A 57,671-nucleotide genomic window follows, 5' to 3' on the forward strand; every position below is an offset into this window, starting at 1 on the left:
GGCCCGCGCCTCGCCGAGGTCGCGCGAGGCGTCCACGGCCGAGGCCGGCTTGACCGCGTCGATCAGGGCTTCGGTCACGGTCAGGCGCTCGCCCCGCGCGGGGGCGGTGGCTACGACCTCGGGCTCCGGGCCGCAGGCCGACAGGCCGCCGGCCAGAAGGGCGGTCGCGGCGAGGGCGGCGAACAGGGCCGTCGGCTTCGTCATCGGAGAATGGTCCTTATGTAAGCTTGTGCTAATATTAGATGGTACTAATATGATTGCAAGCCTGAGGACTGTTCTCCCGGAGCCGATCGCGAACCTTGATACGGATCAAGGCGCGGCGAACCGGGCGGCGCAGGATCGGGCATCGCAGCTCGTCCCGGGAAGGAGCCCGCCTATGAACCGGCCCACCATCGTCATCCTCGGCGCAGGCCTCGGCGGCGCCATCGCCGCCTATGACCTGCGCCACGTCCTGGGCGAACGCGCGCGGATCGTCATGGTGTCGAAGGGCGACACCTTCCATTTCACCCCGTCCAACCCCTGGGTGGCGGTGAACTGGCGCAAGCGCGAAGCCATTGAGGTCAGCCTGCCGGAGGTGATGAAACGCAAGGGCGTTGAGTTCATCAACGTCGGCGCCAGCCGTATCCGGCCCGCCGAGAAGGGCATCGACCTGGCTGATGGCCGTTCCCTGCACTATGACTATCTGGTCATCGCGACGGGCCCCGATCTGGCCTTCGACGAGATTCCGGGCCTTGGCCCCGACGGGAACACGGTCTCGATCTGCCATGTCGATCACGCCGTGCGTGCGGCCGTGGCCTTCGACGCGTTCGTGAAGAACCCGGGTCCGATCGTCGTCGGCGCCGTTCAGGGCGCATCATGCTTCGGGCCGGCCTATGAGTTCGCCATGATCCTCGACACCGAGCTGCGCCGCCGCAAGTTGCGCGACAAGGTGCCGATGACCTTCGTCACCTCTGAACCCTATATCGGCCACCTGGGGCTCGACGGGGTCGGCGACACCAAGGGGCTGCTGGAAAGCGAGATGCGCCAGCGGCACATCAAATGGATCACCAATGCGAAGGTGAAGAGCGTCGACGCCGGAATGATGCACGTCGAGGAGGTCGGCGAGGACGGAGCCGTAAGGGCGAACCACGACCTGCCGTTCGCCTACTCCATGATGCTGCCGGCCTTCCGCGGGGTCGAGGCGGTGCGCGGGGTCGAGGGGCTGACCAACCCGCGGGGCTTCATCCTCGTCGACAAACACCAGCGCAATCCGACCTGGCCTGACATCTTCGCCCTTGGAGTCTGCATCGCCATTCCGCCGACGGGGCCGACGCCGGTGCCGGTCGGCGTGCCCAAGACCGGTTTCATGATCGAGAGCATGGTCTCGGCCATCTCGGCCAATCTCAAACAGATCCTCGACGGCGAGGCGCCGAGCTTCGAGGCCAGCTGGAACGCCATCTGCCTGGCCGATTTCGGCGACGGCGGCGTGGCGTTCATGGCCCAGCCGCAGATCCCGCCACGCAATATAAACTGGTCCGCCAGCGGCGGCTGGGTGCACACGGCCAAGGTCGCCTTCGAGGGCTACTTCCTCCACAAGGTGCGCAAGGGTCAGGCTGAGCCGCTCTACGAGAAGCTGGCTCTCGACCTGATCGGCGCCCACAAGCTGCGCCGCACCATCCAATCCACCCCCGCACAGGAACCGAAGGCATGAGCCTCGACCGCGCCGTCACGTTGTTCGCCGGGTTCATGGTCCTGCTCAGCCTGGCCCTGACCCATTGGGTCCACCCGGCCTGGGTCTGGCTGACCGTGTTCGTCGGCTTCAACCTGATGCAGTCCTCGATCACCGGCTTCTGCCCGGCGGCCATACTGTTCCGGCGCCTCGGCGTGAAACCGGGCGCCGCGTTCCGATAGACAGGGGCAGGCCAGGGGCGCCCGGCCGGTGGATGGCCATGACGACCAGCCTGGCCGGGCCAGGTTATCAAGGATGCCCGTCCGGACTGACAGAACCCAAACCGGGGCCGGCGACCTCCCTCCGGCCAAGGCGGTCGACCACCTTGAATGCCGCTGAAGCAGGCAAAGTGGCTGGACGCCGTTTCAGCCTCAGCCGTCTGCGCGGCCGATCCGACCCAGCAGCAAATCGTATCGTATGCTCCCCGGATCACCGGGCGGCGGCGGGGGAGCCGGATTCTGGAGCGCGCCCGGCCGGTGGCCGAACTGGGCCTGGAACGACCGGCTGAAATGGGACTCGCTGACAAAGCCGTGTGCGCGCGCGATCTCGGCGACGCTGGGGTAGCGGCCCTGACGCGCGCGCAAAGCCTCGCGCGCACGGTCGAGACGCCTCTGCCGGATGTAGAGGTTGATGCCTCCCGACGAGGCGAACGCGCGGAACAGGGTGGCCCGTGATGCGCCCAGGACGCTGGTCAGCTGGTCAATTTTCAGGTCCGGCTGGTGAAGCCTCTGGTCAATCAGGCTGACAGCCGATGCGCGCAGTCGTTGGTAGACAGCCTCGCTCTGGGTCGCGTTCAGATTCCCGGTGCCCCTGAAGGCGCGTTCGACCATGACGAGGGCCGCCTCGATGGAGGCAAGGCCTTCCTCCACCGACAGGCCGGGGGCCGCTTCGAGGAGAGACATCAAATGCCCCGTCAGCAGCCGGCTGACCTGTGGGGTCCCGTCTATGCTCAGGCCATGGATATTCCGCTCGACCAGCCACGCCGGCGCCCGGTCGCGAGGCATGGCCAGCACAATGGCGTCGACCGCGTCGACCCTGAACGCCGATGGGCGGGCGAGATCGCGAAGATGAAAGGAGCCGGGCGCGGCGTTGACGTCACGACCATCCACATCGCCCTTCATGCCGGCGAGATCCAGCATGACCGCTACACTGTCCAGACCGGAGCGCCGTATTTCCTCCGGCCCGCGCACCAGCATCTGGCCCACAGAACGCCCCCGTCCGATCACATAGCAGCCGAACTGGTAGATCCGGTTGTCCGTGAAGAAGGGCTTGTGCGGATCGACGTGCGAAACGCCGTACCAATCGCGGATCGCGCTCCGGTAGAACTCTTCCGCCAGCGGATTGTCGTCGGAGGTAACCTTCCAGGCCGCGACTCCCGGGCGGGCAGCGCCCCGATCACTGGTCGACATCAAACGCTACTCGCCCACACTTCTCTCACCTGTATCGACTGCCGGAGGTAAATCAACGCGAATCCGTCCGCTGTTATGCGACGGACTTTCGTAAACCAAGTTCTTCTCCAACCACGAGAAAAATATGAGAATTTGCAATGGTGAAGCTTAGAATTTGAGACGCTGGGGCATATCGGGTCCCTAATGAATCCTTACTTTCCCGTCGCCGGTCGAGAGTTCGCTGAACGCGGGTCTTGAGCGGTGCGTGAGCCCGCGGGAGTCGGGACGCGCAAGTCGGGGTGGTGGAACAACATCGGGTGCAGGGGACAAATTCGCCGGGCATGGCGAGACGATCCCTGTCGGCCGCCGGTTCGTTCTTCGCTCCAGGTGTATCAATCTAGGGGCGAACCATGTCGAACTCGGGCTCAAAGACCACCATTGGCACCTCGCGCAACGACCAGCTGAGGGGCGGGTCGGGCGCAGACATCATCAACGGCATGGGCGGCGACGACCGTATCGACGCCGGTTCTGGCAATGACGTCCTCGACGGCGGCGCCGGCAATGACCGGGTCAATGGCGACGCGGGCGACGACACTGTCCTCGGCGGCGCCGGCAACGACGAACTCAATGGCGGCACTGGCGCAGACTTCGTGGACGGCGGCACGGGCGACGATGAGGTTGATGGCGGATCGGGCAACGACACGGTTCTCGGCGGCGACGGTAATGACGAAGTCGATGGCGGGGAGGGTGACGACGTCGTGGACGGCGGCGCCGGGAACGACGAGGTCGACGGCGGCGAAGGTCATGACACCGTTGATGGCGGCGCCGGGAACGATGAGGTCGATGGCGGCTCCGGAAACGACCGGGTCACAGGCGGCGCGGGCCATGACCAGGTCGACGGCGGATCGGGCAACGATGTCGTCAATGGCGGCTCCGGCAACGACAGGGTCGATGCCGGTTCGGGCAACGACACCGCCGTCTATGTGATGGGCGAGAATGTCGGCGCGCGAGACATCTATGACGGAGGATCGGGCACCGACACGCTGCAACTGGTGCTGACGCGCGCCGAGTGGATGAATCCGACCGTCCAGGCCGAGATCGCGCGCTACCTGGCCTTCCTGGCTCGCTTCTCGGGCCGCGATGACGATGACGACGACCGCAATGACCGCGACCATCACAACGACCGCGACGATCGCAATGGTCGTGATGACGACAACGGTCGCGGTTGCGACGACGATGACGACGACCATGACAATGGCAACGGCCACAACGGCTCCTTCACCTTCTCCTTCGGCCTCACGGTTTCGGACTTCGAGAACCTGAGCGTCATCGTGGACGGCGTAGTCCTCGACCCCCGGGACAACGCGGTCACGCTCGTCAACGACGTGATGTCCGCCGGCGAGGAAACCGCCAGCGTCGCCGTCAATGTGCTGGCGAACGACAGCGTTCCGGACCTGATCGCCAGCCTCACGAACACCCAGCCGGCGCACGGCTCGGTCACCCTGACCCGCACCAGCGGCGCGCCCGCCGGCGCGGACACGGCCAGCTTCATCTATACGCCCAGCGCCACCTACTGGCAGTATCTGGCCGCGGGTGAAGCGGCGACGGACACCTTCACCTACACCGTCACGGATTCGGACGGAGACACCCGCACCGCCACGGTCACCGTGACCATCACGGGCACGAACGACGCGCCGACCATCACTTCGGCGGTGTCGAGCGGCGCGGTGGTGGAAAACGGCGCTGTCGTCGCTTCCGGCGCGATCGGCTTCGCCGACGTCGACGTGCGTGACGCCCACACCGCAACCAGCACAGCTGCGGCGACCGGCTATCTGGGAACCTTCACCACGACGGTGACCGACAATGGAGCCGGCGACGGCGCGGGATCGGTGACCTGGACCTTCTCGGTCGATGACGCGGCGATCCAGTATCTGGCCGCGGGCGAAACGGTCACCCAGAGCTACACTGTCACCGTCGATGACGGGCAGGGCGGCACAGTCAGCCAGCCGGTCACCGTGACCATCACCGGCACGAATGACGTTCCGACCATCACGGCCGCAACCGCCTCGGGCGCCGTGTTCGAGGACGGCGTGGTCGCCGCCTCAGGCCAGATAGCCTTCGCGGACGCTGATCTGCGCGACGGGCACACCGTCTCCAGCACCGCAGACGGTCCCGGCTATCTCGGGACCTTCACCGCCGGGATGACCGACGACGGCGCCGGCGACGGCGCAGGTTCGGTGGTCTGGAACTTCTCGGTCGACAACGCCGCGACCCAGTATCTCGCCGCAGGCGAAACGGTCACTCAAAACTACACCGTCAGCGTCGCCGACGGCCAGGGCGGGACGGTGAGTCAGACCGTCACGGTGACCATCACCGGCGCCAACGACGCCCCGGTGATCACGACAGCCGACACCCAGGGCGGCGTGAGCGAAGCCGAGCCCGTCACCGGCGTTCAGTCCGCGACGACGCCTGTCATCTCCGACATCGAGACAAACGACGCCTTCGCCACGGCCCAGGTGATCAACCGCGCCGACCTGCGTATCGCGCCCAACACCAATCTCGCCGACCCGACGGATCCGTCTGTCCGGATCGAGGGCGCCATCTCGACCAGCGCCGATCAGGACGTATTCCGGATCGATCTGCAGCCGGGCGAGACCTTGACGCTCGACATCGACTTCGCGGGCATCATCCCCGGCGTCGGCGGTCTGGACAGCTTTGTGTTCCTGTATGACGCCTCGGGCAACCGGGTGAACTTCAACGACGACTCATCGACCTCCCTCGGCGGTGGCGGTTCGACCAGCACCATGGATTCGTTCCTCCAGTTCGTCGCCACCCTGGGCGGGACCTACTACATCGTCGTCAAGGACTTCGATCTGCAGGGCCAGTCCTCGGCGGGCGCCTATGCGCTGAACGTCAGCGTCGACAGCCAGAACCTGCAACTGACCGACACCGGCGCAATGACCTTCGCCGACGTCGATCTCCGCGACGGCCATACGGTCAGCGTCGCCGCGCAGGGCTCGGACTACCTCGGCGGCCTGACAGCCGTCGTGTCGGACGCCAGCACCAATGACGGCGCGGGCGCGGTGCAGTGGACCTTCTCGGTCGCCAACGCCGCCGTCCAGTTCCTGGCCGCGGGCGAGACCCGGACCCAGTCCTATGTCGTGACCGTCAACGACGGCCAGGGCGGCACGGCCAGCGAGACGGTGACGGTGACCATCACCGGTGAAAACGACCGTCCGACCATCTCCACGGCCTTCTCTTCGGGCCAGGTCGTCGAGAACGCGACCCTGGCGGCCTCGGGCGTCATCGCCTTTGACGATGTCGACCTGATCGACGCCCACAGCGTCAGCAGCGTCGCCGACGGCGCGGGCTACGTGGGGTCCTTCAGCGCCTCGATCAGCGACCCGGCGACGGGCGCCGGCGCGGGCGAAGTGACCTGGACCTTCAACGCCAGCGACGCCGAGCTGCAGTACCTGGCCGCCGGCCAGTCGCTGCTTCAGCGCTACATCGTGACCGTCGACGACGGGAACGGCGGCACGACGCAGCAGCTGGTGAACATCACCGTCGTGGGTACGAACGACGCCCCGACAATCACTTCGGCCGTTTCGACGGGCGCGGTGACCGAGGACGGCCTCACATCCGCCGGAGGCGTCATCGCCTTCGCCGACGTCGATCTGCGGGACGGACATGCCGTCGCCGCGACCGCCGACAATACCGGCTATCTCGGAACCTTCACCGCCAACGTCACCGATGACGGCGCGGGAGACGGTGCGGGCTCGGTGAGCTGGAACTTCGATGTCGACAACTCGGCCATCCAGTACCTGTCCGCCGGCCAGACGCTGACCCAGACCTATACCGTCACGGTCTCGGACGGCCAGGGCGGCTCGGTCAGCCAGCCTGTCACCATCACCATCACCGGGACGAACGATGCGCCCGTGGTCCAGAACGTCGCGGCCGCCGCGACCGAGGACGGCGCGCCCGTGACGGCGGCCTTCTCGGCGGACGATGTGGACGGCGACGACGACGCCGGCAGCCTGACCTATGTGGTCACCTCGACGCCGTCGGAGGGCAGTGTCGTCAACAATGGCGACGGCACCTTCTCGTTCAACCCGGGCGACGATTTCCAGAACCTGGCGGCCGGCGAAACCCGGGACATCACCTTCGGGTATGAGGCGATCGACTCCCACGGAGCGGCTACGCCGGGCTCGGTGACGATCACGATCACGGGTGTCAACGACGCGCCTGTGACAAACGACGTGTCGATCGGCGGCAGCGCGGTCGGGGCGGGCTTCCCGCTCGTCTTCGGCGGCTACTACAATTATTATTATTACTCCGACGAGAATAACGGGCAGGTCATCTTCTCGCTCGTTGACACCAATAACGACGGGATTCCCGACGCGCCGGGATCGAGCGCCGAGCTGCCGCATGGGTCGCAGAGCTACTACTCCGATGTGAACTACGGTCTCGCCGTGGGGGATATCGACGGGGACGGCGACGTTGATGTCGTCACGGCCAACAACGAAGGCGTGGTGTCGTTCACGAACGTCGGGGACACCGACGGGGATGGGGTCGCGAACTTCACCCGCACCGTCGTTGCGTCCGGCTTCAACGGTTATGACGTCGCGCTCGCAGACCTGGACGGCGACGGGCGTCTCGACGTGGTGACGTCGTCGTACAACGGACTGGTGCAGCTTATGAACACGGGCGACGCCAACGGCGACGGCCTGATCAACGACTTCAACCAGACCTCGCTGTACACAAGCGGCCAGCAGTACTCGTACGGCCTCACGACCGCTGACATGAACGGCGACGGCCGCATGGACGTCCTGGTCGCCAGCTATTACGGCATTTCGGAACTGTTCCTGAACCAGGGCGACACCGACGGCGACGGCCAGATCAACTATCTGGTGCAGGCGTTCACCGAGAATTATTACAACTACTCGGACATGGGCGTTGATACCGGCGATCTCGACGGCGACGGCGACCAGGATTTTGTCCTGTCCCGCTGGAACGGTCAGAATGAGGTCGTCTACATCAATGACGGCGACACCGATGGCGACGGCGACATCGAGTTCCGCACCTTTGAGCTGCAAACCGGCGGCTCCACCATGGAGAGCGAGCTCGTCGACATCGACGGCGACGGCGATCTGGACGTGGTCACCTCGGACGCCGACTACGGCAACGTCCGGATCGCCTACAACAACGGCGACACCGATGGCGACGGGCTGGTGGACTTCACCGTCCAGAGCTCGCTCGGGGGCTACAACAACTACAGCTACGGCCTGGCCGTGGGCGATGTCGACGGCGACGGCGACATGGATATCGTCATCCCGTCGCTGAACAACGGCTACGCCTCCTACCTGCAGAACCAGGGCGATACCGACGGCGACGGCCAGCTGAACTTCACCTCGGTCCAGATGACCGGCGTCGACATGTCCTGGGACGCCGAGTTCACGCCCCAGGGCGGCGGCGGCGGCGGTTCCGGCGCCTATGAGGACGGTCCGACGGTCACCGGCTCGTTCGACGGCGACGACATCGACTCCGACGACGACAGCGTCAGCCTGACCTACACGATCACCTCGGCCCCTTCGGAGGGCTCCGTGGTCAACAACGGCGACGGCACCTTCGGCTTCTCGCCGGGATCCGACTTCCAGGATCTGGGCCAGGGCGAAACGCGGACGGTGACCTTCACCTACACCGCGACCGACGCGCACGGCGTGGTCTCCACCCCCAGCACGGTCACGGTCCGCGTCGCGGGCACCAACGACGCCCCGGTGGCGACGCTCGACACCGCGACATCTGCGGAGGAGACGGCGGTCACCATCAACGTCCTCGCCAACGACAGCGATGTGGACGGCGACACCCTGGTCGTGAGCCACGTCAACGGCGTCAATATCGCGGTCAACGGCACGGTGGGCCTGGGTGACGGCGCCAGCGTTCGCCTCAACGCGGACGGCACCCTGACCTACTTCCCGGCCATAAACGCCACAGGGCTGCGGTCCTTCGCCTACACCGTCACCGACGGACTGGGCGCGGCGACGACGGCCACGGTCGAGGTCTCGCTGACGCAGGTCAACGATGGGCCGGTGGCGAACACGGACTACGTCACCACCAACGAGGATACGGCCGTCACCTTCGACGTGCGCGCCAATGACACGGATATCGACAGCGCGGCCCGCACGGTCACCCACATCAACGGTTCGGCCATCGCGGCCGGCGGTTCGGTGACGCTCGGAGACGGCGGGCTCGTCGGCATGAACACCGACGGCACCCTGACCTACACGCCCGCGCCGAATGCAAACGGCGCCCGCAGCTTCACCTATACGATCAGCGACGGCGACGGCGGCTCGGCCAGCAGCACGGTCAATCTGACCGTGAACCCGGTCAATGACGCGCCGGTGGCCAATGCCGACTCGGTGACGGTGAACGAGGACGCTTCGGTCAACTTCGACGTCCGCGCCAACGACACGGACATCGACGGCGGAAGCCGCACGGTGACCCACATCAACGGCTCGGCGATCAACACCGGCGGCCAGGTGATCCTGTCGGACGGCGGCCGCGTTGTCCTGAACAGCAACGGCACGCTGACCTATACGCCGGCGGCCAACGCCAACGGCGCGAGGACCTTCGACTACACCATCAGTGATGGACAGGGCGGTTCGGCCACGAGCTCGGTCAATGTCACGGTCAACCCGGTCAACGACCGGCCGGTCGCGGTCAATGACGTGGCCTCGGCCACCGAGGCGGGCGGGGTCCAGAACGGAACGGCCGGGCAGTCCGCGACGGGCAATGTGCTGTCAAACGACCTCGACATTGACGACTCGGTTCTGGTGGTCTCGGCCGAGCGCCGGGGCGCCGAAGGGGGCAGCGGAGTCAGCGGAACGGTGGGGTCGCCGTTCAGCGGCGCCTACGGCACCCTGACCCTCAACGCCGACGGCAGCTACAGCTATGCGGTGAACGAGACCAACGCCGCGGTCCAGGCGCTGAACACGGGCGGCACGCTGACGGACACCTTCACCTATACGACCCGGGACGCCGCGGGGCTGACCGACACGGCCCAGCTGACGATCACGATCAACGGCGCCAACGATGCGCCGGTCGCCCAGAACGTGACGCTGCAGGCTAACCAGTTGGGCAACGGCGGCTTCGATGCGACGCCGAACTTCGCCGGCTGGACGGTCAGCACGGCCACCAGCGGGCTGGCCTACCCCGGCACCTCCACGGCCGAGATCAACCGGACAGGCTCCGTGATCGCCGGCGACTCGGCGGTCGCTGTCCTCCAGTTCACCGGCAATGTGCCCAACGGCTACGGCACCGCCCAGGGACCGTCGATCACCAGCACCGCGTTCGCGGGACAGGCGGGCGACACCGTCCGCTTCGTCTACCAGCTGTCTTCGGGCGGCGACCATGCGATCGGCACCGGCTACATCCGCGATGCCGTGACCGGGGCGATCGTACAGACGATCTTCAACTACCAGACCCCGTTCACGGGCTCGACCGGGGTCGTCACCCGGGACGTCGTCCTGGCCAGCAGCGGCAACTATACGATCGACTTCCGGGTCGGCTCGTATGACGCCTCGGGAGGGCTCTACGTCGGCGCCCGTCTGGACCTCGGCTTCGCCGGCATCCTGCGGAATGGCGTCGGCGAGGACGAAAGCTTCACTTTCGCCGCGTCGAACTTCACCGCCGGCGCGACCGATCCCGATGGCGGCACGCTGAGCGTGGTGTCCGTGGGCACGAGCGCCAACGGGGCCATCATCACCCTGAATGCGGACGGCTCGGTCCTGTACAACCCGGCTGGTCATCTCGACTTCCTGACCGCCGGTCAGCAGCTGGTGGACACCTTCCAGTACACCCTCAGCGACGGACGGGGCGGCTTCAGCACCGCCACCGCCAGCATCACGGTGATCGGGAAGGATGACGCGCCCGTCGTCAGCAATGCCGCGCAGGATCAATCCGCGGAATCGGCCGACCTCTTCAGCTACACGCTGGCGGCCGACACCTTCACGGACCCTGACTCGGTGCTGACGTTGACGGCGACCCTCGCCGATGGCAGCGCGCTGCCGTCATGGCTGGTCTTCGATGCCGCGACCCGGACCTTCTCGGGCACGCCGCAAGACGCCCAGATCGGGCATCTGGAGATCAAGGTCACCGCGACCGGAGGCGCCCAGTCGACCTTCGACGTGTTCAGCCTCGATGTAACCGCGGCCGTGGCCCAGGCCGGCCTCGCCCTGCCTCAGTTCAAGGACAAGGGCGATGGAGGCGCGGTCACCTCGCCGCCGGCCGAGGATCCCTCGGTCCTGCCGACGTCGGACGAAAAGGACGGTTCCCTGGATCCGTCCGTCCTGCCCGGCGCCGGGGACACGCAGCTCACGGTGGGCGACGTCGATCCGGAGGTTCTGCCGACACTGGAAGACGACGCCTTCGTCATGCCCGCTCCGGGCATGGACGACGGACGCGTCGTTCAGCCAGGCCTGATCGATGATGAGCTGGTTTGGGCCGGGGCGCGGCCCAGTGAGGCGGCCCTGCTGTTCTCGGACGATCCGCTGGTCGTACAGGGACCTCACGGCCCGCATGTGCTGCTGCCTGACGACTTCATCGACGGTCATCCGGCTTACGATCCCTGGAACTGATCCGGGCCCGCCAATCTCCAGACCGCGCCTCGCGCGCGGTCTGGAGGGAAGCCTGATCAGGAAGAACCGGGTCGCGTATCCGGCCCCGGGCGGCAGTCCGCGTCGGCCGCCGGATTGCGACCCTTGCGTTCAAGACCTCTCCGTGTGGCGGGCCCAGACAGGGCCGAGCCAAGGGAGAGATCGAAATGGAATACGCAATCGGCGTCGGCCTCGCGGTTTTGGCGGGCCTGTTCCTTTCGTCGGCGGGCCTCGACAGGGACCGGGCCGCATACCCGGTGATCCTGATCGTGATCGCCGTCCTGTACGAACTGTTCGCGGTGATGGGCGGCTCGACCACTGCACTATTGTCAGAGCTCTTGCCGACGGCCGTCTTCGTGGCTGTCTCCGTCCTGGGCTTCCGCACAAGCCTCTGGTGGGTGGTCGCCGGCCTCATCGGACACGGCGTCTACGACATCCTGCACCCCGCCATCTTCACGAACCCCGGGGCGCCCGTGTGGTGGCCGATGTTCTGCATGGCCTATGATGTAGCGGCCGGCGTCTTCCTGTCCTGGCGGCTCATGCGCCTTCGCGGCCCGCAGGCCGGATTCGCCTGATCGAGCAGAGCCGGCGGCTCCCGCGTCCCTTAGCCTTCCTGGCAAGCTTCACAGCCGCTAAGTCTTCCGTATGGAGGTCCTGGCGCAAACACGTGTCGTGCTGTGGGAAGGCGGCAGCCTTTGGCTCGTCGACGCCGCCCGCTTCGACGGGGAAACCCGAAGCACCGATTTCCACGCCCACCACGCCATCCAGGTGACCCTCAGCCTTGGAGGAACCTTCCGGCTGGTCGCGGAGGATGAAGCGAGTACGACTGCCGATACGGTGGTGGCGGCGGACGGCCTTCATCGCTTTGAGGCCGAGGGGCGCATCGCCCTTCTGTTTGTGGAGCCCGAAAGCCGGCTCGGCCGGGGGCTCGCCGCCCGCCATATCTCCGGAACCCTGAGCGAGCTTGCGCCGTCCCCGGTTCTCGCGGCGGAACTGGAAGCCTTCAGGACCTCCGACTGGCGTGCTCCGGACAGCGAGATTATCGCGTGGGGACGGAGGCTCGTCGGGGTGCTGGCGGCCGATGAGCGCGCCGAGATCCCGGACTACCGGGTGCGAAAGGTCATCGCGTGGGTGAACGAGCGGCTCGATCGGACGCTGAGCCTGGCGGACGCCGTCCCGGTCGCGGGCCTTTCGTCGAGCCGGTTACGGCACCTGTTCGTCGAGCAGACAGGCTTGCCGTTCAAGACGTATGTACTGTGGCTGAGGCTCAGCCGCGCTGTCGCGATCGTGGCGACGGGGTCACCGCTCACCGCCGCGGCGCATGAGGCAGGGTTTTCGGACTCCGCGCATCTCAGCCGCACGTTCAGGCGGATGTTCGGGGTCGCCCCCACGGCTCTGCAGATGCTGACCTGACCTTCGATCAGGCGGCAGGACTGTCGCAGGCGTGAAGAAGGGCCGACCATCCGGTCGGCCCCTCATCCGGCAGACCTAGTTCGGGGCGCAGTTCGCCCCGGTCGTGCAGCGGCAGTCGTCGCCGCACTGGCAGTCGGGACCGCAGGCGCAGACGCCCTCGGTCGCGCAGGAACCGCTGGCGGGAGCCAGATCGGCCTTGGGGGCGTTTTGATCGGTGTTGGGCATCGAAGTCTCCTCAGTTCTGGTTGTCGATGCTCAGGTTCTATCGTCGGCGATGATCCAGCTCTTGAACGCAAGGGCTGTTATCGAACGCGGGTCTTCAGGGGCTAGTGAACCATGAAGCTGATGGAGCCGGACATCCTGTGGCCATCCGCGCCTTCGGCGGTCCAGGCGGCGGTCCAGGTTCCCGGAGCGAGACGAGGCAAGGCGACGCTGACCGTGGCGGCGGCGGGGGCGGCGGGCGCCGCCACGACGACGGGCGCCTGACCTTCAGTGGTCAGGGTCACGGTCTTGAGGACCATGGCGTGCGGGAAGGTCGCGGTGAACCGGTCGGGCGAACCCTGGGTCATGGCCCCGTCAGACGGAACGGTGGTGACGCCGGCCTCGGGCGCCCCGGCCTGGGCCTGCGGATGGTGGCCGGCATGGGGATCCTGGGCGGCGGCTGTACCGGCGAAGACCAGTGCGGCGGCGAGGGCCAGGGTGCGGATCATGGGGTGGTCTCCTTCAACTAGAACCAGGCCTTGAGGCCGACGACGAAGCGGGTGTCTTCAGGCTCGCCGCCCCGGGCTTCGATGTAGTCGGCGGTGTCGCCGAACGAACGGCTCCATTCGACGCCGACATAGGGGGCGAACTCCTTGCGGAACTCGTAGCGCAACCGCAGGCCCGCCTCGACCGAGGACAGGCCCGAGCCGATTTCCAGTTCCGGAATGTCGCTGGCCGAGAGGTCCATTTCGAGGCGCGGCTGGAGGATCAGGCGCTGGGTGATGCGCTGGTCGTATTCGGCCTCGACGCGGGCCGTCAGGTCGCCGTCCGTCGACAGGAAGGCGGCGGCGTCGACTTCCCACCAGTAGGGCGCGAGTCCCTGGAGGCCGAGGACCAGATGCGTCGTGTCCTCCCCGTCGGGGCGGACATCCTGGCGCACGCCGGCCTGCACATCCCAGAAGGGCGTCAAGGCGCGGCTGTAGAGCGCCTGGAGTTCCGTTTCTTCCAGACCGTCGTCGAGGCCGCCTTCACCCTCGGACTTCCACCAGAAGCGGTTGATGTCGCCGCCGCTCCAGCCCTGGACGTCCCAGAGCCAGGTCTCCTCATCGTCGCCGAAACCGGCTTCGAGGCGATCGAGGATGACGGCCGTGACGCGGACGTCGCCGTTCTCGCGAACCAGGGCCCTGCGGGAGGCGGCCATCGCGTCGGCCCCGAAGACGAGATCGGCGGCGTGGACCGGCCCGCCCAGGGCGGCGGCCGGGAGCGGGTCCTCCGGCGGACGGCCGGGATTGTCGGCGCTGGTCGGCACGTCCGGCGGTCCCATGCTCATGGTCGACATGTCATGTCCGGCATGGGGATCAGCTCGAGCGGGAGCCATGGTCGACATGTCGTGGCCCGCGTGCGGGTCGACGGTCGCGGGCTGGGCCGGCATCCGGTGTCCCGCGTGTGAATCGGTGACGGGCGGCGGGCTGGCGGGCGGCATGACATGCCCGGCGTGCGGGTCCTGAGCCGCGACGGGCGGCGGCGTTTGATGGCCAGCATGGGGATCGGGGACCGGTGTCGCCGGCTGTGTCCTCGGTGGCGGGGGCATGGCGTGGCCCGCGTGCGGGTCCTGGGCCTGGGCGCTGAAGGCGCCGGCGGCGAGGATCAGCGGAGCGAGGGCGGCGGCGAGGCGGTTCATGACGGGGCTCCGTCCATGGGCCGCACCGTCACGACGTTGAACATGCCGGCGTGCATATGCATCAGCATGTGGCAGTGGAAGGCCCAGTCGCCCGGCGCATCGGCGGTCAGGTCGAAGGTCACCTTCGATCCGGGCGCGACGTTGACCGTGTGCTTGAGCGGCTGATGGCCCGCCGGTCCGCCCGTCACCAGTTCGAAGAAATGGCCGTGCAGATGGATCGGGTGGGCCATCATGGTGTCATTGACCAGGGTCACCCGCACGCGCTCGTCGCGCTCGAAGCGGATCGGCTCGACCAGTTCGCTGAATTTGCGGCCGTCGAAGCCCCACATGAACCGCTCCATATTGCCGGTCAGGTGGATTTCCATCGTCCGCGACGGCGGGCGCTGGTCCTTGTTGGGCTGGAGCGACACCAGGTCAGTGTAGACGAGGACGCGGTGATCGACGTCCGTGAGGCCGATCGGCCGCTCGCCCAGCCGGTTCGCCGGGTCCATGGAGACCATGTCCACGCCGACGCCGACCGCCATATCCGGCGGGGCGTTCCCGGGATCGCGCATGTTCATCCCGGCCATATCGTGCGTCGGCGCCGCGTCGGCGGCGGGGACTCCGTGATCCATGCCGGCCATCGCGCCGTGATCCATGCCGCCCATGCCGCCATGATCCATCCCCATGTCGCGCATGGTGAGGTTCGGGACCTCACGCAGCGGCGGAACCTCGGCCGTCATGCCGGGACGGGGCGCCAGGGTCGCCCGGCCCATGCCGGAGCGGTCGATGGCCTCCGAAACGATGGTCCAGGCGCGGTCCCCGGTCGGCTGGACGATGACGTCATAGGTCTCGGCCACGGAGATCTGGAACTCGTCGACCTCGACCGGGCGTACGTTCTCGCCGTCGGCCTGGACGACCGTCATCGGCAGGCCGGGGATGCGGATGTTGAAGATCGACATGGCCGAGGCGTTGATGATGCGCAGCCGCACCCGCTCGCCCGGCCGGAACAGGCCCGTCCAGTTCTCCTCGGGCCCGTGGCCGTTGATCAGATAGGTGTAGGTCGAGCCGTTGACGTCGAGGACGTCGCGCGGGTCCATCCGCATCCCGCCCCACATGCGGCGCTCCTCCAGGCTCATCCGGTCCTCGCCGGAGAGCAGGCCTGAAAGGGTCGTGCGCTGCTGGTTGAAGTAGCCGGGGCTCTTCTTCAGCTTGGCCAGGATCTCGTGCGGATGCATGAAGCTCCAGTCCGACAGGACCAGCACATGCTCGCGGTCGTAGCCGATCGGATCGGGCCCCGCCGGGTCGATGACGATCGGCCCGTAGTGGCCCATCGCCTCCTGCAGGTTGGAGTGGCTGTGGTACCAGAAGGTCCCGGACTGTTTGATCGGGAACTCGTAGACGAAGGTCTCGCGGGCCTTGATGCCGGGGAAGCTGATGCCCGGCACGCCGTCCATCTGGAACGGAACCAGCAGGCCATGCCAGTGGATCGAGGTGTCTTCATCCAGGTTGTTGGTGACGGACAGCCGGACATTCTGACCCTCGCGCAGCCGCAGCAGCGGAGCGGGCAGCACGCCGTTCATCGTCACGGCATGGCCTGTGCGTCCGCCGACCGTGAAGGCCGAATGGCCGACGGTCAGGTCGATATTGGGACCGGTCAGCGTCGGCAGGTCCGCGCGCAGGCCCGGCGACCCCGTCTGCGCCCAGGCGGGCAGCAGGCCCTGCAGTCCCAGCAGGCCGCCGCCGCCGACGGCGCCCCGGAGAAGCATTCGGCGATCCAGACGGGGAGTCGACATCAGTGAGGGTTCCTTGGCCGGCGACCGAGCCGTTCGTTCAGATACGCATCCCGGCGGCGCAGCCCTTGCGGCAGGACGCCACAGGCATCCGGATCGCGGCCTTGTGCACCTTGCCGACCCGGCAAGGTCAAGCGCCGTTGCGCGAAGCCCCGGCCAGAACCTCTGAGAGCCTCTTGCGCGCGCGCGCGATGCGGGTTTCCACGGCCTTCGGCGTGATGCGCAGAATGGAGGCGATCTCCGCGTGGGACCGCCCTTCGAGCGCGGCGAGCAGGAGCGGCCCCTTCAGGGCGTCCGGGAGGTCGGACAAGGCGCGTTGCAGGTTTTCGGCCCTGCGCTGATCGTCTAGCCGGGCTTCGGGCTCGGGCGCATTGTCGCCCACCGCCGTCGCCTCGGGCGCGTCGAGACCCATGACTCCGCGCACCACGCGGCGAACCGCCCGGCGACGGCTCCAATCGCGGCATTTGTTCAGGGCGATGGAGCGCAGCCAGACATCGAAGGGCCGCGCCGGATCATACCGTCGCATGGCGAGCCAGGCGGACGCATAGGCTTCCTGGAGCACGTCCTGCGCCTCGGCCTCGTCGCCGACGTAGCGGCGAACGAACCGGTAGAGGTCGGCCTTGGTCGCGGTCATAAGGGCGGTGAAGGCGGCCCGGTCTCCCCCGGCTGCGCGGACCTCGATGCTCTGGTGGCACCCCACGCGCCGCGCTTAGCCGGCGCCGGAGCGCAGGGAGTCTACGACCGCTTCATCGAACACCTCGGCCTGCTCCGGGGTCAACACGGCGCGCATCTCGAAGACATGGCTGATGGTCGCCTTCTGGAGATCGCCCATGGCGGCGTGGAAATGGTCCACCGCCGCCTGGACCTGCGGCGAGTCTCCGTCGCTGGCGGCGATGGCCGCGGCCAGTTCGCGATTGGCCGCACGAACCTCGGCCTCCAGCGCGGGGCGGCGCGCGGCGAAGCGGGCCTCGATGGCGTCGAGACGGCGATCCTGATCGGCGCTCAGATCGAGTTGTTCATGGACAACGCTGTGCAGGCTGGGCGGCTGCCGCTCCCGCATGACCCAGGTCGCGCTCGCCCAGGTGGCCGCACCGCTGGCCAGCGCGGCGAGGATGGCCGTGATGACGATGGACTTCCAGTTTGCACTCATCCCTGGATGTCCAGGCCGGACAGCGGCGACAGGCCGGCCGACACGGTGAAAATCCGCATCTCGGACGGTTCGGGGCGCGGCCCCAGCAGCATCAAGCCTCCGTTGGTGACTCCGACCACGAGAGCAAGGGCAATCGCTGCGACCCGAAGCCGGCCCATTCGGGACCGCTCGCGACGTTCGCCGATGCGCGCCCAGACCTTGTCCTCCAGGCCGGCGAGTTGCGCCTCGCCATCGTGTCGACCTCCGCCGATCAGTCGATCCGTGTCATCCAGCATTGCGCACCTGCATCACGCCCCGTTTGTCATACGCGCCTTTTCGCCATAGCCCTCCTGAGGAGTCCAAGGCTAACTGACGTATTGAATATGACGTCAGCGCGACCCGGCTGGCGAAGCGCCCGGTAGGGAAGGAGACGCACCTGATGCGACTGCAGTTGAACCGTCGTCTGTTGCTCGGCGCAGGCTTTTTCCTGGGCCTGGGCGGGACCGCTTGCGCTCAGTCCGCGCCCGCGCGGAACCTGACGGTGTACAAGACTCCGACCTGCCCATGCTGCGACGGGTGGATCGCCCACATGCGCCAGGCGGGTTTCACGACAACCGTCACCGTTCTTCCCGATCTTCAGCCGATCCGGCGCAGTCGGGGACTGCCCGACGCGCTGGCCTCCTGTCACACCGGGCTGGTCGGCGGCTATCTGGTCGAGGGTCATGTGCCGGCCCAGGACGTCATCCGCCTGCTGGCCGAGCGCCCGACGGCGGTCGGCCTGGCCGTGCCCGGGATGCCGCTGGGCTCGCCGGGGATGGAAACGCCGCAAGGGCGCAAAGACCCCTACGAGACCTTGCTGGTGCTCCGGTCGGGCGCCACCCGCGTGTTCGCTCGCCACAACCAGCCTGCCTGACGAAGATTCCGCGCAGTCCGATTCCATGACCCACAACCCGGAGCCCGCCATGTCCCGCACCGTCCTTGCCCTCGCCCTGTCGATGACCGTTCTTTCGGCGGCGCCGGCCTTCGCCCAGGACCACGCCCACGGCCATCATCACGCCCCGGGATCGGTCGCTGCGGAAGCGACGGGCGCGGCCGCGGCCGTCGACGCCTTTCACGCCGCGCTCAAGGCCGGGGACACGGCCGCCGCGCTGACGTTCCTGGCGCCGGACGTCATGATCTTCGAAGAGGGCGGCGCGGAACGATCGCGGGACGAATATGCGTCCCATCACCTGGGTTCGGACGCCGCCTTCGCGGCCGCGTCTGAAGCGACGATGGCGCGCAGATCAGGCTGGGCTGAAGGGGAGCTCGCCTGGATCACCAGTGAAGGCCGCACCACGGGCCAGTTCAACGGCCGCGCCGTGGATCGCCTGACGACCGAAACCATGGTCCTGAAGCGCCACGCCGACGGCTGGCGCATCCACCACATCCACTGGTCGTCGCGCGCGCCGGGGTAACGGCTTCTGCGACCGACCCGGAAAGCAAAGACGCCCGCCCTCCCGGGCAGGCGTCCCTGATCAGGCGATCAGCAGCAGGTGCAGGCTTCTGCACACGCGGCGATGGCGTCGCAGCACGCGCATACGACCTGAGCCACGGCGTCCGGCGCGGCCGCGAAGGCGGCGGAACCGGAAGCCAGCAGCACCAGGGCTGCGATAGTGAGAGTGCGTGTCATGGTTTTGATTCCTGTATTGAGTGAATGAAGTCGTTCCTCGGTGAACAGGATCAGGTTCGTGGGGGCGGATCGTCCGCCTCCGGGGTGAAGTCGGCGCGTCGCGCAACAAGTGAGGGGTAGCGGACGGAGACGAAAGTGCGGGCCAGCGTGGAACCGCCGCCTTGCGGGATGAGGCTCTGGCAAGACGCCAGACAGGCCTTCCGGCACGGGATCACTCCGGACTCCGGCTCGCATGGACCGCTGGCGTCGCTCATGGACATGGCGGCCATGCCTTGACTGATCGGGGCTTCGCACGCCGTGGAGGCCGTCGACACGAACAGCACCGCCAGCGCCGCGAGAAGCGCAGCCGTCAGCGGGAAGAGGTCGCGGCGCAGGAACGACATCATCCTGAATCCGCCTCGCACCGTCCCGGAATTGTCGACGCCGTCATAGAGACGCCGGAGGTTGAAGGGTTCCCATGGCCGCGACGACGGCGAGGAGAGCAAGCCCCAGTCCGGTTTCGAGCAGCAGGCTGCGCCTCAGATCTCCCATGGCGGCGGAGGACGGCGCGGCCGTGTGGAGCGCAGCGCCAAGCGCCGGCGTCAATCGAAACCGGTTGCTCGCCGCAAATGCGAGCATCGCCCCGAAGAGGATGAGTTTGGCGATCAGAAGCCGGCCGTAGAGGCTGGCTCCCAGGTCTCCGACGCGGGCAGGGCCGACCAGGAACCAGCTGTTCACGAGGCCGGTGAGGACCAGCAGAACAACCGCGAGCGTTCCCAAACCGGCGAAGCCATGGAGCGCGCGATGGATCGCCAGATCTTCTGGCGACGTCCGGCGCATCAACAGGATCGTCAACGCCCCCAGGGCCCCGAGCCACAGCGCCGCGGCGACAGCGTGAGCGATGTCGGCGACGAGGTGGAGGGGGCCGCCGGGGCCTTCGGTCGCCCCCGCGTGGCCGGTCCATGCGAAGCTGGCGGCGACGACCAGTCCGGCTGTTGCCGTCACGCACCAGAGCGCCCGGCCCGATTTCAGGGCGACGACCGCCACAAGGGCAAGGACGGCGACGACGGCCCGGGCGACCATGGCCAGGCCCAGGGCCGTGCCCGTGACCATGAAGGACAGCGACGCGGGCTTGAGCGCTTCGCTCAGCGACCCTGCCATGACCGCCGTCTGGGCCACCAGGGCGGCGAGCGATCCGAGAGCGACGACGATCGCCGCGCCGATCAGCGTCGGTCGCGCCCAGGCGAGGTTGGGAGCGACGCCGCCCCTGAAGCTGTAGAGCAGGAACAGCGGCGCGCCGAGCAGTACAACGGCGCCGCTGTATTGGAGCCAGCGGAGCGCGATGACCGCGACTTCGAGCACGGCGTCAGCGCACCGAGAATGTGTAGGAGCCCGTCATGCGGTGGCCGTCGCTCGACGCGATGCGCCAGTCGACCCGGTAGGCGCCGGCGCCCAGAGCGCGGGACAGGGTTCCTGTCAGGGTCTTGCCGTCCTCTGCGACCAAGGTCTGGATCGCGACCTTCTCGCCCGCCGCATCGACGACATCGAAGCCCGAGAAGGCGGCGACCATGCGCTCGCTGAAGGTGAGGCTCAGCGTCCGGGTGGACGCCACGGTCGCGTTCGGAGCCGGCGTCGCGCTGACCAGTCGGGCATGCGCCGCCGCCGGTCCAGCGGCGAAGGCCATGACCGCCGCGGCGACGATGAAGGGCGCGGGGTTGAAGTGACGCATATCAGTCTCCGGTCGTCTGGCCGATCCCGGCCTTCAGCTTGTCTACGCGCAGCCCGCGCGCTTCCCTCATGAAGAACAATCGCGACCGTTGATGGCGAGCGCAACGACGGGGTCCCTCCCTGACGCCTTGCCGACTAGCGGCGGCGATGCCGGGCGGGAATGAGACCATGCCGGGCCATCTTGTCGTAGAGGGTCTTGCGCGGAATCTGCAGTTCCGCCGTGACCTGCCGGATGTCGCCCTGATGACGTGTCAGGGATTCCCGGATCAGTTCGGCCTCATAGGTCTGGACGCGCTGGACCAGGCCTTCGTCCGACGGGGTGTGGGACGATGACGGGCTGAGACCGACGGCGACCTGACTGGCGTAGTTCGCCAGTTCGCGCAGGTTGCCGGGCCAGTCATGCTCCAGCAGCCGGCGGCGGATGGCGTGATCCACCGGGGGCGGTTCCCGACCCAGGCGGCTCGCTACACGGCCCAGAAAGCGGGCGAACAGCAGCGGCACATCCTCGCGCCGCTCGCGAAGGGGCGGGGCCCTCAGGCGGATGACGTTCAGGCGATAGTAGAGGTCCTCACGCAGGTCGCCGCGCGCGACAGCCTCCACCGGATCTCCCTTGGTCGCCGCCAGAATGCGAAGGTCGAGCGCATGCGGCTCCATCGCGCCGACCGGCAGGATCTCGCGTTCCTCCAGGACCCGCAGCAGCAACAACTGGGCGGCGCGGGGCGCGAGGTCGATCTCATCCAGAAACAGGGTGCCCCGGTGCGACTGCTCGATCTGTCCCTCGCGACGACGGAAGGCCCCGGTCGGGCCGCCGGCGTCGCCCATCAGCAGACTTTCCAGGCCGCTTTCCGGCAGGGCGGCGCAGGAGACCGCCACGAAGGGCCGCAGGCGCCGGCGTCCGGCGTTGTGGATCGCGCGCGCCACGGCCTCCTTGCCGGAGCCGGTCTCGCCCTCGATCAGGACGTCGACTTCCGCATCGGCCAGCCGCTGGATCGCGGCGCGCAGCGCCTCCACCGATCGGCTTGAACCGCTCAACGGGATCGAGCCCTCATCATCCGCGGCGAGGGCGGCCAGCCGGCGGTTGTCGAGTACGAGGGCGCGCTTTTCGAGGGCGCGGCCCAGGGTCTCGATCAGGCGCTCGGGGGCAAAGGGCTTGGCGAGGAAATCATAGGCGCCGCGTTTCATGGCGTCGACGGCTTCGGCGATGTCGCCGTGACCGGTCATCATGACCACCGGCAGATCGGGATCCAGACCGTTCAGGCGTTCGACCAACTGTCGCCCGTCCATGCCCGGCATGCGCAGGTCAGTCACCACGACGCCGTCGAACCGGTCATTGATGAGTTTGAGCGCCGCCTCCGCCGACCCGAAGGCGACGACGGTCAGGCCCTCCAGCTCGAGCCGTTCCGCGAGGGCGCTCCGGAAGGCGTCGTCGTCGTCGATCAAGGCGACCCGGTCGAGCACCTCGAAGCTCATGACGCCTTCGCCAGACGGATGGTGAACCTGGCTCCGGCGGAAGACGGTTCGAGCACCAGCTCACCTCCAAAGGCGGCGACGATGTCGCGGCTGATGACGAGGCCCAGTCCGAGGCCATCCGGCTTGTCCGTCGTGAACGGCGTGAAGAGCCTTTGCCGCACGGTCGGCGTGACGCCGGGTCCATTGTCCGCGACATGGATGGTCACGTGCCGGCCCTTGACGTGGACGCCGAGGTCAATGACCGGGTCCTGCACGCCTTCGAGCGCCTCGATCGCGTTCTGGAGCAGGTTCAGAACCACCTGCTCAAGCCGGTTGCGTTCGGCCCGGACGGCCAGGCCCGCGGGCGCCCGGCGGCGTTCCAGGCCGATGCCCTTTTCCCTGAGCCGGCCGGCGACCAGAAGGAGCGCGCCGTCGATGGCGCCGTCGACGCCCACGGCCACGGTCTCGGACCGGGTTTTGCGCGAGAAGGCGCGCAGCTCGTCGGTGATGACCCCGACCCGCTCGGTCAGGCGGTCAATATTGGCCAGTGACCGAAGCGCCCCGGCGCTGTCATCGCGCCGCAGCTGGACCGAGGCGCTGTCCGCGTGGGTCCGGATAGCCGCGACCGGCTGGTTGATCTCATGCGCCACCCCGGCGGCGATCTGGCCGAGCGTCGCCAGCTTGTTGGCCTGGATCAGTTCGTCCTGCAGGTCCTGACGAACGGTCTCGAGCCGCCGCCGCTCGTCGATTTCGTGGTTCAGCTGATCGTTGGCGGACCTCAGCTCGGTGGTGCGCAGGTCGATCTGCCGCTCGAGCTCGATACGGGCCTGTTCCGCTTCGACCGCCCGCGCCGCCGCGCGCTGGCGGCGGCGGAGAAGGATGCCGGTCAGGGCGGCGAGGAGGGCGACGGTCATGGCGCCCAGCCACCGGGCGATCGCGACCGCGCGCGATATGGCGTCTCCTGAGGGCGAGAGCAGGTTCAGGCGCCAGCCGATGTCCGGGATCGGGTCGGACGCGGCCGCGTAAAGACCTTCGGGAATGTCGGACGAAATCCGGACCAGGCCGGCGCCGGCGGTGTTGAAGGGAAGGGGAGTCGGAACGGTCGAACCCGCGGTCTGGGTTTCGGCGAGGCGGCGTCGGAGATCGGCGGACAGGGGCTGGGCCGTGTGAAAACGCCAGGCCGGGACCGTGGTGATGACCACCACGCCGTCGGCGTCGGTCACATAGGTGGGTTCGCCCGAGGCGCGCCAGTCCGCCTCAAGCGCGTCGAACTCGACCTTGGCGACGATGACCCCGAGGGGGCGGCCGGACGGGGCGTCGACGCGCCGGGACAGATAAAGACCCGGACGGCCGCTGACGGTGCCGAGGGCGAAGAAGGTCGCCTGGCCATCCCTCATCGCCTCGTAATAGTAGGGGCGGAACCGGTAGCTGGAGCCCACGAAGCTGGTCGGCAGGCGCCAGTTGCTGGCGGCGATCGTCCGGCCCTCGGCGTCGAGGGCGTAGATGGCGGCGGCCCGGACGTCTCTCGCCAGGGCCTCGAATTTCCGGTTCAGCCGCGCGGCGCCTGCCGCATCGGGCCGGCCCAGCACGGCCGCCAGATCCGGGTCCTGGGCGAGCACCATCGGCAGGGAGCGGTGTCGTTCCAGCTCACTGCGCAGCACAGCGGCGTGAAGCGTGCTGGCCGTCGCCGCCTGACGTCCGGCGGACTCCCGCGCGTCCCGGCGGGCCACCTCGCCGCTCGCCAGGACGACCACCAGGGCGACCAGGCTCCAGGCCGCTGCGAACAGCCGCCATTGAGTCGAAACGGAGAAGGGGCCGCGCATTTAACGAATATGCGAAATTACGCACAAACATCCAAGATGACTGTGCGGAATTGCGCACAATATCGAACCGGATCGTAGCTTGGGGGCTGTTTTCCGTAAATAATACAATGAATTCTGACCGCGTGTCGCGTCGCTTGATGTGGCGATTGGGAAGCCGATACTCGCTCCAATGGCGCCGTTCAGAGCGCCGCAGTGACCGGAGCCGGGCCTCGGTTCCAAGGGAGGTCGTTTGTTGCAGCCAGCCGTCGCCGCCGGTGAGACCACCGTGCGCCGTCCCTTCTATCGCAGCCTGTACTTCACGGTCCTGCTCGCGATCCTGGCAGGCGGGCTGATCGGTCACCTGTGGCCTGACCTCGGCCAGAGCCTCAAGCCCCTCGGCGACGCCTTCATCAAACTGGTGAAGATGATCATCGCCCCGGTGATCTTCCTGACCATCACCACCGGCATCGCCGGGATGCGCGACCTGAAACAGGTGGGGCGGGTGGCAGCCAAGGCGTTCGCCTATTTCCTCGTCTTTTCGACTCTGGCCCTGATCATCGGCCTGGTCATCGCCAATGTGGTCCAGCCGGGCCGGGGTCTGAACATCGACCCCGCGACGCTCAACGCCGGGGCTGTCGCCCAGTACGCGACGGCGGCGCACGAGAGCACCATCGTCGGCTTCCTGACCGGCATCATCCCCAACACCCTGGTCAGCGCCTTCGTCGAGGGCAACATCCTGCAGACCCTGTTCGTCTCCATCCTGTTCGGCATCGCCCTGGCGATGGTCGGCGACGTCGCGGCGCCGGTGAACCGCGCACTGGACGCGCTCAGCCAGGTCGTCTTCAAGCTGGTGGCGATCCTGATGAAGGCGGCGCCGATCGGGGCCTTCGGGGCCTTCGCCTTCACCATCGGCGCCTACGGATTGGGCGCGATCGCCAATCTGGCGGCGCTGATCGCCACCTTCTATGTGACCTCGCTGGTCTTCGTGTTCGGCGTGCTGGGCCTGGTCTGCCTCGCCAACGGCTTCTCCATCTTCCGGCTGGTCGCCTATCTGAAGGAAGAACTGCTGCTGGTGCTCGGCACCTCGTCGTCAGAGGCGGCCCTGCCCAGTCTGATGCAGAAGCTGGAGCGCGCCGGCGCGCCCAAGTCGGTCGTCGGGCTGGTCGTGCCGACGGGCTATTCGTTCAATCTGGACGGCACCAACATCTATATGACGCTGGCGGCCCTGTTCATCGCCCAGGCGATGAATATCGAGCTCAGTCTGCAGGACCAGCTCCTGCTGCTCGTGGTGGCCATGATCAGCTCCAAGGGCGCCGCCGGCATCACCGGCGCCGGCTTCATCACCCTGGCGGCGACCCTGGCGGTAGTGCCGGGCGTGCCGGTCGCCGGCATGGCGCTGATCCTCGGCATCGACCGCTTCATGAGCGAGTGCCGGGCGCTGACCAATTTCGTGGGCAATGCGGTGGCGACCCTGGTCGTCGCCCGCTGGGAGGGAGAACTGGATCGCGAGGCGCTTCACGCGGCGCTTGGATCCGGGCCCGGAGCATTGGCCGCGTCGCCCGATCCGGCGGCGGGCCCGGGTGATCGAGACGTCGTAACGGCCGACTGAGAGCGGCCGACATAAAAAGAGGGAGGACGAGACATGAGGACCATGCACAAGACCGCGCTGCTGGGAAGCGCCGCCATGCTGACGCTGCTCGCGTCGGCTCCGGGGGCCTGGGCGCAGACGGCGCCGGCGGCCGACGAGCCGCAGGCGGCCAGCAGCCTCGACGACGTCGTGGTCGTCGGCTCCCAGATCCGGGGCGCGGCCGTGAACGCGGCCCTGCCGGTGACCGTGCTGAACGAAGAGCAGATTCTCGCCACCGGCGCGGTCAACGGCGACGACCTGATGCGTTCGATCCCGCAGATGGGCGATGTGCTGTTCAGCGCGGCCAACAACCCGCAGACGTCGAACGCCGCGCGCGGCGACGTCAACTCGGTCAACCTGCGCTCGCTGGGCGTCGGCAACACCCTGGTGCTGCTGAACGGCCGCCGCATCATCACCCACCCAACCAGCCAGGGGACGTCCGACACCGGCACCGTGCCGGTGCTGAGTTACAACTCCAACGCCATCCCGGTGTCCGGAACCGGCCGGGTCGAGGTTCTGCTGGACGGGGCGGCCGCCATCTACGGCGCGGACGCCGTGGCGGGCGTGGTGAACACCGTCCTGCGCGACAATTTCGACGGCCTCCGCATCCAGACGCAGTACGGCGGCGCCGAGGGCACCCACCTGCGCGAGCTCACCACCAACATCTTCGCGGGCCGGAATTTCGACCGCGGCAACCTCTCCGGCTTCATCGACTATACGGACAGAACCGCCCTGCTGGCGGAGGATCAGGATTATACGGCCTCGTCCAACCTGCGCAGCCTGTTCGCCAATGAGCCGGGGTTCGACACCAGCCTCGATCCTGACGGTCGCGCCACCCGCGGCGCCTGGGCCAATCTGCAGGCCAGGACAACGACCACGATCCGCCGGAACGGCACGGCCCTGACGACCTCGGCCGGCGCCTTCCACATCCAGCCGGCCAGCTTCGGCTGCGCCACGCCGGTCGGAACGGACATCTGCATCGCCTCCGGCAATGCGAGCGCCAACGGCATCCAGCGCGACCTGCGCTATGACACCCAGGTCGGCACCACGGTGACGCCCGAGGTCGAACGGCTGAACGTGTTCGTGGCGGGCCACTATGAACTGAGCCCTGACGTCGAGGCCTTTGGCGAGATCGGCTTCTACCAGGCCACGACGCAGAACATCCAGCCGCCGACCATCAGCCTGAACGCCATCTGGATCCCGGCGTCCAACTACTGGAACCCGTTCGGACCGGTGACCTTCGCCAACGGCCAGGCCAACCCGAACCGTCTTTCGGGCCTTACGGGCGTGCCGGTGGGCGGCCTTCCGGTCCGGCTGGGCAACTACCGCTTCAATGACGCCGGCTTCCAGATCGTCGATGTCGATAACTATCAGTCCCGTCTCCTGGGCGGACTTCGCGGCGAGCGCTGGGGCTTCGACTGGGAGACGGCGCTGGTCTATTCCGAAGCAGAGGCCACTGACACTTCGAACGCGGTCAACATGACGGCGCTGCAGGCCAGTCTCGCCCTGTCCACGCCCGACGCCTACAATCCGTTCAACGGCGGCTGCGTCGCCACCACGACCTTCGGCGACTGCACGCCGAGTTCCCAGACCGCTATCGATGCGATCTCGACCGAGCTGGTCCGGGTGTCACGCACGACCCTGACCATGGCCGATTTCAAGATGAGCCGGCCGGATCTGATGGAGCTGCCCGGCGGGCCGTTGGGCGTGGCGTTCGGTGTCGAGTTCCGGCACGAGACCCAACGCGATGACCGCGACGCGGACCTCGACGGCACCAACATCTTCACCGACATGGTCGACGGCACGGTCAGCATCTCGAACCTGTCAGCGGTGAGCTCCAACCCCGACACCCGGGGCGAGCGGGACGTCGCTTCAGCCTATCTCGAGTTTGCGGTGCCGGTGGTGTCGCCCGGGATGAGCATCCCGCTGATCCACAACCTCGAATTCCAGGTCGCCGGCCGTCTCGAGCACTACAGCGACTTCGGCGACGTGGCGAAACCCAAGATCGCCATGGCGCTGGACATCGTCGACGGGTTGCGGCTGCGGGCATCCTATTCGGAAGGGTTCCGGGCGCCGAACCTCGAACAGACCAACGCCACCACCTATTCCCGACTGGCGTCCAACAACGACTATCTGCGCTGCGAGGCCGATCTTCGGGCCGGCCGGATCGCGACCTTCAACGCCTGCGCCCAGTCGGTCAGCTATTCCCTGCGGGTATCGGGCAATCCGGACCTGAAGCCCGAAGAGAGCACCAACCAGTCGGTCGGGCTGGTCTTCGAGCCCTGGTTCCTGCCCGAGACCCTGGGCGACTTCACCTTCACCGTCGACCGCTGGCGCATCGAGCAGGAAGACATTGTCGGCCTGATCGGAGGTCAGACGGCGGTGGTCCAGGACTATCTCGCCCGCCTGAACGGCTCCTCCAATCCGAACGTCGTGCGGGCCGCTCCGAATGTCGACGACATCGCCTTCTTCACGGGCACCGGCATCGCGCCGGTCGGGGCGATCCAGTTCGTCAACGACGGCTTCGTCAACCTGCTCCCACAGGACGTTCAGGGCGTGGACTTCGCCGTGCACTGGCGATTGCGAGACACGCCCTGGGGCGACTTCCGCGCCCAGGTCAATGTGGCGCAACTGCTTGAGTTTCACCGCGACGCGGGTCCGACGGTGCAGGCGCTGGATGAGGCGCGTGACGCCGGCGAAATCAACCCCGCCACGCCGCTGCCGATCGCCAGCGACCTGTTGGCGCGCAACGGCCGTCCCGAGTTCAAGGTGTCGAGCACCCTGACCTGGAGCCAGGGACCCTTCCAGATCGGCGCCTTTGTCCAGTACACCAGCGCCGTGGAGGAAACCGGCTTCCTCAGCACCACCGGCGATCCGTGGATTGTGGAATCCCAGACGACGGCGAACCTGTACGGCCAGTATGAGTTCGAAGGCGCCGGCTGGGCCGCCGACACGCGCATTCGCGTAGGCGCGCGGAACATTACGGACGAGGCCCCGCCGCTGACGTCGTCCGGCTATCTGGGATCGCTGTATCGACCCTATGGCCGCTACTGGTACGCCAGCATCACCAAGACGTTCTGATGCCCTGACCGGCGCCGCTGACGCAGGTTACGGCGCCGGTCGAGACTGGCAGGAGAGACAGGCATGAAGCAGCTGGCGGCAGCGGCGTTTGCGATCGCCGGCCTCGCCTTCGGCCCTGAGGCCTTGGCGGACCCGCTGGAGCCCCGGCCGATCGAGTGTCCGGCGTCGGCCGGGCAGGGGACCCGGTGCGTCTCGGGTCAGGACGCCAACGGCGCCTGGTTCGTCGCGGCCATTCCGCCGAACTGGAACCGTCGCCTGATTGTCCACGCCCACGGCGGGCCGCGGACGGGCGCGCCCGAGCCCGCCGAGCCGCTGGAGGATCTGGACCGGTTCTCGGTCATGGTCCGGCACGGCTACGCCTGGATCGGATCAAGCTATCGGCGCGGCGGCTATGGCGTCCGGATGGCGGCCGAGGATACGGACAACAGCCGCCAGATTTTCTGGTCCCTGTACGGCCGACCCGAGCGCACCCTGCTGCACGGTCAGTCCTGGGGCGGCAATGTCGCCGCCAAGGCGTCGGAACTCTATATTGGAGACGCCGCGTCCGGCTGGAACTACGACGGCGTCCTGATCACCAACGGCGTGGTCTCCGGCGGGACCCGCGCCTACGGCTTCCGGGCCGATCTGCGCGCCGTCTACCAGTACTATTGCGCCAATCACCCAGCGCCCGACGAGCGTGCCTATCCGCTGTGGCAGGGCCTGCCCCTCGACAGCCGGATGACCCGGGCCGAGCTGAGGCGGCGGATCGAGACCTGCACCGGCGTCGACCGCCCCGCCGCGGGCCGGACTCCGGCACAGGCCGCCCGCCTGCGGGACATACTGGCGGTGACCGGCGTCGCCGAAGCCCAACTGGTCAGCCACATGACCTGGGCGACCTTCCTTTTTCAGGACATGGTCCTGCGGCGGCTCGACGGGCGGAATCCGTTCGACAACCGTACGACGGTCTATCGCGGATCGGCCGACGACGCGGCGCTGAACGCCGGCGTCCAGCGCTTCGCGGCGGATCCGCAAGGCGTGGCGTTGCTGGCTCATGACGCGGACCTGACCGGACAGATCGTCCGCCCCACCCTGACCGTTCACGCCCTGCGCGACCCGACGGTGAGCGTCGACCTCGAGGCTCTGTACGCCGGGACGGTCTCCGCGGCCGGCCGGTCGGAGTGGCTGGTGCAGACGGTTACGGATGAATCCGACCACAGCCGGTTGTCAGACGCGAGCTATATGACGGTCCTCGACGCGTTGGAGACCTGGATCGATCGGGGCGTCCCGCCAGACCCTGCCGGCTTTCAGGCGCGATGCCAGGCGATCTGGAGCGGGCAGGGGCCCTGTCTGTTCATCGCGCCCTGACAAGGATCCCGTCAGTCCGACGACGACCTGTCTGCGCCCACGGGCCCGCCCCGGACGCCGAACGCCAGCCGGACGGAACAGGCGAAGGCCGGGGGCGCCCGTGCGTCGAATGCCGGCATTGCAGCGGTGGGGCATGACCCTTTGCGGCGGACCAATGCGCCGAAGCGGCGAGAGACTGGCCCGGGCCATCAAAATGCTGACTCCGGGCTAACCCGGCCTTCCTCCCCCCACTGACCGGACCGGTCGCCCCGCCGCCGCCCTCCGGAAGGAGGGCGCCGTCGGATGGATTTGACGGATCTTCCATGTTTGTCGCTTCATTCCCCGGACCGGACAATATTGCAGCGTCCATTGCCCGGCGAACGCTCGGTAATGTGGGAGCCATTTTCGGGCCTGCAGGGACCCGGCGGTTATCGAAGAAGTGCGTGGCGGTGCGGTCAGTCATTCGACCACTTGTCTCCGATCGATCGGGCGGATCTCGGTGAAAAAGACCAAGTTGTGCGCATTTCCACGAATCGCGCTTATGCGCATTTCGCGAACGAGAGGGGAACAGGCGAGGCGGTGGAGCCGGCTCCGCGCCACAAACGGGGCCTAGCCACGAGATCTTCGCTTCGCCCGTCTGAGTCTGTCGACGCTGCGGCACATCCCCCCACACCGTGGCCAGACGACCGGAAGTTCTCCAGGGCTTCTCGGCAGGTGCGGCAAGGTTCGAGAGGGTTATTTATATTCTCGCGCGTAATCTTGAACAATGCGCGTGGACAGGGGACCGCTGTCCACGAGTTCTTGCCAGCGGATCGGGTTGCGTTTCAGGGCGGAGACTACATGGCCGTATCCCGGCGCTCGCCAGTGCAATTCCAGCCAACTGCGCAGGAACGCGAATAGCGTGGCACCGGGAGTATCAGAAGCTACCAATGCCCCGAGGAGCATCCCACCAACCCCGCTCGGAGCATTCCAGATCGCCGACAAGCTGTCCGGTTGGATGTACGTAAATCGTTGAACTTCAGCGACCAAGGCGTTTGTGGCGATACGCTTGCGAGGCCCCGTGAAATCATCACCTAAAAAGGCCAAGGCGTTGCTCATGTGTTCCGCCAACGCACGCCCTAGTCCTCGTTGGAGAGCGCGTCGGAGCTTCGGGTCTGTCTCGCGCTCAATCCAGTCAATCATCCTGTCCAGATAGGCTGGGCTGGCCTTGGCGGCTCTCGCCATCGCGCCAAGGACTATCGCCCCCGCTTGGTCAGTCGTTGCGGCGATGTATCGCTCGCCGTAGTCCATCCATCGGCCCGCACCCTCGCTACGCAGGATGAGCGTTTCGACCAAGTTGGCAGTCTTCGGATGATATTGTTGATGGGTTAGCCAATTTTGCACCCGAGCATGAATGGCTCGATTCTTCGGGCGGCTACTCAAAAGCGGTACAAAGAGGTGTTGAGCCTGCGGGTGTTTGGGAAATGCATCAAGCCAGTCTAGTGCGAGCTGAAGAACCTCTCGACTCCTCCGCCTGGCGACTACCATTGGGTTCAACAGCCAATAGGCCATCTCGTGCTGCGGGTTCGCGCGTATCCAGCTCACCGCTACCTTGTAGGCACGGCGACCCCGGCGATTCGCCTTCACCAGAGGAGCGAGCATCCAGTAGACACTAGGATGCGCCAAGTTTGTTTCAGCCCACGCGGTCGCATCTCGAACTACGGCAGGATTTTCTGATGCCGCTTTGATCAGCGCGGACCAGATCTGGGTCGCTGACGCATGTCCGACCTTGTTCTTAAGCCACACCCGCGCGAGGTCGATGGCCTGTGGAGGCAACGGTCGCGTCGCTAGAAGTGGCACAAGCACATGATGGAGTTGGTCGGAGTCTGCCTCTTGCTTGCACCACGTCAGCGCGAGCTGAATAGCCTTCTCGTCTTCATATGCAGACACCATCGCGCCAACGATGATATGTGCGGCTTGATTGGAGCCCGAATGGGCGACCCACGCGCTTGACACATCCCGCAAACCTTGAGCGTTCGGCCAATGTGCCAACAGGGGCTGAAGCAGCTGTCGAACCCACGGATGAAGGGGGTTAGCCTTGACCCATTCCAGCGCCAGATTGAGTACGTCACGATCTGATGGGCGGACTGCAATGAGAGTTTCGAGAACGTAGTAGCTGACTGGCTCGTTAGCGCTTCGGTGGGTACTGACCCACTCGATCGCCAGTTCTTTCAACCTCTGGTCCGTCCGCCGTGAAGCCAACAGCGGGACCATAACTGAATACGCTTGTGCATTGCCGATGTTGGCTTCGATCCACTCCATCGCCCGGGTGATCGCGTATTTTTCTTGCGGCCAAGCTGCCAAAATGGGGGCGATAGCTCGACCTGATCCACCTAATGCCGTGGCGGACTCTAGCCAGAGCCTGCAAAGGGCCCAACAAGCCGGGCGGTCGAGCCCCCGACGCGAAATCATACTCAGAGCGGCGTCCACGCCCGGGCTGGGCTCCAGGCCTAAGAGGAGATTTTGGGCCGCTTGACGCAGCTCAGCGCTACGCGAGGCGTATTCCGCTAGGTCGCTCACTCGCCAAAGCCATCCGGAGATGTAGCCCGCCAGACTGCTAGGAATCGCCGCTGTGCTGGTGAGCTGAACTGCTTCGTCAACCGGGTTGGGTGCAAGCTTTAGGCCCGGCCGCTTTGTAATGATGTCCATCCACCTTGGAAGGAGTGGCGAACGCTGTCCTGCCGGGAGCGCCGACGACACCTTTGCATTCAGTTCGGCAAGCATCTCTTCAGCGCCGCCGCCGTCACCGTCTTGAAGGATCGGCGTCGTGCCAGCGTTGAACAGAAGTGAGTTGGCCTGAACGGTGTCCTGTCGGCGGGCTGCGGCGATCAAAGACGGTGCTAAGGCTCGACCTAGAGCTTTCGCAACCGTGGTGGGAGGAACAACCCACTCGCGAAACATCGCCCAGCTGATCTGTGGATGAGCGAGTGCAAGACCTCCCCCGTCGCGATCCGAAATCTCGAAGTGCAGTTGCGATTGGGAGCAGAGGGCGATGAACGCATCTTTTTGCTCATCGGCTAGATCCTCCAAAATTTCGCGGGAAGCGGGTAGGCCGATTGCGTTTGCAGCGAGGATTGACTTGGCGAGATCGAACAGGCCCAGCCGCCGAAGGCGCCCGCGAAAACTCGCCGCAAAAGCTGCGATTGGCTCGTGCTGTACCAACTCGAACAGCCAGATCACAAGTAGCCGGTTCTCGGCTTCCGCCGGGACGGCCAAAGCCGTGTGGCCCGTACGATTTGTGTACCATTCGGCAAAGCTGGCCATTTCTTCTGATGCAAGGTTCGGCACATCGAAGCTGTGGACGTCTGCTACTGTCGCGAACTCAGACTCGAAAGTCTCCCGTTCAATGGTCGGGCCGCAAGTGAGGATCGCGACCTTTGGCATAACGAGATTCGCTGCTTGGTGAATGGCGGCATTCCACGCATCATGATCAGTAACGAATGGCAGGTCGTCGACCAAAGCGACCGAAGGAAAAGCGGCAGGGCTGGTATAACCTCCTTGAAGTTCACGCTGTTCATTGATCCACTTAGGTAGGTCGTCTGGTGACCTTAGCACGGTGACGCTGCGTCGCTCCGTTCCGGTCAAAATATGCTGCGCTAGCTGCAAGAGAAGAACTGATTTTCCTTCACCAGACCTTCCGCTAACCCAAAACATTGGTATCTTCGTCGATTGGTCATTTTGCTGAAGGTCTTTCCACCACGCTCCGTAGTCACGAACCATTTCGGAGAAAACACGTGGTCGCTCTCGAAATCTATTCATCTTAAGATCGGACAGAAGTGGCCTTCTATTGAAGACGATTGAGGTATCTTCGTGAGCCCCAGGTTCTAGGCGAACATCTGATGCGCTCAAGCGGATTCCGGTGGGAGTCCGAAGGGCGGCGCGCCACCTTCCTTGGGCCGTGAACTCGCGTGCGAGCGCTAGAGCCAAGTCTTCGAGCGCGAAACGACTGGGATGCTCGAAAGCCCGCAGCAGCATGCTGAGACAGGCATCAATGAAGCCCGAAGAATCTGTAACACCAGCTCGCCACAGCACTTCGTGCAGGCCCACAAACGGATCTTGTTCCTGCCAAATCGCGTCGTCCCATTGGAACGAAGCGACGACCGCGGTCCAAACTTCTAGTTTGACATCCTCGCCAATCACCTCTCGCGGATCCAAGTCCCGAGGTCTGATGGTGGTCTGAAGGTTCAGGCATGCGATCCGGAACCTGATCCTTGTCAGTAGAGATGGCTCGCAAAGTAAAGCAATTTCGTACGCCTCACGGAGAGCGGAGCGCAGAGAAGTCACTGTCAGCGTGCGTTTAACCTGAATTAGCTGAGCAAGCCCGTTCTTAGGAAAAAATACATCTGACAGCAGCTCAGTCTTGGCAAGTTCTGTAGGATTATTTCCCTGCTCAAGACCTTCGAAGAAGCGTTGTAGATAAACCGCTGCTTGGAAGGAGAAGCCCGCGAGCGCCCACCATCCACCGCGTGCTCTACGGTTCTCGCCCCAAGCCGCGATGAGCGTTTCGAGGCTTTCTGCGCGGGGACCGATCTCCGCAGATGGTGTCTCGTTCAAATTGCCCTCCTGAGTCCGCCCCCGGCCAACCTAGGCCACGCGACCCAGAGCCACAATTGTGCGAGCCGTAGGCGAACAACACTGATGCGCTTCAATCTGCGAATTGTCGGTAGGAGGCGGTGATTCACGCCGGCCGGGTTGATCTCAGCAACGATATTGCTGCATCCGCCAAGGCTTTGATCGGCATCGGGAGGGTCCATCGCGGGTTGCGCAGTGGTGCTGTCCGGATGAACATATCGTCGTTCCGGGGAGGCATCATGGAAGACGCGGCTTGGCCAGTGGATCAGAGCGCCCCGACACCGGACTGGTATCGAATGTGTTTCCGAAACGCCTTGCGGCGGGTCGCGGTCACGATCAACCGCCTCGAGCCTCACCCTTGGCGGTCGGTCGATCTCAGCTGCAGCGACGAGGATCTCGCCGCACGCTTCGAAAAGCGCGGCTGGGACCGGCAACTGATTGCTTTCAACGAGATGGCGCGTGATAGCCACACGGCGGACGACGATCAGTACCAAGCGGAGAATTTCTTCTATTGCGACGTCGATTTCCGCGCCCGCTCGAAGATCCGCCTCGCCGTATTCAAGGTGCCGGCACCGTTCCTGGACTGGGGCTATCGCCAACTCCACAGGCCGGCGGGTTCTAGCGAAGCCTTGGGCCTGCAGGCCTATCGGGGTGGCGCCGATGACCCGGCGTTCGTGCGACATTGCGCCACGAACTACCTAGTGAAGAACTTCTGGCACAACTTCACCCACAGGGTCCTCCAAGGGATCACGACGGACAACTACCACCAGTTTCGCGGCCTCGCGCGAGAGGATTCGGACTTTGAAGCTGACCACGTGGCCAACCTGTTGCTGCTGCGCGCCTATGGCCAATCCGTGCACACCACCGGCAAGTCCGGGCCGGCGACGCGCCATGCGCGGGAGGTGATTTTCAACCGTAATCGCTGCAATCGGGTTTTCGCTGAACGCGCGCGCCTGCGCGCCGGCGATCGTAACGCGATGTCGGTGGAAGAGCGCTGGGAGGAGCTCGAATGGCGCTTCTGTCGTCGGACATCCAACGCGATCAGCACGCGTCTGCTGACTCTCGGTCTGGCGACGCCGACCGTCCGCGTCTTCCTAGGCGGCGCGCGCCGAACCAGCGTGACATCCGGCAATCGCTGGCGTGAAGGCGACGTTATCGTCGAGATCGGCGGCTGCCGCATCAATACCGGCGTCAAGCCCTACCTGCCCGACGACGAACTGAAGGGGGAGCCGATGGCCGCACGACGCCAAGCGATGCGGTCCGCCTCGATCGAGCGGGAGGGCGAGATCGTTACAGTCGCGGTGAACCGCTATCGGCAAAGGTTGTCTGAAGACCCAGCCTTCAAACGAGGAGCCGACGCGGCGCTCGAACCGCTCTGGGCCAGGCTGGGTATCCCTAGCGGCTAGACCCGCCCGTATCGCCGCTCATGCGCAAAGCGCGAAGGCAGGGCCGCCGGTCCGCTCTCGAGCGGCCACTTGAACTCTCCCAGACAGACTGGCGGTTCTGCTATGCTTGGCCATGATCGATCTCGTCGCCAGTGATCGCGTTCGTCGTTACGGGCTTCCCGAGTCTCTGCGCGTTCCGATTGCGGCTATCGATGAACTGGCGATCGAGAGGCATGTTGGAGTGATCTCCGAGACCCTGTCCGGCGCAGGCACGCGAAGGGCATTTCTCGTTCGGGCGCATCCGCCGCTCCCCGCCGATCCGCGGCTACCAATCTGGGAACAGCCCGGAGCGGATATGCTGCACCAACCTCTCCAGGTTTGGGTTCACCGGACCTATGGCCGCTACCGCCGGGCCTACCAGCGGGCTTTTCCGGATACCGAACTCGATGGCCTGGTTCTCAGCCATGCGATGAACAGGCGACTTGCGGCGGCCAAGGGGTTTGACTTTGTACGCCTCACGCCCACATCACGCGCTGCGAATTCCAGCAGCGCCTTTGCTGAGGGCTGGGCGATTGACCGGCACTCTGTCGACGAGCAGATCGAGAGGAACCGCAAGTTGGGCCTGTCCGTCCAGTATGCCGACCTCACCGACCTCATGCTCATACTGGACATTAGGCTCGGCGGCGGCGTGATGGACGCGGTGAATGAAGGCCAGAAGCTGATCCGGCCGCGAGCATAGACCTGCTAGCCGGGAGGCGCGCGAAATGCCGGCGACGGCGGATGGCTTCGAGGATTGCCGATTATGCGCATTTCGGGAACGGGACGGGAACATTGCGTGCAGGGCCGGACGGTTAAGATGTGGTGGGCACGCGTGATGTCTCCCTCGGCGGTCGCCGATGTGACCGTTTGTGACGCACTCATCCCGTGTAAGGTGACGCGAGGGAGAGACGGATGGGACGTCTTCAGGGAAGCAACGTCTGCGGCGGAGGCGTGGTGGCGCCTTTGGGGCACTGGCGCGCCCCGTTCGGCGCAGCCTGCGGTGACCGACGGGGCGAGGGGTGACGACGTCGGCGCCGCCGATGCGGCCTGGCCTTTCGAAATCGCAGATCGCCGCCTTCGAACAGTGCGCCCGCAGACTCTGGCTCGCGGTTCACCAGCCCGACTCCGCTGTGACGGACGACAGCGCCCAAGCCCGCTTCGATACGGGCCGTGAAGTTGGGGCCGTCGCCCGGTCTTTGGCGCCAGAGGGGGTACTGGTCGACGCGGACCCCGACCTGGAGGCTGCGCTGGTGGCTACGCGGGCATGGTTCGCCGCCATAGATCGGCCGGTGTTCGAGGCCACCTTCGAGCACGAGGGCGTGCTGATCCGCATCGACGTACTTGAGCCGATGGCCGACGGCGGTTGGCGGGTCGCTGAGGTCAAGAGCTCAACCTCCACCAAACCGCACTACCGGGCCGATCTGGCCACCCAAGTGTGGGTCGCGCGTCAGGCTGGCGTCCCGATCGGCAGCGCCACAATCCGCCATATCGACAACCGATTCTTGCTGACAGAACCGGGGCGGTTCGAAGGGCTATTGGCGGACCATGAATGCCTCGCGGACATCGAGGTGCTGGTGGCTGAGCGACCGACGGTGATCGAGGCTGCGCGGGCGGTTCTGACTGGGCCGGATCCCGCCATTGCGCCGGGCGATCACTGCGTCTCGCCCCATCCTTGTCCGTTCTCCGACCACTGCAACCGGGGTCTACCCGAGCCGCCGGCATGGCCGGTGACTATCCTGCCGAATGGCGGCGGGCGGCGCTGGCTCGACGTCGGGGTCCATGATCTGCTTGCGGTCCCCGAGGCGGCGCTGACCAATCCCGTCCATCGGCGGGTGTATGAAGCGACGCTGAGCGGCGTGACCTTCCACGATGTCGATGCGGCCCGCGCCGCGATCGGCGACTGGGCCTTTCCCCGGGCTTGGCTGGATTTTGAAACCATTGCCTTTGCAGTCCCGCGCTGGATCGGAACCCGGCCCTATCAGCAGATCCCGTTCCAGTTCTCCGTCCATGTCGAACAGCAGGACGGCGGGATCGAGCACCGGGCCTTCCTTAGTCTCGACGGAGAAGATCCCCGCCGCGCCTGCGCGCAGGCCTTGATCGACGCGGTGCCTGAGGCCGGTGCGGTCATCGCCTATAGCGCGAGCTTTGAACGGAGCCGGATCCGCGAGCTGGCCGTTGCCTTCCCGGACCTGGCGCCGCCGCTGTCGGCGATGGCGGATCGCCTCGTCGATCTCCTGCCTGCCACCCGAGCGGCCTGGTATCATCGCGACCAGCGCGGCAGCTGGTCGATCAAGGCGGTCCTGCCGACCATTGCGCCTGAGCTCGACTATGGCGGTCTGCAGGTGAAGGACGGGGAGCAGGCCCAGGCGGCCTGGCGCGAGATCACGGGCGGCGCGGATGAAGTGCGGCGGACTCAGCTGGAACGCGGTCTGCTTGCCTACTGCGAGCGAGACACATGGGCGATGGTCGTGCTGGCGCGGCGGCTGTGTGCAGATTGAGGGGCGGGATGCGACGCGATTGAGACTCCTGCAGCACACCAGCTGCACCGGATCACGGTGGCCTTGTTGGGTTGCTGGCGTCCGTCGTCAAATCTTGCCAAGTGCCGGTGGTGAACAAGGTCGAGGATACAGGATTCCGAGAACGCAGCAGGGCTGACTTCCTCCTAGGTCATGCATGTCGTGTTACCGTCGCCGGCGATGCGCCGCCTTAGCAACCCGGAAGCCCGTTTGGGCAAACATGTTGGCCAAGCGTCCTACTATCACCGTTGCGTAGAAGGCAGGCTCGCACCAGATCTGATGGCGTGTCTGCGGGAAGCCGAACTGCATGCTGGTTGCGACACTTGGAACGTTGTGAAGGTCCGTCGAGACCGGCCGCAGCGGGTTTCATTGCTCACCTATGAGGATTTCAGCTCGGCCTTTCCCATCCTGCTGGAAAGCTTGACCGTCGATCTGGGAAGCGGCTCGGTGTCGGCGCGCTCCTATCGGGAGCGAGCCAATCCCCCGATCCTGCACCGCAAGGAACTATTGGTCGGTAGGGACCATCCCGATTTTGAGCTCTATCTCGGGCTGACCCGCGCCTTGGAGACGCTGGGTCTGCTCGACGATGCCGCCGGGATCGGAACCCGGGGACCCTGGCAGACCCGGTTGGCGCTGGCCGGGGTCCGGGTGGAAGACCACGACCTGGTTCAACTGGATGCGGCGGATGGACCGACCATCCATCGTCACCGGGCGGCGATCCACCGGGACGGTCTTTCCGCGCCGGTTCAGGCCTTGCTGACGCATGGGCTGATCAAGTCGGGGGTGACGGTCTTCGACTATGGTTGCGGGCGAGGCTCTGACATTCGCGGCCTGCGAGACTTGGACGTGCAGGCGTCTGGCTGGGATCCCTATTTCGAGCCGAACGCCGAGCTGAAGCCTGCTGACATCGTCAACCTCGGCTTCGTGCTGAATGTGATCGAGCGCCCGCAAGAGCGCCTCGAGGCGCTGCGACACGCCTTTGCCCTCGCCGGCCGCTGCTTGGCCATAGCGGTGATCCAGCCCAACGCCGCGCGTTGGTTGACCGGGCGACCCTACGGGGACGGCGTCCTCACGCGGCTCGGAACCTTCCAGAGGTTCTTCACGGCCGAAGAGGTCAAGACGTTGGTCGAACAGGTCTTGGAACGAGAAGCCTTCGCTGTCTCCCCGGGCGTCTTTTTTGTCTTTAAGGACGCGGAAGCTGAACAGGCGTTTCTACTTCGCCGTCAGGACCGGCGGCGTCCGACGGTCTGGAGCACCGCCCTCCGCGAGGACAGGCTCAATGCGCGCAAAGAGGCCCTCGGGGGCGAGCTCGACCGGATCGTTGACTTGGTCCTGGAGTTGGGACGGTGGCCGTTTGCGGACGAGGTGGACGACGACGTTAGGGTTCGGATCAAGGCGGCCGGGGTCGGCTACCCAACGGTTCTTCGGCTGGCTCAGAGCCAAGTTGATGACACCGCCATGGTTCTTGCCGCCGAGGCGCGTCGAGAGGACCTGTCGGTCTATTTCGCGCTCAATCTGTTCAATCGCCGTATTGCTTATCGGACGCTGCCGATCCGGCTCCAGCGTGACGTCAAGGCCCTTTTCGGGGGCCATGCGGCCGGGTTGGAAGCCGGTCGGAGGTTGCTGTTCAGCCTCGCCGACATCGGATGCCTGAAGGACGCCGCCAAGGCATCGGTGGCGAGCGGCGACGCTGTCATGGTCGACACGGCTCTGTGGGTCTCCGCGGAAAATGTCAGACGGCTTCCTGCCATTCTTCGTTGCTTCATCGGCTGCGCGGAACGGTATTTCGGCGGCCTTGAGCAGGCCGAGCTGTTCAAGGTCCATCTGGACACCGGCAAGCTCACCGCCTTGGCCTTCTCCGACTTCTCAACCTCGCCCCTTCCGCGCCTGAAAACGCGGGTGAAGATCGATCTGCGTCGGCAACGGATCGACGTCTTTGATCACGAGGAGGAGGATCAGCGGATGGTCGGCAAAGGGCGGTTTCTGGGGCGGGATCACCGGACCTTTGCGAACCAACTCGCCTTTGACGCCGCTCTTGCCTCGTCAGGGCTGGTTGGTTCCCAGTTTCGAGCCCGGTCCGGGGAGATCGAAGCGGCACTCTCTCAGGCCGGTCTTGTTCAAGACGGTTGGCGGATCATCCCGGCCAAAGATCTGCAAGAGATCGCCTAGTGAGGCGACGCGGAAGGGGACGAAGTCCGCTCCGGTCCACCAAGGTCACTGCCCGCGAATGGTCGGGACCATGGCTGACATGGATAGGGCGTTCCGCGCCGTAGAGGTAGAGTCGATCAAACGGCGTCTCATCGACGATGAAGCAGGCGACGTCCCGGCTGGACGTTGCGGGTACGAACAGGTCCACCGCTTGGCCGAGGCGCGGACAGATCCATCGGCCAGCGCGGTTGCGCTCGTGGCCGGCGTGCTGGTCCAGCTGCGGTGCCACCCCGCGGCCGATGACGCGGGCTAGGGCAGGGGAGGCGAATCCATAGGTCAGCGTCACCCTTCCAAACCGCTCGACGAGGGGATCGAGCACCTCCCGCGCCAGGGCCTCCATGGCGCGGTAGGTTTCTTCTGACCTGGGCTGGTTGTCGACGCGGGTCCGGCGCCAGGCTTCGCTGCATTCGCACAAGTCCCGGTAGGTGAAATGGCGGCTCGCCGCCGCATCCAGCGGGCGAGCGGTCACGCTAGGCCGCCTCCGCCTTCCGCTCGTCGACCTTGCGGGCCAGGCCCGCGACGGAGCGGATAGTCCGGTCCGCCGCCAGATAGCCCAGTCCCCTGTGCACGTGCAGTCGGAACTGTTCGTGCAGGGTGGTGTCGTCGATCGGCAGATTGTCCCGCAGGCAACGTTGCTTGAGCAAGGCCAGATACAGTTCGTGATGGCTCCCGCCGAAGACGCGCCAAGCGATCTCCACGGCGGCTTCGCCCTTGAACAACCGCATGGGAGGCCGGGTCGGCTCTGCCAGAGAGGCGCAGAAGGCCCACCGACAGAGCACGTTCCATGTTTCGACCCCGGTGTGGCGCTTCAGCCGGATGAGCTGTTCGCGGCCCTGCTCGTCGATCCTTACGGTCTCGATCGCCATCAGGCGGCCTCCATCGCGGCGTTGGCGAAGGCGTAACCCGGCTCGACGACGCTGCCCCCGGCCGCGGCGTCGTAGCGGATCGTAAAGGTGCGCGACAGGAAAGGTTTGAGCCGCTCATAGAGCGGGCCGTCGATCTCTTCGTCCGTCGACAGCAGGATCACCTGATCGCCCGCAAACGGGAAATATCGGTCAACCAGACGGCTGCGGTGCTGAGAGTCCAGACGGCCGAGAGGAGTGTCAATCACAGTCGGCGCCGCCTGACCGGAGGCCTTGGCCAGCGCCCACAGCAAGGCCACCGCGAGAAGCTGGCGCTCCCCGGCCGAAAGCTGATCCGGCGACAGAACGCCCCAGCCTCCGTCGCGAAGCTCGATGGCGAAGCTCTTGGGATCGATGCGGACATCGGTGATCAGGTCCGACTTTCTCATCAGCTCCCCCAGAGCTTCGAGAATGAACCGCTCCAGGCGATGGACGTGGTGGCTGACCACTTCCTGTTTGAATGCCTTCAATGTGGCCCGGGCCTTGGCCGAGTGTCGAACAATCCGGTTCGCGTCTTCCTGGGCCAGACCGAGGCGAACTTGCTGATTGAGGCGCGACTGATATCTGGCGCGAGCCGCCGCGACCTCTCGCTCGGCCGTCTCGTGCGCTCGTACCGCGACGAGCAGTTCTGCCTCGCATTCGATCAGGTCCGCCTCATCCTGCTCGAGCGCCGCCACGAGCGGTTCGATCGTCTCCGGCGCGGGCACGGCCGCGAGCTGGCGGTCGAGGTCGTCCTTCTGGGCTTCCAGCCCATCCAGACGGGCCAGCAACCGGTCGCGTTCAGTCAGACTTTCGGCCAGTCCGCTCTCGACTAGGGTCTCCAGGCCGAGCCGGGCCATGGGAGACAGGTCGATCCAGGCGTCGCCCGCGCTTCGCTCGGCCAGACTGGCGCGGTCGGCGTCCAGATAGGCGTGGGCCTCGGCGACCATGTCGACGGAGCCTCCAGCGCCTTGGAGCCAGGACAGCAGGCTCCGATCACGACCCTCGAGATGGTGCAGAATGATCCGCATCGATTCCGTGTCGGCCTCGGCCCGCGCCTGTCCGACGACCTCTTGCGTCAGGTCCTGAACCAGCAACAGCGGCGCGACATCGCCGGCCCAGCTGCGCATATCCTTGCGGGCGGCCTCCAGCTCCGTCTCCAGCCGGGCCTTTTGATCCGCGAGGGTCTGACGGGATGAGAAAAGATCGCCGCCCTGTCGCCGGAGATCCGCCCTCGACTTGGCTACGGAGGAAGCGCATCGGTCCCGGCGCATGCGCACGCCGGCGACCGCCTCATAGTGCGTGCGCTGTCGTTCGCTCGCGGCGTCAACGTCCGCTTCCGCCGCCGCCAGCTCGGCGCGCACGTCGAGTTTGGCCTGCTCGGCCAGTTTGCGGCGTTCAAGAACATCCAGGTCGAGCTCGAGGCGTTCGACTATATCGAGTCCGAGCAGCGCCTTGACGGCGACCCCCACGATCTCGGCTGAGCGTTTGAGGTCGGCGAACTGTTCGATCTTCTCACCGTCGAAGAAGAACAGAGGCGCAATGCGTGGCGGCAGCATCTCCTCGCCGAACTCCGACCAGTGCTGCGTCAGCACCCGATCAAACTGGCCGTCAACCAAGACCTCGAAATGCTCCTTCACGCCGGACTTGTGCGCTGTCCAGCTGCGTCTAACGCCATATCGCCGCTCACACCCCGCGACCGTCCGGCGGAAGTTCAGCTCGAGACTGGCCCCTTCTTGAGGCGAGGCCCGACGGTGGATGGCACCCTGCAGATAGGCTTCGTAGCCCCCGGCACCCCTGAGGCCCGCTTGGGAGAGCCGGCCATAAAGCGCCAGCTGAAGCCCCTCGAGAAAGGTTGTCTTGCCGGCCCCATTCTGAGCCCCGATCAGGACCACGGGGCGATCAGCCGCTTCGGGCGTCAGGGTGAAGACCTGGCGACCACGGTAGACGCCGAAATCATGCAGAACCAGTTCGTCGAGGATCATGGCCGCGCCCGCGCGTTAGAAGCTGCGCCCGATCGGGGCGACGCCAGTTCAACCTGCAGGGTGTCGGCCACGCTGCGGAAGTCCGTCCCCGGCGCCACGACTTCATTGACCAGCTCATCGAGATCCCTCCGCCGCATCGCCCGGTCGGCGGCGTCTTCCGCGTCGTCATAGAAGCCGCGCTTGAAGGCGTCCTCGAGGCGGTCGAACAGCTTGGCCCGGCGCGAAGTCGTCCGGTAGCTGCGCTCGACCTCGAGCAGTTCGCGCATCAGCTCGAAATGGACGGGATCGCCCTCCGTCAGCCGCTTGAGGATCTTCATCTCGGGATCACCAAAGGGCTGGGCGTCGTCCAGCTTGCCACCAGCGAACGGACGCCCCGTTATCTCCTCATGGATGCCGGGCAGCGAGTCCTCGAGTTCGTATTTTTCGACCACCCAGAGCCGCCGGATTTCCGCCAGCTCCTCGGGCTGGATCAGCATGATGCCGCGCACTTCGGGCGGTGCCTTGGGGTGGTTGCGCACGACCTCTTGGGCGGCGAGCAAACGCCGCAGCCAGTCCTCGCGCGTGGCTTGGGTATAGGGCCCTGGGACGGGGCGGTCGGTCTGGTTGATCAGCTGGACATGGCCGCCCATCCGCCGGAAGTCGCGTTTGTCATGATCCGGCTCGTCCAAGGCGTCGCGAAGGGCTAGAAGCGGCGCCATCCACTCCTTCTCCTCGTCATTCTGGATCATGGCGGACATGGACTTGTCCTTCTCCACCAGGGTGCAGACCCAGCATCCGAAGCGGCTGTCGCCGCAGCTCGGCGTGGAGGTGTCCAAGACGATCGGACATTCCGCGTCCTGGGAGGCGCCCTGATACATATTGAGCAGGGCCTTGTTGTCGTACCCCCACGGGTTCTTCACCTGCATGAGGAAGAGCCAGACGTCGTCGTTCGACCAGTCGGCGATAGGGCTGTAGATGAAGGCGTTGGGCAGCGACCCATGGGAACTCAGGTTTGCCCGCACCTTGCCTTCGTCATTGGCGTTCATACGCGCCGCCCGCACGGTGCTTTCGGCCTTGCGCGTGCCCAGAACGACGATGGCTTCGCCGTTCTGCTTGACGACGTCCGAGATGAACTCATCGGCCGGCTTGATCTTCATCCGCTCGGTGCACCACCGGAATTTGGGGCGCGGCGCCGGATAGCCACGCCCGATCAGATTGACCCAGAAGGTATTGCGGACGTCTGGCGTCAGCTTGTGCGGCGTGATCGGCAAGTCCCGAACCCGGGCAGCCTCGCCCATCACCTCATGGGAGCGGTCGACCCAGGCGGCCACGACGGGGTTTTCGACCAGGGTGTCGGTCGAGATGACGTGCACCGGCTTTCGGGCCACGCCCTTTGGTAACTGTGCGAGCGCAAGCCAGACCAGTTGCAGGATCGCGGTCGAATCCTTGCCGCCGCTGTAACCGACGACCCAAGGGATCTGGTCTGCCAGGTAGAGGTCCTGGATGCTGCCGAGCAGCTCCGCCACGGCCGGGCGGAACCCTTTCTCGCTGAAGGCCGACGGCCGGATCGTCTTACTCGGTTCGCTCATACTCGCCTCGAAGGAAGGCGTCCTCGATCCGCTGGTCCTCGGGGGAGAGGGGCAGGGTCAGACGCTGCTTGATGTAGTTGGCCGTCAAGGTGACGTTCTGGGTCTTCTTTGACAGCTTGCCGCGCACGACGGCCCGGCCAGACCAATCCGGGTTGCTGCGCGACCAGTCGATATCGGAGAGTCGGTGGATGCGCTCGCGCCAGTCGGTCGGCGCCTCGCGCAGCAATGCGGCGCCCACCTTCCCGATGGCCTGCAGAACCACGCCATGTGAGTGGATGAGATCTTGGCGCACCTCGCCGGACGCCAGCCTTCCTCGTCGGACCTGTTCCCACTCTGGCAGCTGATGGGCGACCGCCTCCCAGAACGATCGCGCCTTGGCCAGACGCTCTTCAAAGGACTCGCTCTCACATTCGGCCAAGAGAGCGTTGGTCGCTTGGTAGAGCGCGCTCATTGTGAACAGCCGCCGAGCCCGCGGCGACAGGGTGCTCTTCTCGGTTTCAACAAGGTCGCGAAACGGCAGGGCTTCCGCCACGAGACGCCTAACCAGCTCCGCTTCGGTGTCGCGATGATCGTACAAGATCGAGATCGAAGTCGAAGGGCGGATCGCGTATCGGTTCAGGTCAGCGAACATCTGCTGGGAGCGCGTCAGACCGATATCACTAAAGAATACAACAGCGATGCTTTCGTCGCCCAAAGCGGGGTTGGTTTTAAGCGCCGCTTCAATGGCGGCTCTCCGGTGTTGTCCATCGTTGATGATGAACTTGCCAGCCATGCCGATCCGCAAGATGCCCAGACTCGGGTTTTCTGCAGTCGATTCGAACGATAGCTCGGCGTCGACTGACGCCGTGAGAGCGGAGAAGACATAGCTGTCTTCATGATCCGTCAGATAACGCGCCATCTCTGGAACGCGCGCCTTGTTCAGCGTGCGTTGGGCCCGCAGTGCTGGCGTCAACTCTTCCTCATCGAACAAAAAGATCTTTGGAATCAGCCTGAGCGGACACATCGAGACATAATATTCTCGCTTGGCCTGCACGCCGCGGATTGCAGGAAATATGTATTGAAACGCCTCGTCCATCGGGGCCACTGAGAGGTTGATCACAAACTGTATGTCATCAAGAATGACAAACAGGTCAAGTTCAAACACGGTCCTGATTCATCACTTTCGTCGGTTTTGGAGAGCCCCGGTGCCCCTGTATCTCGACCACGCCGCAACAACCCCTTTGGCTCCCGAGGTACGTGAGGCGGTAGTGAAGGCTCTCGACGATGACTTCGGCAACGCGGGAAGCCGAACGCATGAATTCGGTTCAAGAGCTAAGCAGGCAGTGCAAGCCGCCCGGGCAGCCGTAGCCAGCGTCGTCGCCGCCGACCCCGCCGATGTGATTTTTACGTCGGGAGCTACGGAGGCAAATAATCTCGCTCTGCTTGGCATGGCTGCAGAAGGGACCCGTACGGGGAAACGCCATATCGTCACGACCGCCATCGAACATAAGGCTGTGCTTGAGCCTCTCTGTGTCCTGCAGAGCCGGGGCTTTGAGGTGACCTATCTACCAGTCGGTCCGAGCGGCCGGATCTCGGCCTCGAGCGTGCTGGAAGCTGTGCGAGAAGACACGCTTCTCGTATCGGTGATGCAGGCGAATAATGAGACCGGCGTCCTGCAGCCGATAGATGCGGTGGCCGACGGACTTGCTGACCATCATGCGATCTTTCACGTGGACGCCGCCCAAGGCTACGGCAAAGACCTCGTCCCCCTTCGTCATCCGCGAATCGATTTGATCGCTGTTAGCGCCCATAAAATCTTCGGGCCCAAAGGTGTTGGGGCTCTGATCTCGCGCCGGCGGGGATACGCCCGTGCGCCGCTCGAGCCGCTGATCTATGGCGGGGGTCAGGAGCGAGGTTTGCGTCCGGGTACTGCTCCCGTCCCACTCTTGGTCGGCTTTGGAGTGGCGGCACAGCTCTGCCTGCGAGACCACGACAAACGGCTACAGCGATGTGAGGAGCTCAGACGCGAAGCCCTCGAAGCGTTCGGCGCCCTGGACTTCGATATCAACGGGATAGATGAGCCGCGCTTGGCTCATATACTGAGCGTGGCATTTCGAGGCGTTGATTCCGAGGCCTTGATGCTCAGCTTGAAGGACCTGATTGCGATCTCCAACGGGTCCGCATGCACTTCGGCAAATTACGAAGCCTCCCATGTCCTCACGAACATGGCGCTGAGTGCCGATCGTGTCGCGGCCACCGTGAGGCTGTCGTGGGGGCCGCTTACGCCAATGGTGCCTTGGGCGGAAATCGCCGCTCGGGTGTCTTCACTTCAGTCGGAATGTTAGCGGTCTTGAATGGCCCGGCGATCCAGTGCCCAGAGCCTAGACAAGGTGATGGTGCAGATCGTAGCGCTCAAGGATGGGTTCGAGGGCATCAAGCGCGTCAGCAGAATTGCGCGCCAACCGTGCGAACTCGGCGACCCGCTTCAGTTCATTGATCATCAGTTGTCGCTCCATTGGTGAATCGTCAGCAGAGTCGTCGGGAATCCTCACGACGAAGTCGTAGATCCGCGCATACTCCTTGCTCGGCGCGCGGCGGAGAATTCGTCCCCGCCGCTGGATGAACTGCTTTGGATTCCGACTACTGGCCAAGATGTAGGCCGTGCGGCAAGCCGGCACATCGATTCCTTCATCCAAACACCGGATAGCGACCAAAGCGTCGACAAGACCGAGCCGGAAATGATCCAAGATCTCGATCCGGGCGGCCCGGCTTTCGCGCGAGGTAAACTGAGCATTCGACCACCCCAGCCCATGAAGCTCTTGGGACGCCAGTTCGATCTGGCGCATCGGCAAGCCGCTGTCCTCGTCCTCGGTTCGGCCGTCGCCGCAATAGAAAAGGCTCATCTTTTGGGGGGGCTGGTCAGCAAGCAGCTTGCGTAGGGCGGGCATTTTGTTAGCGGCGGCACCAAGTAGTCGTGCGCGCTTCATCAACAAGATCTTGATCCGGTCGTCTGACGAGGATTCCGGGTCCTTACCTCCAGCCTGGGCCATGAGCTTGGATAGCTGATCGCTTAGTCTGCGATATTCCTCAACCTCGTCGTCGGTTAGATCTACTAGTACTACATGATAGTCGTAGGGCGTTAGTACTTTGTCCCGAAGCGCATCGGCCAAAGTATAAGTGTCGACGATGTCGCCGTAGTAGCTGAGTAGGCGTTCCGTCACGTCGGGATCAAGATAGTGCTCGGGCGTAGCCGATAAACCCAAACGCATCTTGGCTTGCTCTGGTAGGGCTGCCCTGAGACCTGGGCTGGCGTGATGGTGGCATTCATCTCCGACCCACATCAGATGTTCGCCGGGGATCTGCGCTAGCATCTGCTGGAACCGCTCGCCCTGAAGCGTGCGGTTGACCACGACGATGCATGCGAAGTTGAGCGCGTGAGTCTCAAAAAGCATTACGAGCCGGCTCATCTCATCAGTCCAGTCCGCGGCATTGGCGTAACAACGCAGCGGGGTGATGTTGAACTCTGCCAAGGTGTCGACCCATTGATCAGCGAGGTTCTGATAAGGAACCGCAACGATCAGGAATAGGCGTTGGGTCTGCTCGAAAAGCCGAACCGCTCCATAGATTGATGTAATGGTCTTGCCGGCGCCGGTGGCCAAAGCCAAGACGCCGCTTAGCCCCGCAGCCTTCCACTTCTGAAGGGCCGATCTCTGGTGGTCCATGATCGAGAACGGTGCGCCCCCGAAGGTGACTGGCAGGCGAGGCGCTTCGAAGTCGGGCGCATTGTCCGTCGGCCGGTAGTGCTTACGCCAGAGGTCAATCTCGATCTCCGGAGTTGGGAATCGCGCTTGGCTTGCAATTCTTACTAGGCGGTCACGGGCGGCCTCGGGGAAGTCGAGCACGATGGTGTCTCGGGCCTTGTTGTCCCAAAGCCGCTCGAACCCATCGATATAAGGTCGGAAATGTTCTTCGTATTCCGTCCGCCAAGTCTTGAAGACGTTTACTGACTCGAAATTGAAGTCGGGAACGAGCGCATTTGCCGTCTCGTTGGCTGAGCCTTGGAAGACGACCCCGTCGCCGGTGCGGTCGCGCAGGATTCCAATCTTTTCATGGTACATGCCGCGTCGCTTCAGGGCGAGCTTGACGTCCAAACGACCGGTCGCGATCAGGTAGGACAGGGCCTCCAGGCGCCGTTGAAACAGCCCGTCGGAAACTTCCCCCAGGGCTTGGCTGATTACATCACCATAGCGTTCGGAAAGCTTTCGCGTCTCATAGCCTTCCCGCATTGCGTCTACGTCCTCGGCGGCCAACTCGCCGCCGATTACCAAACGCATCTTGCCTTCATTGCCGATGAAGGCGCTCAACCCCTGCGCCGCATATGAGATCATGCCTGCGGAGAAATAGCCGACTGCGCGATCGTAGGTGACCGCTTGGCTGAGCGCGGGGATGTAGAAATCCTCGAGCAGGCTGTCAGTTTCCGAACGATAGACTGCCTTGAGAGGAAGATCGCGAAGCACGCCTAGAACTCGACGTCGGCCAACACTTCATCAGCGCGGTGCTCCGGCTTCAAGAAGCCGTATTTCTGCATGGCGGCGAGGAAAGCACGGTCGCCGTTAAGATCGTCAGGCTTCTCATTCAACCATCCCTTCATGATCTCCAGTCCCCCATTTGCATAACCCTCGAATATCTCTGTCATCTCGTCTTCGGCGTCCTCGCGTAGAATCTCGGCGGACTTTCGGTGAGCCAATGGAATCAAAAAGAGCAGGTCCAGCGCCAGTTCGCTGTTCTGCCAGATCCGATAGTCAATCTCGAGCATGTCGCCCTTTGGCGGTACGAAGGCGTCCTTCTCAAAACCCAGCATGGCCGCAAAGCAGATGAGCTCGCGCATCGTAGGGAAGATAGATTTTTTGCTAGCCGGGTGAGCTGTCTCGGCGAACTGCCGGACCAGCGCCTCATGCGTTTTCAGCCACTTAACCGAGCGCATCAGTGAACCCGTTCAATGCGCGTCAGTGTGCGCGGCTGGTTGTAAAGCGATGCAAAATATTGCTTGTCCCGCAGCACGATCTGATCGTCCGGCTTCTCGCCACGATCACCTCTATTCTCCGACACCAAGACGTACTCTGCGCCGATATAGGGCTCGAGCGCCTTCATCACCGTCTGGTCGCCTTGGCTGCTGGATACGAGGAGGATGACCTGAGACGCCATCTTGGTGATGAACTTGGCCGTGGCCTCCCGGTATTTCGCGTCGAGCTGACCGAATGGGGAATCCAGAACCAGAGGGGCGACCACTCCGGGCGACAAGATCTCCCCGCTAGCCCCGCTTCGAAGCCGACTGTACTCAATGAGAGCCGAGGTGAATGCCAAGCTCATCAGCTGGTTCTCGCCACCGCTGCGCGGAACAGGATGGTTATCCGGGTAGAGCAGCTCCATCGAGAAGTCGTCCCCAAAGCGGAAACGATAGTCCCGGCGAGCGACCTCGTTGAGGACCTTATTTATGCTGCCTTGCACTTGTTCCCGTGCACTCGTCTCATAATCCCCCAGCATCACCTGAAGCATCTCCTGACCGCGCCGGGCCAGGTCGCGGCGTGCATAGAAGCGCTGTGCGCGTGCGCTTTGACCGACGAGCGCTTGGGTTCTTTTCTCGGAGTCCGCCAGTGCGCGCTCCGCCTGTTTGAGGCGATTGTCCGCGGAGCCCATTTCGCGATGGGCTTCACCGATCTTACGCTTAAGAGCGACCCGCGCCGCCTCGCGTTCGGCGATTTCCTGGCTCGGGATCTCAGCCATCTTCTTGTCGAGTTCGCCTAATGCCTGTTCCAACCGCATGCGACGCTGGTGCATGACCCCGGACTTGGCTTGGATGTCGTGCAGGGCTCGCGCGGCGTCTGCTGAGGTCTCCTTGAACTGGTTTACCCGAGATCGGGCGCGTACCACACGCTTCAATGTTTCGGCGCTGGCTGCGGTCTTGGTTAGCTCCAAAACCGCCGCGAACTGCTCTGACCCGGGCTCAAGGCACCGGTCGCAGATGCAAAGCTTCGCATCCAGAAGGCCTTGAATGAAGGTTTGATTGTAGGGCTCTGGAAGCTTTCCTCTCAGGCTCGCTTCATCAATGAACTCTAGGGTAAGCTCCGAGGCCCTTCGGGCGACAAGATTGATCGCCTTGGAGCCCATCCACTTTAGGATGTCGTCGTCGGCGGCTTTGATGTCTGAATTCGCCTGTCTGAGATCATCAGCGGTGCGATCCCGCATCTTCTGCGTCTCTTTGGCTCCTTCAGCGTTGCGCAAATAGGTTTCAATCGTGTCGAGCTGATGCTCCCAAGCCTCGACTTCTTTATTGAGACGCTCAATTTCCGCCTCACCATTAGCGATAGCCTCTTCAGCTCGGGCCGTTTCTGCTTGGAGCCGTTCCAGCTCAGCGTTGCCCGGCGCTTGGCCCGCCTCACGGTTAAAATCGGATGCTACGGCTTTGAGGTCGGCGATGGCGGTGTCGGCAACTTCACAGCCCAACATCGACCGGACTGCTTTGGCGACGACTTTCTGATTGCCTTGGGCAGCGAAGGCTTCGGCATGTTCTCCGTCGAAGAAGAAATAGCGCGCCATTTCGCTCGGCAGAACAGAGCTGATGAACGTCTCGGTTGCGGGGATGGGGAGGGTTACACCGCCCTCGACCTTCTGGGCGACCGCCTTGGTGGTCAAGCGATCACCTATCATCTGGAGGTGCCGCTGGACCACATATTCGGTCTTTTCATGCTCAAAGCCGACCGAGACCGCCGCCGCCGACAGTCCTTCGCGCGCGGCTTCGAAGTTGAGAATTTTGTCCTTGTGCTCGAACCGGCTGGTCGTTTCTTCGTAGAAGGCCCAGAGAATAGCGTTCAACAGTGTCGTTTTGCCTACGCCGTTCTCCGCGTGGATGACCGTCACATTGCGGTCGGGGTCACTGGCGAACTCGATGACTTGCTCATCGTAAAACTGCCGAAAGTTTTTCAGTTTGATATAGCTCAGCTGCATATCAGACGGTGTCTCCGTCGAGCTTCGCGGCGGCGGTCTCTTCAATGACCTGGCGCACGCGGCTGCGCCGCTCGCTCTGCTGATTCTTTCGCTCGCTCGAGAAGAGGCGCTCCACGCGCATCACCTTCTCCAGCATGGCCTCAAGCTCTTCTGGTTTCATATCGGGCCTCCCCTTGGAGCACTACCCTAGCAGTCAACTCCGCCGTGTGCACAACCGGATTGCCCCGAAGCAGGCCTACGCTTCTTCGAAATGATTTACCTTGTCGCGAACGTTACCGTGCGCGGTCAACGCGACCTGACGCGTTAGCGCGCATCGTCCGCCGGCCTCGGATAGTCGCTGACGGCCCATTCTCCGTTCGACTCCGCGGCCAGTGGAGAGGTGCGGGTTCGCCCCGTCGAAGCCCGCTTCCTATGGATCAGCAGACGATCGCCTGCCGCCAGATCATAGAAGTCCAAGTTCCCCGCCGATCGCCCGCCGGATGATCGAGCGCCCGGAACCCGAGGCGTTTCGAAAACGGTCAGCCGCGAAGTCGATCTTTTTGGCTGGCTCCAGTCGATGCTCAAAATAGGCGCTGCTCACGTCCCCTGCGTCTAGCGCATTTGGGATGAGCAAACGCAGGATATCGAACTGAGCTTGCAAGCCAACAGTCTTGAAAATGAAGGAACCATCTTTGGCGTCTCCCCACCAAGTCTCTCGGCAGGCGATCAGATAGTTCTCCACCAGCTTGTGAATGAGCGCGTCCTTGCCATCAATATAGTACGCTCGCAGAGGCGCTTTGTCCCTTGGTCCATCTGCGAGGACGGCTCTCCTGCGGGACGATGGCGTGAGCATCGCATTGTTGTCGCGCTTAGGATTGGTGGAGATGAGGCGTAAGATGCCGTCAACCACAACCGCCGTCGATACCCTCCAAGTCGCTTTTTGAGCCAGTTCTTCGAGCCGGGCGTCCTTTTTGGGCGCGACAACGATACGGCTGCGGAGAGGTGAAGAAGCTTCGGTTCCAAGCTTGCGTGTCAGGAATACAGCTAGTTTGTCAGGGGTCCAGAAATCCACTTTTTCTTCGTCGACATTATAGCCGAACAACTCATACGTCAGGCTTCTATCAACAGGCTTTTGGGTCGAGTTGATTGTGGCGAAAAGCTGGGCCTGTAGCGGCTTTGGAAGATCAAGGTAAATAGCGCACAAGAGCTGCATCTCGAGACGCTCAGGATCCGCCTTGGTGAAGGAAAATAGACGATGTTGTCCGTCGATGATGGCTGCGAGCTTTTCTTTTGTCGGAATAGTTAGTTTGAGGCCCGCTCCATCTGGCTCGATAGTCCAGTCTGAACTTTGAGCCGCCGCGGTTGAAAGGTTCGGCGGTCGGCCAGCGCCTTTTGCTTGAGTGTCTTGGGTCGCTGAACCTGCCTCGGTCTGTTCATCCGCTTCGAGGTCGTCGACCTCGTCCTGGTCCAGCCCCACGGCGCTGTTATGGTTGGCGGCCAGGATTATGGCGTTTGGAAAGGCGGCATCGACGCGATCGATATAGTCGGCGATTTGCGCGATACGCTTGTCCTGCAAAGCGCGCTGTGTGCCCGAGAGCGTGTATCCGCCGCCGACCGGATTAAAAGTTGCTGTCATCACATCGCTAGATGCAACCTGTAACAACAAATCCGCAGGAAGGACGGCGACGAAGAACGAGCCTAAGGGCTGGTCGACGCGAAGTACTGACGTCTCGAAAGGGAAGGTAGCCATCGATCAGGTCTTCAAATCGTCAAAACCGCCCTTGAGCGCTTGATTGAGGTCGCCGCCTGACGGAGCGGCGACGTGATGAGTTTGAAATATGGAATCTGAGCCATTCGTAATCCACCACACCCAGATCGCGGCGAGGGATGAGGCAATCCCGGCTGCGAGCACCTCCAACGGGTAGGAGCCGGCGAAGAACGGCAGCAGAATCGCTGCAGTGAGAAAAAGGAACAGGATCATGATCGCGAAAGCTATCATCACCTTGTCGCTAGTATTGGCGGAGCTGAGGATGAGCTGGAGACTCGTGGATCCAATCAACGTTGGAAAAAATGTGAGAATGGCTGTGATCACCCCTGTGAGGGCTGGGGGAACTGGGATCGCTCCTGTGACAGCTGGGGGTGTTTGGGCGACGGTCAAGCGTAAGAGTTCCGCCCAGATCCCCAGTCCGCCGAACAAGACGATGCCGATCAAAACATACACTACGAAGGGAAAGCTCTTGATCGGGCCAACCGTACGCTTGCCGAGTTGTTCAATCAGGTAGGGCCAATCGCCCTGCTTCTCCGGAATGATCGCCGCGTCTGCCAATTCGGTGCTCCCTCGCGCGCAAGTGGCGCGCCCCGCTGCTATCAAGCACGCCGCCTGGACGGTCGCAACGTCGCGACCGAGGCGTGTTGTGCGCTACTCGGTGAGCTTGTGGCCTCTTGAGCAGGTGGAGTCGCCGCCGGGTCCTGCCTTCCTGCATTCGAGAAGGCTTGGTAATATTGGACGGCGCTATGCAAAGGTTGGCCGGGATTAGAAGTTGCGGCTCACCCGCAACGTCACTGGGGAAGCTAGGCTTTGCCGATCACGTCGCCCGACGATAGTCCCTCCTTGGATCGGTAAGCCGTCGAGCGCCGACGCCGATCATCCAGTTCAGGAACTGGCTCAGGCTATCGACCTGGTCGTCATGGCGTGCTTTGGGAAAGGCCATCATCTCCCGGCGCAAGTCATCCAGCCACGGGGCCTCCCGTGGCAGACGGGCGGCGCCGGAATAGAGAGGTTCCGAGGCGGCCGCGAACCGCTCCGCCTTTCCCAGGCGAGGCGAGATGGCCTGTCGACCGCAATTCGGAGCGTGGTGCTCTCGCTCGCCAATACAGCGATGGTCGCGGGAAAGGTTATCGAGGATTGCGGGCCCCACACTGGCCTTCTCGACGATGACGAGGTCGGCGTTCCACCGCTTCCGCTCCGATCGGACCCGGGCCAAAAGGTCGGCAAAGGCCAGTCTGACTCGAATGACGTCCAGCAGCTTCCAGCAGGCGCCGTCGTAACCCCAGACCGTGCCGACGGAGTAGTCCGCGGTCGGGGCTTCGGAGTCTGCACAGTCCCAGCTGATCACCAGCCGGCTGAGTTTTCGGCGGCCGTCCAGCGTCCGATAGTCGATGAGGTCATCGTCATGAAACTGGATGCGATCCCAGCGGATGACGTCGCCATCAACAGGAACCGGGTTCTGTTGGTATTGGGTCTCGAAGACGCGGGGCCCGAGGTCGAGGCGGATCTGGTCAAGGACCTCCTTCGATTCCCGCTCTGGATTGAGGACGTCACCGATGCGCCGCATGTGCGTCTTGCCGTGAGCCAAGCGGATGATCTCATCGCGGACGGCGATCGCCGGCAGATCAAGAAGTCTGTAGCCGCCCTTGTTGACCAGGTGGGCCGGGACATCGTCCTCATGCAGACGCTGGGCGATCGAGACCACGGCCCCGGATGCCTTGTCGTTCATGCGGGTGAACAGGGTCTCGTCCACGTATCGCTGCGCCTTGGCGCGAGCCTCGGGAAAGGAGGCGTCGGCGGCCTTCATCAGGTCGTCGATGATTATGAGGTCGGCGCCAAAACCCGTGACGCCGCCTCCGACCCCGACGGCCAGACGACCGCCCCCTTGGATCGTGCGAACCTGGTTGTCGGTGTCCCGGGCGATCGACGACGCCGTCTCGGGGAAGATAGCCCGAAAGAGGCTGGACTGGATCACCTTGCGAAAATCCCGCGAGAGCTCGGACGCCAGATCCTGCCCATAGCTGGCGCAGATGATCCGTAGGGCCGGGTTTCGCCCGAGCATCCATGCGGTGAAGGCGACCGTAGTTGTGATCGACTTCAGATGGCGAGGCGGCACGGTGATCTGCAGCCGGCGATTTGACCCATCGGCGATCTCGGTCAGCGCCTGCACCATCGCGGACACGTACCAGCCCTTCGCCAGGACGACGCCCGGATTGAGCAGGGCGAAGGTCAGTTCCAAGAAGGTCCCGAAGTCGTGCCGGGCGCCCGCGAGCAAGATCTGTTGGGGCGAAAGGCGAGGGGGGCTCACGAGCCCCCCTCCGCGACGTGATCGCGCGCGATACTGGCCAGGATGTCGGCAAACTGGCTCGCGGTCAGTTCGGTCTCAGGTGCGGCCGCGTGATTCAGTGCTCCGCCCTCAGGAGCAGTCGCCGTCTGTCCCCTGACCTTCATTAGCAGGGCGAAAGCCCGCGGGTCGCCATGCGCAGCTTTGTCGACCTGCTGGCGCACCGCCAGTTCGGCCTTCGTAAGCAGTTGCGTCTTACCATTGATGATGACGGCCACTCTTGTCTGCAACTCGTCATCCAGGAGTGTCTGGAAGTTATGGGAGCCCTTCGGACGGCCCTTCGGGTTGCCCGATTGGCCCGCCTTGAACCGGGTCGCCTCGGGAGGCCGGCCGTAGCCGACGGTGTATGTGGTTGGATCGCTCGACATCGCCCGCCTCCATCACGCCGCGATCCGCGTGCGGACCCGCACGCGGCGCTCGGGAAGGGTGATGATCTCCGCCGAGGGCCGAGACTGGCGCTCGATACGGACCTCGCGGAAAGTCTGACCCGTGGACGCCAGCCGGGCCTCGCGGCCGGTGAACTCCTGCCAACGGACCACGCCGACGTCGACGTACCGAGGGTCCAGCTCGGTCGCGAAGCCACGGCGACCCGCCTGTTCCGAGGCGATGATGGTGGTGCCGCTGCCGCTGAACAGGTCAAGGACGGCATCTCCCTTGGCGGTGCAGTCCATGATGGCGTCGCGAACCAGGCCCAGTGGCTTAACCGTCGGATGCATCTCGCGCGCTTTTGCCTTGGCAGCCCCGAAGCCGTTGACGCCCTCATAGGTCCAGACGTTCGAACGATCGCGACCGTGCTTGCCCA

At 64.7% G+C, this 57,671-nt stretch carries 43 protein-coding genes and 1 pseudogene (1 of these 44 running past the window's edge); 15 read left to right on the plus strand and 29 right to left on the minus strand.

Annotated features, from left to right (window positions below):
* Positions 1-204 (minus strand): annotated as a pseudogene (locus QQJ79_RS02060) (efflux RND transporter periplasmic adaptor subunit); the annotation flags it as partial.
* Positions 205-376: 172 nt separating this feature from the next.
* Between QQJ79_RS02060 and QQJ79_RS02065 the strand changes: the two are divergent.
* Positions 377-1,690 (plus strand): NAD(P)/FAD-dependent oxidoreductase, encoded by a 1,314-nt coding sequence (locus tag QQJ79_RS02065; protein ID WP_284220596.1) that lies wholly within the window; start codon positions 377-379, stop codon positions 1,688-1,690.
* Positions 1,687-1,890, plus strand: coding sequence for a YgaP family membrane protein (locus QQJ79_RS02070; RefSeq protein WP_284220597.1), 204 nt, complete (start codon positions 1,687-1,689; stop codon positions 1,888-1,890). Before QQJ79_RS02065 ends, QQJ79_RS02070 begins: the two co-directional genes overlap by 4 nt.
* 189 nt (positions 1,891-2,079) lie before the next feature.
* Here QQJ79_RS02070 and QQJ79_RS02075 read toward each other — a convergent pair whose 3' ends face one another.
* The gene (locus QQJ79_RS02075) at positions 2,080-3,117 is read right to left on the minus strand and encodes a helix-turn-helix domain-containing protein (RefSeq protein WP_284220598.1); all 1,038 of its coding nucleotides are present in this window, start codon (positions 3,115-3,117) and stop codon (positions 2,080-2,082) included.
* A gap of 389 nt (positions 3,118-3,506) precedes the next feature.
* Here QQJ79_RS02075 and QQJ79_RS02080 point away from each other — a divergent pair, with 389 nt between their 5' ends.
* From QQJ79_RS02080 to QQJ79_RS02090, 3 genes are all read left to right on the plus strand, one after another.
* Positions 3,507-11,729, plus strand: a complete 8,223-nt coding sequence (locus QQJ79_RS02080) for a cadherin-like domain-containing protein (protein ID WP_284220599.1) — start codon at positions 3,507-3,509, stop codon at positions 11,727-11,729.
* A 185-nt stretch (positions 11,730-11,914) separates the two neighbouring features.
* The gene (locus QQJ79_RS02085; protein ID WP_284220601.1) at positions 11,915-12,322 is read left to right on the plus strand and encodes a hypothetical protein; all 408 of its coding nucleotides are present in this window, start codon (positions 11,915-11,917) and stop codon (positions 12,320-12,322) included.
* Between the two features lie 70 nt (positions 12,323-12,392).
* Positions 12,393-13,160, plus strand: coding sequence for a helix-turn-helix transcriptional regulator (locus QQJ79_RS02090; protein WP_284220603.1), 768 nt, complete (start codon positions 12,393-12,395; stop codon positions 13,158-13,160).
* Between the two features lie 75 nt (positions 13,161-13,235).
* Here QQJ79_RS02090 and QQJ79_RS02095 read toward each other — a convergent pair whose 3' ends face one another.
* The 7 genes from QQJ79_RS02095 to QQJ79_RS02125 form a co-directional block, all read right to left on the minus strand.
* Entirely contained in the window at positions 13,236-13,385 is a 150-nt protein-coding gene (locus QQJ79_RS02095) for a hypothetical protein (RefSeq protein WP_284220605.1), read from the minus strand.
* 101 nt (positions 13,386-13,486) lie between these two features.
* Positions 13,487-13,870, minus strand: coding sequence for a copper resistance CopC family protein (locus tag QQJ79_RS02100; RefSeq protein ID WP_284220607.1), 384 nt, complete (start codon positions 13,868-13,870; stop codon positions 13,487-13,489).
* A 17-nt stretch (positions 13,871-13,887) separates the two neighbouring features.
* Positions 13,888-15,042 (minus strand): copper resistance protein B, encoded by a 1,155-nt coding sequence (locus QQJ79_RS02105; RefSeq protein ID WP_284220608.1) that lies wholly within the window; start codon positions 15,040-15,042, stop codon positions 13,888-13,890.
* Positions 15,039-16,817, minus strand: coding sequence for a copper resistance system multicopper oxidase (locus QQJ79_RS02110; protein ID WP_284220610.1), 1,779 nt, complete (start codon positions 16,815-16,817; stop codon positions 15,039-15,041). The genes QQJ79_RS02105 and QQJ79_RS02110 overlap by 4 nt, the downstream gene beginning before the upstream one ends.
* Before the next feature lie 127 nt (positions 16,818-16,944).
* Entirely contained in the window at positions 16,945-17,514 is a 570-nt protein-coding gene (locus QQJ79_RS02115; RefSeq protein ID WP_284220612.1) for an RNA polymerase sigma factor, read from the minus strand.
* A 9-nt stretch (positions 17,515-17,523) separates the two neighbouring features.
* Complete coding sequence (locus tag QQJ79_RS02120) at positions 17,524-17,964, minus strand: Spy/CpxP family protein refolding chaperone (RefSeq protein ID WP_284220614.1); 441 nt, start codon at positions 17,962-17,964, stop codon at positions 17,524-17,526.
* On the minus strand, positions 17,961-18,239 hold the full coding sequence (locus QQJ79_RS02125) for a hypothetical protein (RefSeq protein ID WP_284220616.1): 279 nt from the start codon (positions 18,237-18,239) through the stop codon (positions 17,961-17,963). Before QQJ79_RS02125 ends, QQJ79_RS02120 begins: the two co-directional genes overlap by 4 nt.
* A gap of 143 nt (positions 18,240-18,382) precedes the next feature.
* Between QQJ79_RS02125 and QQJ79_RS02130 the strand changes: the two genes are divergently transcribed.
* Both QQJ79_RS02130 and QQJ79_RS02135 read left to right on the plus strand, forming a co-directional pair.
* The gene (locus QQJ79_RS02130) at positions 18,383-18,856 is read left to right on the plus strand and encodes a DUF411 domain-containing protein (RefSeq protein ID WP_284220623.1); all 474 of its coding nucleotides are present in this window, start codon (positions 18,383-18,385) and stop codon (positions 18,854-18,856) included.
* Between the two features lie 49 nt (positions 18,857-18,905).
* On the plus strand, positions 18,906-19,397 hold the full coding sequence (locus tag QQJ79_RS02135) for a YybH family protein (RefSeq protein WP_284220624.1): 492 nt from the start codon (positions 18,906-18,908) through the stop codon (positions 19,395-19,397).
* A gap of 265 nt (positions 19,398-19,662) precedes the next feature.
* On the opposite strand, the gene QQJ79_RS02140 is transcribed toward QQJ79_RS02135, so the two are convergent.
* The 5 genes from QQJ79_RS02140 to QQJ79_RS02160 all read right to left on the minus strand — a co-directional run bounded on the left by QQJ79_RS02140 (position 19,663) and on the right by QQJ79_RS02160 (position 24,591).
* Positions 19,663-19,998, minus strand: coding sequence for a hypothetical protein (locus QQJ79_RS02140; RefSeq protein WP_284220626.1), 336 nt, complete (start codon positions 19,996-19,998; stop codon positions 19,663-19,665).
* A 40-nt stretch (positions 19,999-20,038) separates the two neighbouring features.
* Positions 20,039-20,953 (minus strand): copper homeostasis membrane protein CopD, encoded by a 915-nt coding sequence (copD, locus tag QQJ79_RS02145; protein ID WP_284220628.1) that lies wholly within the window; start codon positions 20,951-20,953, stop codon positions 20,039-20,041.
* 4 nt (positions 20,954-20,957) lie between these two features.
* Complete coding sequence (gene copC, locus QQJ79_RS02150; RefSeq protein ID WP_284220629.1) at positions 20,958-21,320, minus strand: copper homeostasis periplasmic binding protein CopC; 363 nt, start codon at positions 21,318-21,320, stop codon at positions 20,958-20,960.
* A 134-nt stretch (positions 21,321-21,454) separates the two neighbouring features.
* Positions 21,455-22,789 carry a sigma-54-dependent transcriptional regulator gene (locus tag QQJ79_RS02155; protein WP_284220631.1) on the minus strand — a complete coding sequence of 445 codons (1,335 nt, stop codon included), beginning with the start codon at positions 22,787-22,789 and terminating at the stop codon, positions 21,455-21,457.
* A complete protein-coding gene (locus tag QQJ79_RS02160) occupies positions 22,786-24,591 on the minus strand; it encodes a sensor histidine kinase (RefSeq protein ID WP_284220634.1) in 1,806 nt (601 codons plus the stop codon). Before QQJ79_RS02160 ends, QQJ79_RS02155 begins: the two co-directional genes overlap by 4 nt.
* 232 nt (positions 24,592-24,823) lie before the next feature.
* Between QQJ79_RS02160 and QQJ79_RS02165 the strand changes: the two genes are divergently transcribed.
* The 3 genes from QQJ79_RS02165 (at position 24,824) to QQJ79_RS02175 (ending at position 30,622) form a co-directional block, all read left to right on the plus strand.
* Positions 24,824-26,179, plus strand: coding sequence for a dicarboxylate/amino acid:cation symporter (locus QQJ79_RS02165; protein ID WP_284220636.1), 1,356 nt, complete (start codon positions 24,824-24,826; stop codon positions 26,177-26,179).
* A gap of 42 nt (positions 26,180-26,221) precedes the next feature.
* Complete coding sequence (locus QQJ79_RS02170) at positions 26,222-29,278, plus strand: TonB-dependent receptor domain-containing protein (protein WP_284220638.1); 3,057 nt, start codon at positions 26,222-26,224, stop codon at positions 29,276-29,278.
* Between the two features lie 63 nt (positions 29,279-29,341).
* Positions 29,342-30,622, plus strand: a complete 1,281-nt coding sequence (locus tag QQJ79_RS02175) for a hypothetical protein (protein ID WP_284220639.1) — start codon at positions 29,342-29,344, stop codon at positions 30,620-30,622.
* Positions 30,623-31,336: 714 nt separating this feature from the next.
* Here the strand turns inward: QQJ79_RS02175 and QQJ79_RS02180 are convergent.
* The gene (locus QQJ79_RS02180) at positions 31,337-35,194 is read right to left on the minus strand and encodes a tetratricopeptide repeat protein (RefSeq protein WP_284220641.1); all 3,858 of its coding nucleotides are present in this window, start codon (positions 35,192-35,194) and stop codon (positions 31,337-31,339) included.
* A gap of 119 nt (positions 35,195-35,313) precedes the next feature.
* On the opposite strand from QQJ79_RS02180, the gene QQJ79_RS02185 reads away from it, so the two are divergent.
* From QQJ79_RS02185 to QQJ79_RS02200, 4 genes are all read left to right on the plus strand, one after another.
* The gene (locus QQJ79_RS02185) at positions 35,314-36,618 is read left to right on the plus strand and encodes a hypothetical protein (RefSeq protein WP_284220643.1); all 1,305 of its coding nucleotides are present in this window, start codon (positions 35,314-35,316) and stop codon (positions 36,616-36,618) included.
* 112 nt (positions 36,619-36,730) lie between these two features.
* Positions 36,731-37,336 carry a hypothetical protein gene (locus tag QQJ79_RS02190; RefSeq protein WP_284220645.1) on the plus strand — a complete coding sequence of 202 codons (606 nt, stop codon included), beginning with the start codon at positions 36,731-36,733 and terminating at the stop codon, positions 37,334-37,336.
* Between the two features lie 340 nt (positions 37,337-37,676).
* Positions 37,677-39,134 (plus strand): DUF2779 domain-containing protein, encoded by a 1,458-nt coding sequence (locus QQJ79_RS02195; protein WP_284220646.1) that lies wholly within the window; start codon positions 37,677-37,679, stop codon positions 39,132-39,134.
* Between the two features lie 387 nt (positions 39,135-39,521).
* Positions 39,522-41,321: a DNA phosphorothioation-associated putative methyltransferase gene (locus QQJ79_RS02200; protein ID WP_284220648.1), complete on the plus strand. Its 1,800-nt coding sequence runs from the start codon at positions 39,522-39,524 to the stop codon at positions 41,319-41,321.
* Here QQJ79_RS02200 and QQJ79_RS02205 read toward each other — a convergent pair.
* Genes QQJ79_RS02205 through dndB form a run of 5 tightly spaced genes read right to left on the minus strand, consistent with a single transcriptional unit; the run spans position 41,287 to position 46,938 of the window.
* The gene (locus QQJ79_RS02205; RefSeq protein ID WP_284220650.1) at positions 41,287-41,829 is read right to left on the minus strand and encodes a D-Ala-D-Ala carboxypeptidase family metallohydrolase; all 543 of its coding nucleotides are present in this window, start codon (positions 41,827-41,829) and stop codon (positions 41,287-41,289) included. The genes QQJ79_RS02200 and QQJ79_RS02205 overlap by 35 nt on opposite strands.
* A gap of 1 nt (position 41,830) precedes the next feature.
* Positions 41,831-42,226: a DNA sulfur modification protein DndE gene (dndE, locus tag QQJ79_RS02210; protein WP_284220651.1), complete on the minus strand. Its 396-nt coding sequence runs from the start codon at positions 42,224-42,226 to the stop codon at positions 41,831-41,833.
* Entirely contained in the window at positions 42,226-44,226 is a 2,001-nt protein-coding gene (gene dndD / locus QQJ79_RS02215; RefSeq protein ID WP_284220652.1) for a DNA sulfur modification protein DndD, read from the minus strand. Before dndD ends, dndE begins: the two co-directional genes overlap by 1 nt.
* Positions 44,223-45,794, minus strand: a complete 1,572-nt coding sequence (gene dndC / locus QQJ79_RS02220) for a DNA phosphorothioation system sulfurtransferase DndC (RefSeq protein WP_284220653.1) — start codon at positions 45,792-45,794, stop codon at positions 44,223-44,225. The genes dndD and dndC overlap by 4 nt, the downstream gene beginning before the upstream one ends.
* Positions 45,778-46,938: a DNA sulfur modification protein DndB gene (dndB, locus tag QQJ79_RS02225; RefSeq protein ID WP_284220656.1), complete on the minus strand. Its 1,161-nt coding sequence runs from the start codon at positions 46,936-46,938 to the stop codon at positions 45,778-45,780. Before dndB ends, dndC begins: the two co-directional genes overlap by 17 nt.
* 40 nt (positions 46,939-46,978) lie before the next feature.
* Between dndB and QQJ79_RS02230 the strand changes: the two genes are divergently transcribed.
* Positions 46,979-48,118 carry an aminotransferase class V-fold PLP-dependent enzyme gene (locus tag QQJ79_RS02230; RefSeq protein ID WP_284220657.1) on the plus strand — a complete coding sequence of 380 codons (1,140 nt, stop codon included), beginning with the start codon at positions 46,979-46,981 and terminating at the stop codon, positions 48,116-48,118.
* 36 nt (positions 48,119-48,154) lie between these two features.
* Here QQJ79_RS02230 and QQJ79_RS02235 read toward each other — a convergent pair whose 3' ends face one another.
* The 9 genes from QQJ79_RS02235 to QQJ79_RS02275 form a co-directional block, all read right to left on the minus strand.
* Complete coding sequence (locus QQJ79_RS02235) at positions 48,155-50,290, minus strand: DEAD/DEAH box helicase family protein (protein ID WP_284220658.1); 2,136 nt, start codon at positions 50,288-50,290, stop codon at positions 48,155-48,157.
* A gap of 2 nt (positions 50,291-50,292) precedes the next feature.
* Positions 50,293-50,757 carry a hypothetical protein gene (locus QQJ79_RS02240; RefSeq protein WP_284220659.1) on the minus strand — a complete coding sequence of 155 codons (465 nt, stop codon included), beginning with the start codon at positions 50,755-50,757 and terminating at the stop codon, positions 50,293-50,295.
* Complete coding sequence (locus tag QQJ79_RS02245) at positions 50,757-52,778, minus strand: AAA family ATPase (RefSeq protein ID WP_284220660.1); 2,022 nt, start codon at positions 52,776-52,778, stop codon at positions 50,757-50,759. Before QQJ79_RS02245 ends, QQJ79_RS02240 begins: the two co-directional genes overlap by 1 nt.
* Before the next feature lies 1 nt (position 52,779).
* Positions 52,780-52,938, minus strand: coding sequence for a hypothetical protein (locus QQJ79_RS02250; RefSeq protein WP_284220661.1), 159 nt, complete (start codon positions 52,936-52,938; stop codon positions 52,780-52,782).
* 282 nt (positions 52,939-53,220) lie between these two features.
* Positions 53,221-54,507: a DNA phosphorothioation-associated DGQHR protein 1 gene (locus QQJ79_RS02255; protein ID WP_284220662.1), complete on the minus strand. Its 1,287-nt coding sequence runs from the start codon at positions 54,505-54,507 to the stop codon at positions 53,221-53,223.
* A 3-nt stretch (positions 54,508-54,510) separates the two neighbouring features.
* Complete coding sequence (locus QQJ79_RS02260; RefSeq protein ID WP_284220663.1) at positions 54,511-55,083, minus strand: hypothetical protein; 573 nt, start codon at positions 55,081-55,083, stop codon at positions 54,511-54,513.
* Positions 55,084-55,342: 259 nt separating this feature from the next.
* Positions 55,343-56,764: a phage terminase large subunit gene (gene terL, locus QQJ79_RS02265; RefSeq protein WP_284220665.1), complete on the minus strand. Its 1,422-nt coding sequence runs from the start codon at positions 56,762-56,764 to the stop codon at positions 55,343-55,345.
* A 65-nt stretch (positions 56,765-56,829) separates the two neighbouring features.
* On the minus strand, positions 56,830-57,237 hold the full coding sequence (locus QQJ79_RS02270) for a DUF5681 domain-containing protein (protein WP_284220667.1): 408 nt from the start codon (positions 57,235-57,237) through the stop codon (positions 56,830-56,832).
* A gap of 12 nt (positions 57,238-57,249) precedes the next feature.
* Positions 57,250-57,671 carry the 3' portion of a site-specific DNA-methyltransferase gene (locus tag QQJ79_RS02275; RefSeq protein ID WP_284220669.1) on the minus strand. The gene runs 841 nt beyond the window's last position, so the window shows 422 of its 1,263 coding nt (coding positions 842-1,263); the start codon falls outside the window, past its right edge; the stop codon is at positions 57,250-57,252.

It is taken from the genome of Brevundimonas denitrificans, from assembly GCF_030160755.1.
Lineage (GTDB): Bacteria > Pseudomonadota > Alphaproteobacteria > Caulobacterales > Caulobacteraceae > Brevundimonas > Brevundimonas denitrificans.

What these genes read in the sequence shown, in the direction of transcription:
- dndC (WP_284220653.1), bottom strand. Translation starts at nt 45,794, where the DNA reads ATGAGCGAACCGAGTAAGACGATCCGGCCGTCGGCCTTCAGCGAGAAA.
- QQJ79_RS02160 (WP_284220634.1), bottom strand. Translation starts at nt 24,591, where the DNA reads ATGCGCGGCCCCTTCTCCGTTTCGACTCAATGGCGGCTGTTCGCAGCG.
- QQJ79_RS02250 (WP_284220661.1), bottom strand. Translation starts at nt 52,938, where the DNA reads ATGAAACCAGAAGAGCTTGAGGCCATGCTGGAGAAGGTGATGCGCGTG.
- QQJ79_RS02190 (WP_284220645.1), top strand. Translation starts at nt 36,731, where the DNA reads ATGATCGATCTCGTCGCCAGTGATCGCGTTCGTCGTTACGGGCTTCCC.
- QQJ79_RS02080 (WP_284220599.1), top strand. Translation starts at nt 3,507, where the DNA reads ATGTCGAACTCGGGCTCAAAGACCACCATTGGCACCTCGCGCAACGAC.
- QQJ79_RS02130 (WP_284220623.1), top strand. Translation starts at nt 18,383, where the DNA reads ATGCGACTGCAGTTGAACCGTCGTCTGTTGCTCGGCGCAGGCTTTTTC.
- QQJ79_RS02090 (WP_284220603.1), top strand. Translation starts at nt 12,393, where the DNA reads ATGGAGGTCCTGGCGCAAACACGTGTCGTGCTGTGGGAAGGCGGCAGC.
- QQJ79_RS02065 (WP_284220596.1), top strand. Translation starts at nt 377, where the DNA reads ATGAACCGGCCCACCATCGTCATCCTCGGCGCAGGCCTCGGCGGCGCC.
- QQJ79_RS02155 (WP_284220631.1), bottom strand. Translation starts at nt 22,789, where the DNA reads ATGAGCTTCGAGGTGCTCGACCGGGTCGCCTTGATCGACGACGACGAC.
- QQJ79_RS02245 (WP_284220660.1), bottom strand. Translation starts at nt 52,778, where the DNA reads ATGCAGCTGAGCTATATCAAACTGAAAAACTTTCGGCAGTTTTACGAT.
- QQJ79_RS02240 (WP_284220659.1), bottom strand. Translation starts at nt 50,757, where the DNA reads ATGCGCTCGGTTAAGTGGCTGAAAACGCATGAGGCGCTGGTCCGGCAG.
- QQJ79_RS02120 (WP_284220614.1), bottom strand. Translation starts at nt 17,964, where the DNA reads ATGAGTGCAAACTGGAAGTCCATCGTCATCACGGCCATCCTCGCCGCG.
- dndE (WP_284220651.1), bottom strand. Translation starts at nt 42,226, where the DNA reads ATGGCGATCGAGACCGTAAGGATCGACGAGCAGGGCCGCGAACAGCTC.
- QQJ79_RS02100 (WP_284220607.1), bottom strand. Translation starts at nt 13,870, where the DNA reads ATGATCCGCACCCTGGCCCTCGCCGCCGCACTGGTCTTCGCCGGTACA.
- dndD (WP_284220652.1), bottom strand. Translation starts at nt 44,226, where the DNA reads ATGATCCTCGACGAACTGGTTCTGCATGATTTCGGCGTCTACCGTGGT.
- QQJ79_RS02135 (WP_284220624.1), top strand. Translation starts at nt 18,906, where the DNA reads ATGTCCCGCACCGTCCTTGCCCTCGCCCTGTCGATGACCGTTCTTTCG.
- QQJ79_RS02195 (WP_284220646.1), top strand. Translation starts at nt 37,677, where the DNA reads ATGCGGCCTGGCCTTTCGAAATCGCAGATCGCCGCCTTCGAACAGTGC.
- QQJ79_RS02270 (WP_284220667.1), bottom strand. Translation starts at nt 57,237, where the DNA reads ATGTCGAGCGATCCAACCACATACACCGTCGGCTACGGCCGGCCTCCC.
- QQJ79_RS02070 (WP_284220597.1), top strand. Translation starts at nt 1,687, where the DNA reads ATGAGCCTCGACCGCGCCGTCACGTTGTTCGCCGGGTTCATGGTCCTG.
- QQJ79_RS02175 (WP_284220639.1), top strand. Translation starts at nt 29,342, where the DNA reads ATGAAGCAGCTGGCGGCAGCGGCGTTTGCGATCGCCGGCCTCGCCTTC.
- QQJ79_RS02255 (WP_284220662.1), bottom strand. Translation starts at nt 54,507, where the DNA reads ATGGCTACCTTCCCTTTCGAGACGTCAGTACTTCGCGTCGACCAGCCC.
- QQJ79_RS02170 (WP_284220638.1), top strand. Translation starts at nt 26,222, where the DNA reads ATGCACAAGACCGCGCTGCTGGGAAGCGCCGCCATGCTGACGCTGCTC.
- QQJ79_RS02125 (WP_284220616.1), bottom strand. Translation starts at nt 18,239, where the DNA reads ATGCTGGATGACACGGATCGACTGATCGGCGGAGGTCGACACGATGGC.
- copC (WP_284220629.1), bottom strand. Translation starts at nt 21,320, where the DNA reads ATGCGTCACTTCAACCCCGCGCCCTTCATCGTCGCCGCGGCGGTCATG.
- QQJ79_RS02105 (WP_284220608.1), bottom strand. Translation starts at nt 15,042, where the DNA reads ATGAACCGCCTCGCCGCCGCCCTCGCTCCGCTGATCCTCGCCGCCGGC.
- QQJ79_RS02085 (WP_284220601.1), top strand. Translation starts at nt 11,915, where the DNA reads ATGGAATACGCAATCGGCGTCGGCCTCGCGGTTTTGGCGGGCCTGTTC.
- QQJ79_RS02095 (WP_284220605.1), bottom strand. Translation starts at nt 13,385, where the DNA reads ATGCCCAACACCGATCAAAACGCCCCCAAGGCCGATCTGGCTCCCGCC.
- QQJ79_RS02110 (WP_284220610.1), bottom strand. Translation starts at nt 16,817, where the DNA reads ATGTCGACTCCCCGTCTGGATCGCCGAATGCTTCTCCGGGGCGCCGTC.
- QQJ79_RS02075 (WP_284220598.1), bottom strand. Translation starts at nt 3,117, where the DNA reads ATGTCGACCAGTGATCGGGGCGCTGCCCGCCCGGGAGTCGCGGCCTGG.
- QQJ79_RS02140 (WP_284220626.1), bottom strand. Translation starts at nt 19,998, where the DNA reads ATGATGTCGTTCCTGCGCCGCGACCTCTTCCCGCTGACGGCTGCGCTT.